Genomic DNA, 56,085 nt, shown 5'->3' with positions numbered 1-56,085 from the left:
CCCTCACCGCGCGGTTCGACCATGGCTGCCCCGAGTGGGTGCAGACCCCCGCCGCGCTCGATCGTGTCCGCGCATCCTGGCGCGCCGCCAGCCCGCTGGTCGAGTGGCTGACGCAGGTCGTGGGCTGAACCGTCAAACTCGGACGGACGTACGACTCTTGGCGGCACGCCCGGCCCATGTGACTTCGGCAACGCCGGGGCGGTCCCGGTGTCGACAGCGATGGAACCGTCACCTAATGTTGCCGCTCGTGACTCTCGCTCAGGATCTCCCCACGCACTGTTCCACCGCATCCGGCTCCTCAGCACTTTCCACCCCTGCGCGGCACTGGTCCCCCGGCCTGTGCGTGTGGTGCGGCGGTGAGGATTCCATCGAGGTCTACAAGAACGAACACCGTTGCGCCACTTGCCGTCAGCACGAGGACGTCGTCACAGAGGCGCGCGATTTCCTGGGCATGTACGGCCTGCGCCCACTGGGCGGATCCCTCGATTCCGAGGACGAGGAGGAGCGCGAGCACCGCGTCGCCGCGCGCGACGCCCGCGCCGCGCTCAACGCACGGCGCCTGGCCGAGCCGCCGAGTCGTGAGCAGATCCGCAAGGCCATGACGGGCACGCGCAGCAGCGCCGTCGAGCGCGTCGAGTCGATCGACGTCGACGCCGGGAGCACCACGGCGCAGCCGCAGGGCGCGCGGAAGCCGGCGCCGAGCCGCGCCCCGCGCAAGTCCGAGTCCGGAACCGGCGCGAGCCGCGTGCGGTCCACCCGCAAGGCGTCGTCGCCGGCGACGGACGTCGATCTGCAGACGCTCGAATCCCGTGTGACCACGCTGCTCGACAAGCTCGGCGCCATCGACGCGCAGATCACCGAGAAGTCCGCCTCGGGAGGCCTCGCCGCCCGCGCGCGGATCAAGGACCTCGAGCGCCAGCGCACCACCGTCCTGCACACCCTCGCCGCCCTGGAGAAGGCGCGCCGTCTGCAGACGGGATAGCAGCCCGCACGATCACGGGATCTGCACGATCCCGGCCCCGTTCCCGGCGAAGTCGTCTCGCCGCCCCGTCACCGCACTCGACGCGGTCCATCTGCCGGCGCGCCGCTCGACGGCGATGGGATAGCCGAAGGCCCCGGTGATCGTCGCCGAGGTCAGCACCTGTGCGGCCGGCCCGGAGGCGAGTACCCGGCCGTCGGCGATCACCAGCGCGTGCGTCGTGGACGCCGGAAGCTCCTCCAGATGGTGCGTGACCAGCAGCGACGACAATCGTGGATGCGCCTCGCGGAGCCCGGAGAGCACATCGAGGAGGATCTCCCGCGCAGCCAGGTCCAAGCCCGTCGTCGGCTCGTCGAGCAGGAGCAGCTGCGGCCGCGTCATCAGCGCCCGGGCGATGAGCACGCGGCCACGTTCCCCCTGGGAGAGCACCGACCAGCGCGTGTCCGTGCGGGCGGTGAGCCCGAGCGTCGCCGTCAGCTCGTCGGCCAGCGCAGTGTCCGCGGCGGCCGGCGCCCACCGCGCGGGCAGGTCCGAGGCCGCGACCAGACCGGTCAGCACCGCCTCCCGCACGGTGAGGTCCGCCTCGATGCGGGTGCGCGGGTCGATGTGCCCGATATGCGTGCGCAGCTCCCGCATGTCTACGCGGCCCAGCCGGTGCCCCAGCACATGCACCGTGCCGCTGGTCGGATGCAGCTTCGCCCCGCACAACGCGAGCAGCGTCGATTTTCCCGCGCCGTTCGGACCGATCACCGCCCAGTGTTCGCCGGCATGGACCTCGGCGGAAACCCCCTCGACCAGTGCCCTCCCCTGGCGCATGACCGTCACGCCGTCCACGCACAGCACGGCGCCGCTGTGCGCGGTGCCCACAACCGCCTCCGCAGCGCTCACGACCGCCTCCGCAGCGCGTCGGCCAGGCCCAGCAGATGCCCGCGGGTCAGTGCCTCCGCCCGGTCGGCACGGCGTGCGAAGATCGCCTCGACGATCGCGGTGTGCTCGTGCGCATCGTGTTCGGTGACATCCATGATCTCCAGCAAGCCCCCCATCGAAGCCACCAGCCGCGGCCGGAGGCTGTCGAACAGGGCCAGCAGCAGCTCGTTGCGGGCCGCGGCGACCACCGCGCGGTGGAAGGCGATGTCCGCCTGAGCGAGCTCCCCGGGAGCTGCCCGGGCTGCCATCGCGTTGCGTTCGGCGAGGGCACGCCGGATCGTCTCCGCGTCGGATCCGTCGTGCTCTGCTGCGGCCAGAGCGGCTGCGCGCGACTCGATGGCGATCCGCACCTGCACCACCTCGGCGATCGCCCCGAGCCGGGCGAGCCGGTCCCACCCGTCCGTCGGCGTGGCCGACGTGACGAACACGCCGATCCCCTGCCGGCTGGTCAGCACCCCCCGTGCAGCGAGCTGGCGGATGGCCTCGCGGATCGTCGAGCGGCTCACCTTGAGCTCACCCGCGAGTGCGAGCTCGCCCGGCAGCTGCTCTCCGACCTCCCAACGGCCACTGCCGATCGCGTCGAGCAACGCCTCTGCGGCCTGCTGCGACAGGGGGACACGCGTCAGTGAATCCATCATTCAGCCCTTAGTCATCCGGTTGTCTGACATAGTAACCTCCGGTTCCGCGGCGCCGGTTCCGCGTTCATCGCTGCCCTTCTGCGCGTCTGCGGTGTGACGCCGCCGGCCGCGCATCCGATACAGCTCGCGCATCGCGATCACCAGCGCGAAGACCGCGAAGACGACGCTGAGGACCTTCATGTCCATCGTCAGCGCCAGCAGCACGCCGATGACCGCCCCGGGAAGCGCCCCGACGTTCAGCACAGTGGCCAGCCGCGTGTCGGCGGTCCCCTGGCGCATATGGACGACCGTTCCGACGACCGCGTTGGGGAAGAACATCAGCAGGGACGTCCCCTCCGCGGTGACGAGATCCGCGCCGAACAGCATCATGAGCACCGGCACCGCCAGGAGTCCTCCACCGAGACCCATACCGGCCGACCACACACCGATGACGAGCCCCAGCGCGAGGGAGACGGGCACGGTGAACCACGGGTTGTCGATCAGGTGCTCCGGCACGATCGCCGATCCGCGCAACGGGTCGGCGCCTGCGACGTCGACGAAGAGCTTGAGGCACGTGGCCATCAGGATGATCACGAACAGCCACCGCAGAAGCCGGTGCGAGATGCGCAGGATGAGCCGCGCCCCGAAGAACACGCCGCTCCCGCCGCCGAGGAGCCCGCCGATGACGCCGCCGATACCGCCGACGGCGAGTGCGGTCGTCACCCCCGTCCCGGCTGTCCACGCAACCCGGGCTCCGCCCACGGCTACAACGCTTCCCGGCTTCTGCCCACTCGCCATAGCGATGGCCCCCTTCGTCCACATCGTCACGTCAGGTCGGAACACTAGCACTTGTCAGACAAGTGCGTGTCTGTGTGGTTTGTTCAGGGCAGTTCCGGGCCGTCGTGCAGACTGTGTCTGTGCACCACCACGACCCCGCCGCCACGCCCACCGCTCGGCCCCGCCGGATCCTCGACCTCACCCACACACTCGACGAGGACTTCCCACAGTGGCCCGGCGATCCGCTCTTCCGGATGCGCCGCGTCCCCGCATCGCCGGAGTTCCTCGTGCACGAGCTCTGCTTCGGCGAGCACACCGGCACCCACGTGGACGCGCCACTGCACTGTGCTCCAGGCGGGGCCGGCGTCGATCGGATCCGCGTCGACGACCTCGTCGCCCCGCTCGTGCTCATCGACATCGCCGGCCGTGCCACTTCCGAGCCAGATGCACTCGCCACGCCCGCGGACATAGCCGCCTGGGAATCGCGGCACGGCCCCGTCCCGGACGGCGCCCTCGTCGCGCTCATCACCAGACCCGCCCCCGGGATCGACCACGCCTCCGCGCCCGTACGCCCGAGCCCCTCCGCGGAGCCCGCACCGCACGCGGCCCCGGACCATAACGCGGAAGTGGGTGCGCTGGCACGGTCGTTGACACCCGACGCGGCCGGCGACGCACACTGGCCGGGGTTCTCGCGCGAGGCCGTCGAGTTACTGGTGCACGGACGGGCCGTCGTCGCCATCGGCACCGATGCGCCCAGCATCGACTGCGGATCGTCCACAGACTTCCCCGCCCATCACGCCATCCTCGGCGCCGGACGCTACGCCGTCGAGATGCTCGCCGCTCTCAGTACTCTGCCGCCCGCCGGAGCGGTGGTCGTAGTGGCGCCTCTCAAGCACCGCGGCGGCTCCGGCGGGCCCGCGCGGGTTCTCGCCGATGCTCGATTGACCGGCGGCACGCCGCGGATCGGAACGGAACCCGCGCGGATCGCCACCCGCGCGCGTATGCGGCGCCCTATACTTCACGGGCACGAATTCCGGTGTGCGACGCCGCACACGCAACGATCGAGGAGCGCCCATGACCGTCACACACAAGCTCATCGGCGGCTCCATGCAAATGGTGGCCTGCCAGCTCGCACAGGGCCAATCGGTGTTCTGTGAGCCGGGCAAGTTCCTGTGGAAGACCACCAACGTGGACGTCCGCACGACCCTCGGGGCGCCGTCCGGCAACCCCGGTGGCGGCCAGACCACCGCGTCATCGCTGCTGGGGCTCGCCAAGAACGTCGGCAAACGGATGATCGCCGGCGAGTCGCTCGCGGTGCAGGTGTACTCGGCGCAGCAGCAGCCCGGCCTCGTCGCGTTCGCCGGCGTTCTGCCCGGCCAGGTCCGTGCGCTCGAACTCGACGGTTCCACACAATGGCTGGCGCAGAAGGACGCCTTCGTCGCCGCCGAATCCACGATCGACTTCGACATCGCCTTCTCCGGCGGCAAGACCGGCCGGTGGGGAGGCGAGGGCTTCATCCTGGAGAAGCTCGGCGGCACCGGCACCGCGTTCATCGCCGGAGCCGGCGACTTCGTCGACCTCAACCCCGCCGACTACGGCGGCAAGATCCAGGTGGACACCGGGTGCATCGTCGCATTCGAGAGCTCCGTCAAATACGGGGTGGAGCGCGTAGGCGGCATGGATATGAAGGGCGTGATGAACATGGCACTCGGCGGCGAAGGCGTGCATCTGGCCACGCTGGAGGGCGACGGCCGGGTGATCATCCAATCGATGACGACGGCCGGCATCGCGCAGGCGCTGATGAAGAACGTGGGGCCGGACGAGGACCGCAAGGGATTCACCGGCGGGCTGTTCTCTGGAAGTATGGACTGATGGGGTTCATGGACAAAGCCAAAGAGGCGGCCGAGCGCGCGGCGGCCATGGCACAGCAGGGCCTGGACCAGGGCCAGCAGAAACTCGACGAGTACCAGCAGCAGCGCGAGGCCGGTGATATGTACCGCGCACTGGGCGAGGCTTTCTACGCCGAACAACGCTCCGATGGCCCGCGCCAGGATGTAGCGGACGCGCTCGCGCGGCTCGACCAGTGGCACGCGCAGACCGGCGCGGCCGGGACGACGCCCCCGGAGGCCGGAACAGCCGACGCGCCCCCGCCTCCTCCGCCGCAGCCTGGGCCCGGAGGCCCTCCCCCACCTCCGGCTCCCCCACCGCCGGCTCCTCCTGCCGCCGGTCCGGGGCCGCACCCACCGCGTCCCGGCCCGCCGGAGCCGCCGCCTCCTCCAGAACCCGGCGGCCGCGACAAGCCGCGACGTGAGCCGCCGGGCGGGTTCACGCTGGACGGGCTCTGACGTTCCCGATCGTCAGCCGCGGCGGCACGCCAGCACCAGGGCGAAGCGCGCCGCTTCGTCCGTCCAGGTATGCACCGGGTCGAGGCCCGCCGCAGCGAGCTCGTGGCCGACCGCGTCGAGAGTGAACTTGGCGGAAACCTCGGTGCGTAGCTCCTCCCCGGCGGCGAAGTCGACTTCGATCCCCACCGCGGGGATGCACACGCGCATCGCGCGCCGGGCCCGCAGCCGCATCTCGATCCAGCTGTTCCCCGCGTTCCACAGCGCGACATGGTCGAACATGTGCGGCACGAAATCGGCGCCCAGGCGCCGGTTGAGCACGTGCAGCACGTTGCGGTTGAACTCCGCCGTGACGCCCTCCGCGTCGTCGTATGCGGCGATCATCACCGCGGGGTCGGTGACGAGGCCTATTCCGACCAGCAGGCATTCCCCGGGTTCCATCGCCCCGGCGGCGCCGTGCAGAAAGGCGGCTCTGGGGCCAGGTTCCAGGTTTCCGATGGTGCCGCCGAGGAATGCGACCAGGCGACGCCCCACCCTCGGCAGCGATGCCGTCGTATCCGTGAAATCGCCGACCACCCCGCGCACCGGCAGGTCGGGGAACTCGATCGCCAGCGCGTCCGCGGCGAGACGGATGGACGGCTCCGAGACGTCCTGCGGCACATACATCTTCAGGCCCTCGTGCTCGGCGAACGCGGCCAGAAGCAGTCGCGTCTTCTCCGAGGACCCCGAGCCGAGCTCGACCAGGGTGGTGGCCCTGCTCGCGGCAGCGATCTCCGGCGCCGCCCGCATCAGCAGTGCGCGCTCGGTCCGCGTCGGATAGTACTCGGGAAGCCGCGTGATCGCCTCGAACAGCTCACCTCCCCGCTCATCGTAGAACCATTTGGGGGGCAGGTTCTTCGGGTTCGCAGACAGGCCTGACGCGACGTCGGCCCGCAGCTGCTCCTCCAAGTCCGCCTCGGTCAGGTGCACGTCCACCAGGGTCGTCGTCATCGGTTGCGGGCTCCCTTCACCGGCTGTTCGCTGCCATGGAAATCGGTTCCGACCGTAAGCGTCCGATCCGCGCATCGACGAGGGCTCCGTCGTCCACTTCCGACCACCCCACGTCGGTGGTCGGCTCCGAGGCGATCCACAGCTCGTCAGGCGCGTCGAGGACCCACAGGGAATGGCGCCAGGCGGTGGCGACGACGCGTTCGCCGTCGGTGGCGAGCAGGTTCAGCCGGGATCCGGGGGCGCGCTCTTCGACATCCTGTATCAGCGACGCCACCGCATCCGCAGCGTCCATGCCCGCCGTGATGCGCGCGCGGAACAGCTGCCAGAGGAACACCGAATCGGTGGCGGCCTCCGACCGCATCGCCTCGGCTGCCGGAATCTCGTCCGCCAGACCGGCCACGGAGCCGGGCCAGCCGCGGACGACCCCGTTGTGGCTGAACGCCCACCGGCCGTCGGTGAACGGCGCGCACGCCTGCGCCGACACCGCCATGCCCGGGGTCGCCGAGCGCACCGCCGCGAGGATCGCCGTCGTGCGGATCTGCTCGAGCGCCCCGCGCACCGCCGGCCCACCGTCGGCCCCCTGCCCGTCGTCAACCCCTTCCCCGCCGGCGGCCACCGTGCGGCCCAATGCCGGGTCGGACCAGACCGGCAGCGTGGTGCGATGCTGGCCCACTCCCTGCGGGCCGCCGGACGCCCACCAGCACGCGCCGAACCCGTCGGCGTTGATCGTGCCGCCGCCGCGCATCTGCTGCGGCGCCCACGCCTGCCGGGCCAGCGAATGCCTGCCGTGCGTCGCCACCCAGGCCACCGTGCGAGCGGGCCCCAGGAAGGCCAGATGACGGCACATCAGGCGCGCGCACCGTCGCGCTCGGAGGCAGCGGCGATGCCGACGCCATCATTTGCCGGATAGTCGCGTGCGAGCCGGATGCCCGCGAAGATCTGCCGCCGCACGGGGTGGTCCCAGTTGCGGAACGTGCCGCGGCAGGCGACCGCGTCCGTACCGAAAGAGCCGCCCCGCAGCACACGGTAGTCGCCCCCGAAGAACACCTCCGAGTACTCGCGGTACGGAAAAGCCCGAAAGCCCGGATACGCCTCGAAGCCGGATGAGGTCCATTCCCACACGTCCCCGATGAGCTGGTGGATGCCGGTCACGGTGGCCCCGGCCGGGTAAGCCCCCGCCCCGGCTGGAGACAGGTGCCGTTGCCCCAGGTTCGCGTGGTACTCGGTGGGTTCCGCGTCGCCCCATGGATAGGTGCGCGAGCGCCCGGCCGCCGCGTCGTGACGTGCGGCCTTCTCCCACTCGGCCTCGGTGGGCAGCCGCTTGTCCGCCCACGCGGCGAACGCCTCCGCCTCGAAATAGCTCACGTGCACCACCGGCTCGTCCGGCTCGAGCGCCACCGTCGCCCCGAACCGGCGGCGCTGCCAGCGGCCGTCGCCGTCGCGGCTCCAGAACTGCGGCGCCTCGAGCCCTTCCTCCACGCGGTGGCGCCATCCCCGCTCGGACCACAGCTCACGGCGCCGGTAGCCGCCGTCGGCGATGAAGTGCGCGTACCGGCGGTTGGTCACGGGCAGCGCCTCGATGGCGAACGCGGCGACTTCCACACGGTGCGCCGGGCGTTCGTTGTCCAGCGCCCACGATTCCGTCCCGGCCGTGCCGTCGGTGCCCATGGTGAACGCACCCCCGGGCACGACAATCTCGGGCACTGCGGACTCGGGCACTGCGGACTCGGGCACTGCGGACTCGGGCACTGCGGACTCGGGCACTGCGGACTCGGGAGCGGGGTCGGCGGAGACGGGGCCTGTGGCCCGGCGGGCGCGCGGGGCCGCCGGGGCGTGCAACAGGGCCGGCCCGGTGCGCAACTGGTGGGTGGCGAGCATGGTCTCGTCGTGCTGCTGCTCGTGCTGGGCGACCATGCCGAAGACGAAGCCGTCCGCGGTGAGCGCGTCGCCGTCGAACCCGCAGTGGTCGAGCACGTCGAATGCGCGCTCCCGGACGGACTCGGCATAGGCACGCGCTTCCGTCGGCCCCAGGATCGGAAGCGACGGACGCGTGCTGCGAGGGTGCTGGAGCGCGTCGTATAGGTCGTCCAGACCGGACACCGCGTCCAGACCGGACGGATCACCGAGGCCGGCGCGCGCCGGGGTAGCCGCACATCCGCCCGCTGCGCGCACCAGCCACCGGTCCTCCTGGTTGCCGATATGCGCCAGGTCCCATACCAGCGGTGACATCAGCGCGGAATGCTGCGCGGTCAGTTGATCATCGGGGATGTCCGTGAGGCCCCGCGTCCGGCGGCGGGCCCGTTCCAGCGCTCCGCGGCATGCCGCCCGCAATGCGTCACCGGGTTCCGCGGCCGGAGCATCTCCGGTGCGGGCGGGACGCCGATCCGGGCCGGCGATGCGCCGGCACACCGACTCGATGGCCTCCGCCGTCTCCGCCGCGCGGCCGCCGGATGCCGCCTCCGCCGCGAGTTCCAGCAACGCGCGCGCGGTCCCCCGCAGCTCTTCGTCGGCGAGGCCGTGGCGCGCGGCCCGACGCCACTCCCCGCGCGTCGGTTCCGCGATCGCGGCCGCCCGACGCGCGGCGTCCGGTGTACCGGCCAGCGCGGCGATCACGGCGATCGGCGCTCGCCAGGGCTCCCCACCCTGGCCGCCGCGGAATCCCGCTGGCTGTGCGTCGAGGTAGCGCACCTCAAGGTGCCCGCAGGGGCGCACAGGTGGAAACAGGGTGGTGAGATGGTAGTCGAGGTCGGCGATCGTGGGCGCCCGATCGGGCGCGCCGGCCCCGCCCGCGATCCATTGGGCGAAGGTCACGTCACCGGGAACGGACCAATCGCCGTTCCCGCGCCGGACACACAGCAGCGGCGCTCCCAGAGCCCACCGGGTGTAGGAGGCGACGGGGTCGGCGGACGCCCCGGGCGCCGCGGCGTCGAGCCCGGTACGGCCCGGGTCGAGGGTCAGCCAGGTGCGCATGCGTTCCGACGCCCACCGGCCGCGCCCCTCGCTTCCGTCGTTCGCGTCCATGCCCGTCGCGGCGGAGCCGGCGTCGGCGAAGGCCGCCACCAGCGCGGGTCCCACTGCATCGAGCATCCGCCACCGCAGGGCCAGATCGTCGAGGTCGGCCCCGCAATCGACGCTCACGTGGATGGCCGCGGTGTTGCACATCATCTGCACTCCGCGCGGGCCACTCCGATCGAAGCGATCCTGCATCGCCGCGTAGCGCGCCACAGTCAGGATGCGGGACGGTTCCCGGACTCGGTCGACGGCGCCCGGGAGCATCTCGATGCCCAGGGTGTCCAGCAGCGCGCGCAGCACCGCGGCATCCGCGGCCAGTGCGGCGCAGAGCCTGTCGACATCCGTGAGTGGAAGGCTGGAGATCTCCACCTGCCCACCCGGCTCGACCGTGACCGAACCCCCGGCCGGCAGCGGCGCGTGCGGAGACCCCGGGGCGATGCTGCGGGGCGCGTGCGCGCCCAGGGCCTCCGCAAGAAGCGCCGCGGTGGGCCTGCTCCCCGCCGTGGCCCTGGTGAACCACTCGAGCTCGGCGCCGACCAGGCGCGGCGGACGCAGTCCGAAGCACTGCTGGACGATACGAGCCTGGGCGGACTCCGCAGTGACAGGCACGCGCCCGTGGTCCGCCGTCGCCGGAGCGTCGCGGTGTCCCGCCCCGGCCGTCCGGACGGTTCCTGCCGTCCGGGGCGGCCCGGCCGATCCGGTGGGGTGCGTGGTTCCGGTGGAGTGGGACATCTCAGGTGGGCGCCTCGATTCACACGAACGCGGGTCCTCACCGACAGTAACCGTCCGCGGCACCGAACGGGGCGATCTGCGCATCATCGATCAGGCTTACCCCGGACGCACCCACGGCACTCGCCGACGCCCGCCCCATGTCCGATCCCAATGCACGGGAGACCCGCTCCGCACCCCGGCGGCGGCTCGGATATACCCGTTGCATGACTCACACCACACCGCGCCCCGGTGCGCCGTCCTCGCCCGACTCGGTCCGTCCTCTGCGCATCGACTCGCCCACAGGCGCCGGCGTCCCTGAGTGGGACGTCGAGGCCGACGTCGTGGTCGTGGGCTACGGCATCGCGGGCGCTTGCGCGGCGATCGAGGCGGCCAGGACGGGCGCCCAGGTCGTGATTCTCGAGCGCGCCGGCGGATGGGGCGGTGCCGCGGCCCTGGCCGGCGGGTTCATTTACATGGGCGGCGGCACGGCGCTGCAGCGCGCCCTGGGTTTCGACGACGACGTCGAGAACATGAAGGCGTTCCTGACGGCCGCGATGGGCCCCGGAGCCGACCGGGCGAAGCTCGACGCCTACTGCGAGGGCAGCGTCGCCCACTACGACTGGCTGGTGGACGCCGGGGTGCGTTTCAAGCCCTCGTTCTTCGGTGAGCCCGGCTGGGAGCCCCCGGCCGACGACGGCCTGATGTACACCGGCGGGGAGAACGCGGCGCCGTTCACTTCCGTCGCCGCTGCGGCCCCGCGCGGCCACGTGCCGCAGATGAGCGCGAAGAAGGCGGGCGAGCAAAGCGCGGGGCTGATGCTCATGACCCCGCTGTCGGAACGGATCGCCGAGCTGGGCGTGCGCAGCGAGTACGACGTGACGACCAGGCGCCTCGTGGTGTCCGCCGATGACGACGGCGACCGGGTCGTCGGCGTGATCGGCACTCGTTTCGGCAAGGAGCTGACGGTGCGGGCCCGCCGCGGCGTGGTGCTGGCCGCGGGCAGCTTCACCTACAACGACGCGATGATGCGCGCGCACGTGCCGCTGCTGGCCGGCAGACCCGGCTCGGCGGTGGAGCAGCACGACGGCCGCGCCATCCGGATGGGCCAGGCCGTCGGCGCCGACCTGATGCACATGGACGCCGCCGAGGTGGCGATCCACTGCGACCCGCAGATGATGGTGCGCGGCATCCTCGTCAACGGGCGCGGCCAGCGCTTCGTCACGGAGGACACCTACCCGGGGCGCATCGGCCAGGAGATGGCGTTGCACCAGGGCAACGAGGCCTACCTGGTCCTCGACGAGCGCGCCTACGAGGAGGCCGGCTCCACCGTCAGCGCCACCCCGTTCCTGCGGTTCCGGCCGAAGTGGGTGGGCGAGACGGTCGCCGAGGTCGAGTCGGAGGCGGGCCTGCCCGAAGGGTCATTGCAGGCGACGGTGGAGTTGTACAACCGGCACGCAGCGCGCGGCGAGGACCCGATGTTCGGTAAGAACGCGCAGTGGCTGCGCCCCCTCGAAGGCAACATCGCCGTCATCGACCTGCGTGGGCGCACCGGCGGCTTCGCCCTGGGCGGGCTGCGCACCGACCCCGACTCCCGGGTGCTGCACGTGGACGGCGACCCCGTGCCCGGGCTGTTCGCCGCGGGCCGGTGCACATCGGGCCTCGCCGCCTGGGGCTACGCGAGCGGCGCGTCGCTGGGCGACGGCAGCTTCTTCGGCCGTCGGGCGGGAATCAGCGCCGCCGCGGCCAGCTAGGGTTGTGCTGCCGGCATCTGCGGCGGCTCCGCACGCCCCACCCCCAGGAGACTCCATGTCCGACGAGAATTCCGCGACGATCTACCACAACCCGCGTTGCAGCACCTCCCGGAACGCCCTCCAGCTGCTGCGGGACAACGGCATCGAGCCCACGATCGTCAAGTACCTCGACACGCCTCCCACTCGCGGCGAGCTCGCCCGGCTCATCGAACAGGCGGGCCTGACCCCGCGTCAGGCGATCCGCACCAAGGAGTCCGTCTACAGAGAGCTCGGCCTGGCGGACGCCGGCGACGACGCTCTGCTCGACGCGATGGCCGCCCACCCGATCCTCATCGAACGTCCGCTCGTAGTGACGGACCTCGGGGTCCGGCTGGCGCGGCCGATCCAGAACGTCGAGGAGATTCTGCCCCGGTGAGAAGGGGTTCCGCACGGGGCCGGAAGCGCGGCGGGTGGTCCGCGTCCGACGTCCCGGTGCTGACGGGCAAGACGTTCGTCGTCACCGGCGCCACCAGCGGAATCGGCCTCGAAACAGCGGCAGCGCTGTACGCGGCCGGCGCGGACGTCACGCTGGCCGTGCGCAACGAGGTGAAGGGCCGTGCCGTCGCCGACGGACTCGCCGCCCGCCCGCCCGGTGCGTCCTGGCCGGCGCCGGGCTCGGTCTCGGTCCGGGCGCTGGACCTGGCGGATCTCGCGTCGGTGCGCAGGTTCGCACAGGATTGGGCCGGCCCGATCGACGTGCTCATCAACAACGCCGGCGTGATGACTCCGCGGTTGCAGCGCACTGCGGACGGGTTCGAGATGCAGATGGGGACCAACCACCTGGGCCACTTCGCCCTGACGAATCTGCTGTTACCACAGGTGCGCGACCGGGTGGTGACGGTGGCGTCGCTGGCGGAGCGGGCGGGCCGGATCGATCTGGACGACCTCAACTACGAGCGCCGCCCCCACTCCCGGGCACGGGCCTACGGTCAGGCGAAATTGGCGAACCTGCTGTGCGCGGCGCACCTGCAACGCCGACTCGCCGATTCGGGTTCCGCGGTGCGATCGGTGACGGCGCATCCCGGGGCCTCGTCGACCGGGCTCGGCGACCAGCTGTCCGTCCCCGGTGCGACGGCGCTGTTCCGGTTCGGCAGCAGGTTCGTCGGCCAGGACGCATGCGGCGGGGCTCTTCCGACCCTGTTCGCCGCCGTCGCGGACATCCCCGGCGACACGTACGTCGGCCCCCGCGGGCTGTTCCAGCTGCGCGGCGCGCCCACCGCCATCGGCCGCTCCGCGCGCGCGCTGGACGCCACCACCGCGGCGCGCCTGTGGACGCTGTCCGAGAAGCTGACGGGAACCGCGTTCCCGCTGTGACGTTGCGCGCTCGGGCCCACTCACTCACGGACCCGCGCCACCGGGTATTCTTTGCAACGTTGTCTCGGCGAGGGTGGCTCGCGGTCGATCACCGGCCCGGGCGGACCGTTATCGACGCGACCAGCGGTGTCACCGGCGCGGCCGGTGCACGGCGCGGCGCGCGATCGGCGCCCGCAGCCGGGCACCCCGCAACCGCACTTCTTCCAAGGAGACACCGATGGCCGACAAATTGCGCATCGCCGCCACCCCCCGCACCGAGTTCGGCAAGGGCCCTTCGCGCCGCGCCCGCCGCGAAGGCCTGGTCCCGGCCGTCCTCTACGGCCACGGGGCCGACCCGATCCACCTGAACCTCCCCTCGCTCGAGTTCGCCGCGGTCGTGCGCAACCACGGCACCAACGCCATCGTCACGCTGGACATCGACGGCAAGGAGCACATGGCCCTGACCAAGGAGGTCCGGATCCACCCCGTGCGCAACTACATCGAGCACGCCGACCTGCTCACCGTCAAGCGCGGCGAGAAGGTCGTCGTCGAGGTTCCGCTGGTCGTCACCGGTGAAGCCGCGCCCGGCACCATCGTCTTCCACGAGGTCACGACACTGCGCCTGCAGGCCGACGCGCTCTCCATCCCGGAGGAGATCGAGGTCTCGATCGAGGGTGCCGAGGTGGGCGCCCAGGTCCTCGCCGGGGATGTGCAGATTCCCGCAGGCACCGAGCTCGAAGACGACGCGGAGCTTCTGCTGGTGAACGTCGCCGAGCAGCGGTCCGCGCCCGACGAGGACGAGGCCGCCGCCGAGGGCGAGGCCGGCGAGGCCGCCGCAGAGTGACCCGGCCATCCGCCTGACATCCTTCAACGACGACGGCGCCCCGCCCCCCCGGGGACGGGGCGCCGTCGTCGCAGGGCATCGGGATGCGGCGACTGCAGGCCGGGATGCGATGATGCCCCCTGTGAATACGCCGGGACCCGCCCTCGCCGACCTCGACGGCTCCGACACCCGTCCCCTGGTCATCGCGGGGCTGGGCAATCCGGGCCCGGAGTACGAGCGCACCCGGCACAACATCGGCTTCCTGGTGGCCGACGTGCTCGCCGACCGCATGTCCGCCCGCTTCACGGTGCACAAGCGCAGCGGCGCGCAGATCGCGCAGGGCCGCCTGGCGGGGCGCCCCGTGACCGTGGTCAAGCCCCGTGCCTTCATGAACGTCTCCGGGCGGCAGGTGGCGTCCGCGGCGAAGTTCTTCTCCGTGCCCGCGGACAGGATCCTCGTCGTGCACGATGAGCTGGACCTGGACTTCGGGACGGTCCGGGTGAAGTCCGGTGGCGGCGAGGGCGGACACAACGGCCTGCGCTCGGTGACGTCGTCGCTGGGTACCCGCGACTATCTGCGTGTGCGTGCGGGCATCGGCCGCCCGCCCGGGCGGATGGATCCGGCCTCCTACGTCCTCAAGCCGTTCTCCGCGGCAGAGCGCAAAGAGCTCGGGGTGTTCTGTGAGGAGGCCGCCGATGCCGCGGAGCTCGTAGCCGAGCGGGGGCTCGGCTTCGCGCAGAACCGCCTGCATGGGGCATGATCGGCCACCTTTCTCGGCCGGGTAAACTCGATCGGCGGCAACGCGGCGGAACGCGGTTTCCCACAATGCCCCGCTTCGCGCCATCACCGCACCGGGCGTGACACACCATCCGTGCCGCACCGCCGGTGCCGCACCACCCGCAATCCCGGAAGGATCCCCGGTGACCACCGAGCACGCGTCGGCCCCCAACACCGATCCCGCGACAGCGGCGGGCGGGGCTCACTCCCCCGGCAATGACGCCGCGGGCGTGCAGGCGCGACGCCGACGCACGTTCGCAGTGATCTCGCACCCCGACGCCGGCAAGTCGACGCTCACCGAGGCACTGGCGCTGCACGCCCGGGTGATCTCCGAGGCCGGTGCGGTGCACGGCAAAGCGGGCCGCAAGTCCACGGTGTCGGACTGGATGGAGATGGAGAAGGCCCGCGGCATCTCGGTCAGCTCGACGGCCCTGCAGTTCACCTACGACGACCACGTGATCAACCTCGTCGACACCCCCGGCCACTCCGACTTCTCCGAGGACACCTACCGGGTGCTCACGGCCGTCGACGCCGCGGTGATGCTCATCGACGCGGGCAAGGGCCTCGAGCCGCAGACGCTCAAGTTGTTCCAGGTGTGCAAGCACCGCGGCATTCCGGTGGTCACCGTCATCAACAAGTGGGACCGGCCCGGCCGGTCGCCGCTGGAGCTGCTCGACGAGATTGAGGAGCGCATCGGTCTCATCCCGACCCCCCTGTATTGGCCGGTGGGCATCGCGGGCGACTTCCGTGGCCTGCTGCGCCGCAGCGACGAGGGCTTCATCCGCTTCACACGCACCTCCGGCGGCGCCACCGTCGCGCCCGAGGAGCACCTGGACGCCGAGGCCGCCGCGGCCCGCGAGGGCGACGCGTGGCAGTCGGCCGTCGAGGAGAGCGAGCTGCTCTCGGAGACCGGGGCCGACCACGACCAGGAGATGTACCTGGCCGGGCAGACGTCCCCGGTGATCTTCGCGTCGGCCATGCTGAATTTCGGCGTGCGGCAGATCCTCGACACGCTCGTCGCTTACGCCCCGCCACCGCGCGCGCGCGACGGCGTCGACGGGAAGTCACGCCAGGTGAGCGACCCGTTCAGCGCCGTCGTGTTCAAGGTGCAGGCGGGCATGGACACCGCACACCGCGACAGGCTCGCATTCATGCGGGTGGTCTCCGGGACATTCGAGCGGGGCATGGTGGTCACACACGCGCAGACCGGCCGCCCGTTCGCCACCAAGTACGCGCTCACCGTGTTCGGACGCGACCGCAACACCGTCGAAGACGCCTACCCGGGGGACATCGTCGGTCTCGTCAACGCCAACGCGCTCGCCCCCGGGCACACCCTCTACAGCGATCCGCGCATCGAGTTCGCGCCCATCCCGTCGTTCGCGCCCGAGCACTTCGCGATGATCAGCGCCCGTAGCGCGGGCAAGTACAAGCAGTTCCGCAAGGCCATCGACCAGCTCGACACCGAGGGCGTGGTGCAGGTGCTGCGCAACGACGCGCGCGGCGACGCCTCCCCGGTGATGGCCGCCGTCGGCCCGATGCAGTTCGAGGTGGTCACCGCGCGGATGCAGGCCGAGTTCGGCGTGGAGACCGTCGTGAACAACCTCGGCTACACCGTGGCGCGCGAGACCGACAAGGAATCCGCGCCCGGACTGAACCGCCAGCGCGGCGTCGAGGTGTTCACCCGCTCCGACGGCGTCATCCTGGCACTTTTCAGCGACAAGTGGCGGCTGCAGTACATCGAGAAGGAGAACCCGGAGCTCACGCTGCGGCCTCTCGTCGCGGCGAGCGACTGAAGTACAGCGGCGAGCGACTGAAGTACAGCGGCCGGCGACTGAGACACCGCGGCCAGCGACTGGCATACCGCGGCCGGCGACTAGGCTCCCGGCCGGGCACGCTCGCCGCCGGCGGTCGTCAGGTTTGCGGACACCGGTCCCGGTTACCCTCAGGCATGGTCACCGTAGGCGGCCGCAAGGTGGCGATCACCCACATCGACCGTGTGCTCTATCCAGCACAGGGACGGTCCGGCGCGGTGACGAAGTCGGACGTCATCGGCTACTACCGCGAGATCGCACCCCTGCTTCTGCCCCTCCTGCGTGAGCGGCCCGTCACCCGCAAGCGCTGGCCGCGCGGCGTAGCGGAGGAGTCGTTCTTCGAGAAGCAGCTGCCGTCCTCCGCGCCCGAGTGGATCGACCGCTGCACTCTGGCGCACCGCACGCACCGGACCACCTATCCGATCGCCGATTCCGAGGCGACCCTTGCGTGGTTCGGCCAGCAGGCGGCGCTGGAGCTGCACGTCCCGCAGTGGCGACACGACCGCCCCGACCCCGATTCGGACGCGCCGGACTCCCCCGGCGCGTTCCTCGCCGACCGTCTGGTGTTCGACCTCGATCCCGGGGAACAGACCGGACTCGCCGACTGTGCGCAGGTGGCGACGGCGATACGCGACCTGACCGAATCGAACGGACTCACCTGCCACCCGGTCACGTCCGGAAGCAAGGGCATTCACCTGTACGTGGCACTGGACCGCCCGGTGACGTCGGATGACGCGGTGGACGTGGCCCGCCGTGTCGCCGACGAGGTCGCCGCACGACATCCTCGCACCGTCACCACGACGATGCGGAAGGCGCAGCGCCGCGGAAAGGTGTTCATCGACTGGAGCCAGAACAACGGCGCCAAAACCACCATCGTACCGTACTCGCTGCGCGGACGCGATCGCCCGACCGTCGCCGCGCCACGCACGTGGGACGAGATCGAGGATCCGACACTGCGCCAGCTCACATTCGACGAGGTGCTGCGCCGCGTGGACGAGCACGGCCACCTGCTGACCGACCTGGTGAAGGGCTCTGACCGGGGCCGTAGCCGGGGCTCGAGCGGGCGCCGCGCGCGCGGAACCCGCGACGATACGGGCCGGTTGGGCGAATACCGCACGCGCCGGCAGTTCGGCCGTACCACCGAGCCGCTGCCGGAAGCGGACCCGCGCGGCGCGGACGGCGGAGCCGGATTCGTCATACAGGAGCACCACGCCGGCACCCTGCACTGGGACTTCCGGCTGGAGCGCGACGGCGTGCTCGTATCGTGGGCGGTCCCGAAGAATCTCCCCGCTAACACCGGCCAGGACCGCCTCGCGGTGCACACCGAGGACCATCCGCTCGAGTACGCGTCCTTCGAGGGCGAGATCCCCCGGGGCCAATACGGCGGCGGCCGGGTCGAGATCTGGGATAATGGCACGTACTCGGCGGTGAAGTGGCAGGACGACGAGGTGGTCGTGGACCTGCACGGCAAGCGCCTTCGCGGACGGTACGCCCTGATCCACACGCCCGGAGTCGGCCGCAGCGGCGGACGCGGGACGGAGTCCCGCGGTGACGGCGCGGAAGGCGGCCATACTTCCGGCGCCCATTGGCTGGTGCATCTGAAGAAGGACCAGCCGGAGTTCCGGCCGTCCGCCACGCACGACTCCGATGACGAGCCCTCCGGCGACGGGCCTTCCAGCGACGGCACCGGGCAGACCATCGCGGCCGGCCGGGGATCGCGGGCGCCGTTCCCGCGCGGACTCCGGCCCATGCTCGCGACGCCCGGCGACATCACTGGCCTCGATCCGGACGAGTGGGCGTTCGAGGGCAAGTGGGACGGGCACCGCGTGATCATCGAGGTCCACGACGCAGCGGTGCGATTGCACAGCCGCAACGGTCGCGATGTGACCGACGAGTTCGGCCGGTTCGCCGCCCTGGCCGAGGATCTTCGGGGCCACGACGCGGTACTCGACGCCGAACTGGTGGCGCCCGGTGCGCGCGGTGTCCCGGACTTCGCGCGCCTGCAGCGCCGCGCCGCGGCCACCGAGCTGCGGCTCTACGTGTTCGACGTCCTCTACCTCGATGGGCGACCGTTGTTGCGCGTCGCCTACCGCAATCGCCGCAAGGTTCTCGAGGCCCTCGCCCCGCGGCTGCACGCCGCCGAAGTGCCCGCGCCATATGACCTCGACCCTCGCAAGGCGTTGCGCCGCAGCAGCGACGATGGGCTGGAGGGCATCGTCGCGAAGCGGCTGGGTTCCCGGTATGCCGATGGCAAGCGCTCCGACGCGTGGATCAAGCACAAGCACTTCGCCAGTGATGAGCTCGTGATCGGCGGGTACACCCGCGGAAGCGGCTCGCGCGCGGAGACTTTCGGCGCCCTGCTGCTCGGCGAACCCGACGCCGACGGGCGACTGCGCTATGCCGGCAAAGTGGGCACCGGCTTCGACGAGCACGAGCTCGCGCGACTGACCGCCTCGATGCGCCGGATCCGCCGCAAGACCAGTCCCTTCAGTGACGCGGTGCCCCGCTCCGACGCCCCGGACCCCGTGTGGGTCACCCCGCGGCTCGTCGGCGAAATCCGACACTCCGGCCGTACCGAGGCGGGGCGCTTCCGGCACCCGTCGTGGCGCGGCCTGCGCAGCGACAAGTCGCCCGGCGATCTGTGATGGTCACGCGCATGCGCACCCGAGTAAGTACTTTCGGAGTCGATGCCCGGCGCCTCAGTGTGCGGCGTCGCGACGGGAGGTGGTTCCCATGAGGTCGATCTGGAACGGGCAGGTCGAATTCGGTCTGGTCAGCATCCCTGTCCGGCTGTATGCGGCCACGGAGAACAACAGCGTCAGATTCCGGCAGGTGCACGCACAGGACGGCGGGCAGATCCGGTATCAGCGCGTGTGCTCCGAGGACGGCGAGGAGGTTCCGTATTCGGAGATCGCCAAGGGGTATCAGACAGAGGGCGGCGAGCTCGTCGTGATCACACCCGACGAGCTCGCGGCGGCCGAACCGCAGTCCTCACGCTCGGCGCAAGTGGTCGAGTTCGTCCCGCTCGAGTCCATCGACCCCGTCTACTACGACAAGACCTACTATCTCGAGCCGCGGAAGTCCGCCGTCCGGCCCTACTTGCTGCTGCGCGACGTGCTCCACAAGTCCGACCGTGTCGCGATCGTGAGGATCACCCTGCGCAACCGTGAGGCGATGGCCGTGCTGCGGGCGGCGTCCGACGTGATCATGCTCAGCACGATGCACTGGGCGGACGAGGTCCGCACACCGGCCTTCCCCTTCCTTCAGGAAGAGCATCCGCAGGTACGCAGTGAGGAGATGTCGATGGCCATGACGCTGGTCGACCACATGGCCGACGATGTCTTCGATCCGACCGAGTATCACGACCGGTACCGCGACGCGGTCGCCGAACTCGTCGAGGGGAAACTGGTCGGCGGCCGGACACAAGCGTCCGGCGGCACCCGCCGCCGGAGCCGGTCCGGCAAGGGCAGCGGCGAGGACGAGGACGTGTCCGACCTGCTTCGCGCCCTCAGCGCCAGCGTGGACGACGACTCCGGATCGCGCTCGACGTCCGGCACGAAGAACACGAAAAACACGAAGAAGTCGGACACCCGCAAGAAGCCGCCCGCTGCGAAGAAGAGCGCCACCACCTCCAGCGGCCGCAAAGCAGCGGCGAAGAAGACCGCGAACAGCAAGCCGCGAACCAAGAAGGGAGCGTGATCGCATGGCCCGCGACGACGGGGCGGCGGTATCGACAATGTGCCCTCTGTGCGCCGCTGAACTGGATCATTGCCACGGCACGCTGATCGTGCACCATGACTTGGTCATGGAGTGCACCGATGCGGGCTGCACCGCACTCGATCGAGTGCGACACACGCTGGTCGTCGAATGCGGGGAGATCGCGCCCCCGTGCGGGTGCGGCGACGAGGCCGCCCCCTGCACGTGAGCCGGCACGATCGGCACGACCAGCCGGAGAGGAACCTGTCAGATCGGCGAGTCGAAGACCTCGTTGACCGCGTCCACCGACACCTCGGCGATCGCCGCCGGGGTCCAGGCCGGGTTCCGGTCCTTGTCCACCAGCACCGCGCGCACTCCCTCGGCGAAGTCCGGGCAGGCGGTCATCTTCACCGCGGCGCGCAGCTCACGGCCCAGGCACTCCTCCAGCGTCGCGGACTTGCCGCCGCGGCGCAGCAGCTCGGTGCTCACCGACATCGACCACGGTGACGCCGAAGCGAGCGCCTTGCGCGCCGCGACCCGCCACGGCTCATCGCCCTGGGCCACCCGCTGGGAAATGACGGCCAGGTCGTATCCGGCGAAGGCCTCGTCGATGGCCGGGCGTACCGCTGCGATGGCGGACTCCGGGGCCTGCGCGGCGTCGAGCGTCCCCAGCGCCGCCTCCAACCCGTCGGCGACGACGGACTTCGCGAAGGCGTCGAGCCCCGCGGAGGGCACGAAATGCGTCGCGAGGCCGAGCTCCAGGGCGTCTCCGGCGTTCAGGCGGGCGCCGGTCAGGCCCGCGTACAGTCCGGCGGCCCCGGGGATGCGGGGCAGGAACCAGCTGGCGCCCACGTCCGGGATGAACCCGATGGCGGTCTCCGGCATCGCGAACATCGCGCGCTCGGTGACCACCCGGACCGCTCCGTGCACGGAGATGCCGAGCCCGCCGCCCATGTTGACGCCGTCGATCAGCGACACATACGGCTTGGGGTAGTCGGCGATGAGCTGGTTGAGCCGGTACTCCTCCGAGAAGAATCCGTAGACCTCGCCGTTCTTATCGGCCAGAACGGACTCGCGCACCGAGCGGATGTCGCCGCCCGCACAGAACGCCTTGTCCGAGGCACTGCGCACGAGCACGGTCTGCACCGCGTCGTCGTCCTTCCACCCCACCAGCACCGCGTAAAGTTCGCGGATCATGGGGGTGTCCAGGGCGTTCAGGGCGGACGGCCGATTGAGGACGATCTGTCCGACCGTGCCGTCGATGGTGCTCTCCACATATGAACTCAACGCAGCTCCCCTCAGAAAGTCGTATCCCGCACCCTATGCCCGCGGGTTGTGAGCGGCGCACAAGGTACCGGCCTGAGTGATGCACGTCTCAGCCCCCCTCTGTGCTCGCCGGGCACGGCCGCTCACCCGATCTCGGCGGCGATCTCCATCCACCGCTCCTCCGCCGCATCCTTCTCCCCGACCGCCTGCGCCAGGTCCGCGTTGAGCGCGATGAGGCGGTCGGGGTCCGTGGCGGCCTCGGCCAGCTGTGCGTGCAGGCCGGCGATCCGTGTGTCCAGCTTGGCCACGGAGCGTTCGAGCCTGCCGAGCTCCTTGGTCATCGAGCGGTGCTCGGCCGCGGACGGTCCCGCGTCCGCGGTTCGGGCGCCCGCGCCGACGCCGCCCGCAGAGTTCTTCTGCGCCGCCCCGTCTAGCGCCGTACCCGCCTGTCCTGCCGTGGCCCCCGTCTGCGCGGCGAGCTCCTCGCGCCGCTCCAGGTACTGTGCGATGCCCCGCGGCAGGTGGGTGAGCCGGCCGTCGCCGAAAAGCGCCCAGACCGAATCGCAGATCCGCTCGATGAGGTAGCGGTCGTGACTGATCACGACCATCGTTCCGGCCCAACCGTCGAGCAGGTCCTCCAGCTGCTGCAGCGTGTCGATGTCGAGGTCGTTGGTCGGTTCGTCGAGCAGCAGCACGTTCGGCTCGCCCATGAGCACGCGGGTGAGCTGGAGTCGGCGCCGCTCGCCGCCGGACAGGTCGCCCACCGGAGTGCGCTGCCGTGCCGGGCTGAAGCCGAGCCGTTCGGCCAGTTGGGAGGCCGACATCTCTCGGTCGCCCAGCTGGACGACGCGTGCCACGTCCTCGACGGCCTCGAGCAGGCGCATGTCGGTGGGCAGGTCGTCGAGTTCCTGGCGCAGCCAGCCGATCCGCACCGTCTTGCCCTGGATCCTCGTGCCCGACGCCGGGGGCCATTCGCCGCCGAGGGTCCGCAGCAGCGTCGTCTTGCCAGACCCGTTGACCCCGACCAGGCCCACGCGCTCGCCGGGCGCCAGCCTCCAGGTGAGGTCCTGCGCCAGCACGCGGCCCTGCTCCCCCTCGCCCGCCGCCGGGGCGCGCAGCTCGACGTCCTCGAGCTCGATCACCACCTTGCCGAGGCGCCGACGCGCGAACGAGCTCAGCGCGATGGAGTCGCGCGGCGGCGGCACGTCGGCGATGAGCGCCTCGGCCGCCTCCACCCGGTAGCGCGGCTTCGACGTACGGGCCGGTGCGCCGCGGCGCAGCCAGGCGAGTTCCTTGCGTGCCAGGTTGCGCCGGCGCTCCTCGGACGCGTCGGCCTGCCGTGCCCGCTCAGCGCGCGCGAAGACCCAGTCGTTGTACCCGCCCTCGTAGCCCTCCACCTTTCCGCCGACAACCTCCCAGGTGCGCGTGGCGACGGTGTCGAGGAACCAACGGTCGTGGGTGACCACCACCAAGGCGCTCCGCCGCGACAGGAGGTGCCCGGCCAGCCAGCGCACGCCTTCCACGTCCAGGTGGTTGGTCGGCTCGTCGAGGACGAGCAGGTCGAGATCCTGGACCAGCGCCGCGGCCAGCGCCACCCGGCGCCGCTCGCCGCCGGAGAGTTCGTCGACCGGCGTGTGCAGGCGCCTGCCCTCCGGATCGGCACCGCTCGCGGTGGCGCCGCCCAGTTCCGCGCCGAATCCGATGCCGTGCAGGATCCCCCGGATGCGGCGGTCCGACGCCCACTCGTGTTCCGCCAAGCCCAGCGGGCCGAACACCACCTCGCCCACCGTCGCCCCGGGCGGAAGTTCGCCGCGCTGAGTCACCACCGCGAGGCGCAGGTCGCCCGCGGAGCTGACGCGGCCCGCGTCCGGCGGCTCCAGCCCGGTCAGCACCTCGAGCAGCGTCGTCTTGCCGCCTCCGTTGAGCCCGACGACGCCGATGCGGTCACCCTCGTGCACCCCGGCCGACACGTCGTCGAGCAGGGCCTTGATGCCGAAGCTTTTCGATACGGATTCGAGATTGACCAGGACTCGGTGGGCCATCAGGCAAGATCCTCGGGGTCGTCATAGTCGTTGTGGTCGTCGCTGAGCACGCGCGCGCCCGCCATCGGTCCGGATGCGACGCGCACCGTGCGGCACACGCCCTCGCCGGCGAGCTCCAGGCTCACCGCCAGGGCGGCGTCCTCGTCCGTGCACAGGAAAGCGCACGTGGGGCCCGAACCGGAGACGATGCCGCGCAGCGCCCCGGCCCGCTCCCCGGCCGCGAGCGTGCGCCGCAGGTCCGGCCGCAGCGACAGCGCCGCCGCCTGCAGATCGTTGCCCAGGACGGGGCCGAGCCTGTACACGTCCCCCGCGGCCAGAGCCTGCAGGAGGTCGTCGGCGGAGCCGAGCCGTCGCGGCCCGGGCCGACGCCCGCCGGATGCATCGTGCGCGGAACCGTCCGGAACGCCTTTGGCACGCAGACGGTCGAGCTCGGCGAAGACGTCGGGAGTGCGCAGCCCGCCCTTGGCGAAAGCCAGGACCCAGTGGCAGTCGTTGCGCGTGAGCACCGTCGTCAGGTCCTCCCCGCGACCTGTGCCGAGCGCCGTGCCGCCGAACAGGATGAAGGGGACGTCGCTGCCCAGCCCGGCCGCGATCCCGCGCAGCTCGTCGCGCGGCAGATCCAGCCCCCACATCGCGTCGAGCGCCACCAGCGTGCCCGCGGCGTCCGCGCTGCCGCCGGCCATCCCGCCTGCCACGGGGATCCCCTTGTCCACCGTGATCCGGGCCTTCGGCTCGCGGCCGGCGTGCGCTGCGATCGCCTCCGCGGCACGCCACACCAGGTTGCGGCGGTCGGTGGGGACGAACCGGGCACCCTCGCCCCGCACATGCACCTCGAGTCCGTGCGCCGGGACGACGCTGACGGTGTCATGCAGCGACAGCGCCTGGAAGACAGTGGTCAGCTCGTGATAGCCGTCGGGACGCAGGTCCCCCACTCCCAGATGCAGGTTGACCTTGGCCGGCACCTGCACCACCACGGGTTCGTGAACGACTCTCAGCACGGCCCACAGCCTAGTCGAGTGCCCCGCCGGGCTCCGGCGCGCGCAGCGCCCCGGCCGCGGCGAGGCGCACGAATCCGGCCGTGTCGATCCGCTCGCCCCGTGCGGACGGGTCGATCCCCGCCGTCCGCAGCCGCCGCTCGGCCTCGGCGGCACCGCCCGCCCAGCCGGCCAGCGCGGCGCGCAGGGTCTTGCGGCGCTGCGCGAACGCCGCGTCGACCACCTCGAAGACCGCGCGCCGGTGCGCCTCGTCGGCAGGCCACGGGGCGGCGGCGTACCGGTCGATGCGCACCAGACCGGACTCCACCTTGGGGACGGGCCAGAACACCGCCCGGCCCACCGACCCGGCACGCCGCACGGTCCCGAAGAACCCCGCCTTCACGCTGGGCACCCCGTACGTGCGACTGCCCGGCCCGGCGGCGAGCCGGTCGGCGACCTCCTCCTGCACCATCACGAGCGCACCGCGCAGCGAAGGGACCTCCGCGAGCAGATGCAGCAGCACCGGTACCGCGACGTTGTAGGGCAGGTTCGCGACGAGCACCGTCGGCGCGGCGGGCAGAGCGCCGCGGCGTACCCGCAGCGCGTCGGCCTCCACGACGGTGAGGCGGCCGGCCGCGTGCGGCGCCCTCTCGGCCGCAGTGGCCGGCAGCTGCCGCGCCAGCACCGGATCGATCTCGACGGCCACCACCGCCGCGGCCGCGTCGAGCAGCGCCAGCGTGAGCGACCCGAGCCCGGGCCCCACCTCGAGGACCGTGTCGTCCGCCCGCACGTCGGCCTTCTCGACGATCCGCCGCACGGTGTTGGCGTCGTGGACGAAGTTCTGGCCGAGCGTCTTCGTCGGCCGGACCCCCAGCCGCTCGGCGAGCGCACGGACCTCGGCGGGGCCGAGAAGGGCGGCGCGGCCGGTGGCCGCGCCGCCCTCGTCAGAAGTGTCGGGCATCCTCAGAATCTAGCGTGCACCGATCTTGCTGCTGCACAGTGGCCAGGCGCCCCACCCCTGCGCGGCCTGCACCTTCTGTGCGACGGCGATCTGCTGCTCGCGCGTCGCCAGGTCGGCCCGTGCGGCGTACTGCCCGCCACCGAAGGCCTGCCACGTCTGCTGGGTGAACTGCAGACCACCGTAGAAGCCGTTCCCGGAGTTGATCGACCAGTTGCCGGTGGCCTCGCACTGCGCCAGCGCATCCCACACGCCACCATGCGGCACCGACGGCGCCGACTTGGTACCGACGCGAACCTCGGCCGGTACGCCCGGATCGAGCACCCTCTCGTCCAGCTTGACGCGTTCGGTTTCCTTGCCGTCGACCGTCGTCACCTTGTAGGTGACCTCGCGGCTGCCGGGCGTGCCCGGGGAGGTCACCTCGGTCTTGCCCTTGGCGAGCGTGTCGTCGTCGGTACTCACCGCCGGCGGCTCGAAGGACTCGGTGACCGTCTCGGTCTCGGTGGCGATGCGCTTGACAGTCACCGTCATCCCCTCTTTCACGGGGGTCGACGCGGCCGGTTCCACGACGTCGTCGGCATCCAGCGGGGTACCCAGGGCAGTGAGCATGTCGCCCACGGTCGCGTCGGCGCTGTCCACCTCGATGGTCTGCCCGCCGTCGGCCAGCGTCACCGGCTTGGGCGTGGTGACCTCGAGCGCCATTCCATCCAACGGCAGCCGATGCGAACGCGACGCCGACACCTTGGCACCTGCTGTCGCGGCGTCGAACTGGGCCAGCGCCTCGGAGACCGTGCTGGCGGTGGTCCAGACGGTGCGCTGCTGACCGTCGACGGTGATCGTCAGCGGCTTGGCGTTGCGCAGCACGATCTTGTCGCCCGAGGAGACGTCCTCACCCGTCGCCGGGGCCACCACGTCGCGGTCCTCCACGGTGTACCCGGCGTCCTCGATGACTCCCTGCACCGACGAGGCCATGGTACGCACCTGGATCTGCTGGCCGTCGACGTCGAGCGTGACCGTCTTGAGCATCGCCGCCACCGCGGCGCCCCCGGCCACCAGGGTCAGCAGCAGCGCCGCCAATACAGCACGGAGAAGGAGTGACGGGGCGCGGTTGATCCGGGCGAAGGCTGACATCGGTTTCCTGTGGTGGCAGTTCCGGGCAGGGGGAAGGCACCACCGGATGTCCGCATCCCAGCGGACCGTCGGTCTTCGGCGTGCGGGCGCATGCCCCGCCGTGGCGCCCGGGACTTCCCCATCCCGGCTATCACGATCACAGGACGGTAACGAACAGGTATCGGTACTGCAATCCAGTACAGCCGCACGCCGAGGACGACTCCACACGACAGCGCCGTACGCAGGAAATACAGCGGAATTGTGAAGTGCCACACCGTTCCGCCGCGCGGGCGTGTCGACCTTCGGACCCGGAGTCCGAACCCTCGACCGGAACTACAGGTGCAGGTCGCGGCCGCGGCTGCCGTACACGCGCTCGGCGTTGGCCGTCGTGCACGCGGCGATCTCCTCCGCGCTCACCCCCCGCAGATGCGCCAGTGCACGGGCCGTGTACGGCAGGCAGTACGGCTCGTTGGGCGCCCCGCGGTACGGGTGTGGAGTGAGGAACGGTGCGTCGGTCTCGAGCAGGAATCCGTCGTCCGGCGGGATCGCCGCCGCCGCGTGCAACTCCTTGGCGTTGCGGAAACTCACCGTCCCCGAGAAGCTCAGCACGTAACCGGCGTCCACGCACCTGCGGGCCGTCTCCGGGCCGGAGGAGAAGCAGTGGAAGATCACCGTGTCCGGCGCTCCCTCGGATGCCAGCACGGCCAGCACCTCGTCGTCGGCCTCGCGGTTGTGGATCATCAGCGGCAGACCGGTGCGCTTGGCGAGGTCGATGTGCCAGGCGAAGGCCTCGAGCTGGTCGCCGCGCTCGGCGCAGCCGTCCATCTTCCCGGGCCAGTACCAGTCCAGCCCGGTCTCGCCGACGGCCACCACCCGGTCGTCCGCAGCCAACGCTTCCAGCTCCGCCCGCGCCGCGTCGTCCAGCGCGTTCGCCCGGGTGGGGTGCAGCGCCACCGCGGCGTGGACGCGCTCGTCCCAGTGCGCCGCCCGCACGGCGAAACGGGCCGCCTCAAGATCGTCGGCGATGGTCACGACACGCCCCACCCCGGCGCGCCCGGCGCGGTCGAGCACGGCGGCGAGCGAGGCGTCGTCGTGCACGCCGCACGCGTCCAGGTGCGTATGCGCGTCGATCAGGTCGCCCGCCGGCTCCGGAACCGGCGGCGCCGGGCGCTCGCGCTTCACTTGTCCACCGGGGCCCACTCCGGACCGGTCTCCCCCAGTTCCGGGGCCAGCTTGCGGAACAGCGGGGCGGGCTTGGACAACGGCGTACCCGGCTGCACCTCGGTACGCCGCCACGCCGCCTGCTCGGCGGCGTAATCGCCCATGAGCACGGGGTAGCTGCGCCCCTCTGCGGGCAGACCGGCGCCCACCGGCCCCTCCGGCAGCGACGGCGAGACCAGATCGTCGACCTCCCGGACCTCCGGCTGCGCCGCCCACACCCCGCTGCCGCCGAGCAGCTCGTGCACGGACTGCGCCGAGTGCGGCAGGAACGGCGTGAGCAGCGCGTTGGCGTCCGAGACAACCTGCAGCGAGGTGTGCAGCACGGTGGCGAGCCTGTCGGCCTGTGCCGGGTCCTTGGCCAACTTCCACGGCTCGGTGTCGGAGATGTACTTGTTGGCGGCCGACACCACGCGCATCGCCTCGGACGCCGCCGAGCGGAACCTGCTGCGCGCCAGGTCCGCGCCGACGGTGTCGAACGCCGCGTGCGCGGTCCGCAGCAGCTCCGCGTCGGCGTCGGTCACCGTGCCGGGACGCGGAATGGCGCCGAAGTTCTTGAACGCCATGGACACCGAGCGGTTGACCAGGTTGCCCCATTCGTTGGCCAATTCGAAGTTGGTCCGGCGGACGAACTCCTCCCAGGTGAAGTCCGTGTCCTGCGTCTCCGGGCCGGCCACGGAGATGAAGTAGCGCAACGCGTCGGGGCCGAACTCGCGCAAGAAGTCCCGCACGTAGATGACCGTGCCGCGAGAGGTCGAGAACTTCGATCCGCTCATCGTGAGGAACTCCGAGGACACCACCTCGGTGGGAAGGTTCAGCGCGCCGAGCGGTCCGGGCTCGCCGCCGTTCGCGCCCTCGCCCCGGTAGCCCAGCAGCTCCGACGGCCAGATCTGCGAGTGGAAGGTGATGTTGTCCTTGCCCATGAAGTAATTGCTGACGGCGTTCGGGTCCGTCCACCACTCGCGCCACGCCTCGGGATCCCCGGTGCGCGCAGCCCATTCCATCGACGCGGACAGGTATCCGATGACAGCGTCGAACCAGACGTAGAGCTTCTTGTCCCGCCGGTCCTGCCACCCCTCGAGCGGGATGGGGATGCCCCAGTCGATGTCGCGGCTCATCGCGCGCGGGCGCATGTCGTCGATGAGGTTGAGGCTGAAGCGCAGCACGTTCGGCCGCCATCCGGTGCGGCCCTTGAGCCAGTCGCCCAACGAGTCCGCCAGCGCGGGCAGATCGAGGAACCAGTGCTCCGACTCGACGAACTTCGGTGTCTCCCCGTTGATCTTGCTGCGCGGGTTGATCAGGTCTGCGGGGTCGAGCTGGTTTCCGCAGTTGTCGCACTGGTCGCCGCGGGCGCCGTCGTACCCGCAGATGGGGCACGTGCCCTCGACGAACCTGTCCGGAAGCGTGCGGCCGGTGGACGGGCTGATCGCGCCGGTGGTGGTCTTCGGCACCAGGTAGCCGTTCTTGTGCAGCGTGCGGAACAGCTCCTGCACCACCGCGTAGTGGTTGCGCGTCGTGGTGCGGGTGAACAGATCGTAGCTCAGGCCGAGGCCCTGCAGGTCGTCCACGATGACTCGGTTGTAGCGGTCCGCCAGGTCCATCGGCGCGATGCCCTCCGCGTCCGCCTGCACCAGGATCGGCGTGCCGTGCTCGTCCGTGCCCGAGACCATCAGAACGCGGCTTCCGATCATCCGCTGATAGCGCGAGAAGACGTCGGAGGGCACCCCGAAGCCGGACACGTGGCCGATGTGGCGCGGCCCGTTGGCGTATGGCCACGCGACGGCGGTGAGCACAGAGGAAGACATGCGCACAGCTTATTGCGTGCTGCGCGCAGAACTTGTCGGTGGGTTCATGCATGATTGCGAACGTGCGATCGATAGAACACATGTATGGATGACGGTTTCCGGTCACCCGTGTGGATCCCGGTACGGATCCGCACGGGTGACGGCAGTGGGAGACCGCCGTGGGGATCCGCCGCATCGGCCGCACACAGGCACGCGCACATCGAGCACGAGGGGGAGCACGATCATGTACCGAGCCGCTACCGGGACCGCTTCCAGCACGGCGCACCGCGATCGCGGCGGGCACCGCACGGGCCCGCACGAGGGGGGTTATCACGAGGGCTACTGCTGCGAGGGTCAGGGCTGCCCGGGGGTCTGCGGAGCCGACGGTTCCGCGCGGCACTCGGCCGCGCTCGTGCTGGGCGCCCTCACCGACGTCTACGAGCGCGGCTGGCAGCCGCAGGACGTCCTGCACGTCACCGGCCGGCACTTCTCCGACGTCAAGGCCGGGCTGATCACATCGTTGCTTCTCGCCCATGCCTACCGGGTCATCCCGCTGGCCGGGGCTCCCACGGAATGGTCAGACCAGATCCACGCGATGGCGCTCGCCGAGCCCGCCGCGGACAGCGCGGCACGCCGCTATGCGGGGGCGGCCACGGAGCACGGCCGGCCGGGGTGCCGCACCGGGGACCGGCCGGCCGGCGGCGCCGGCTCCGATTCTCCGGCCCTGCCCGGCGTCGGGTCCGCGGCGGACCGCTTCTCGGCCGGCGCGCTGGTACTCCTGTGGGAATCGCTGCCGGACTGGCCGCACCTGTGCCCGCCGCCGTCGCTGTGGGGTCCGCACTCCGCGTCGGCCGGCCCCGCAGGAGGCGCACCGGCCGCGGGCGCCGGCCCGCGCGCGGTCGACCCCAAGGTGCCCGCCCGCATCCGGGGCCTGCTCGCCAAAGCGGAATCCACCGACTTCCCGCACGAGGCCGAGGCACTGACGGCGAAGGCCCAGGAACTGATCACCCGGCACGCGGTGGACACGGCCCTGCTCCACCGCGCCACGGACGCGGACGGGTTCGCCGTCTCCGCACGGCGGATCCACCTGAACAATCCGTACCTGCGCGAAAAGGTGACGCTGCTCTCCATCATCGGCAGGGTGAACACGGTGCGGACCGTCTGGTCCAAACGGCTGGCCATCGCAACCGTGATCGGCCCCGAGGGCGCGCTGGAGCAGGTGGAACTGCTCTACACGTCGCTGCTGGTGCAGTGCACGCGTGCCATGCAGGCCCGGTCTCCGGGCACCGCCGCGCCGGGGCGCACCGCCGCATTCCGCCGGTCGTTCCTCGTCGGATTCGCCACCCGGATCGGGCAGCGGCTGGCGGAGTCGCACCGGCAGGCGACCCGGGACGCGGCCGCCGACGCAGGCGTGCGCGACGGCGTCCTCGTTCCCGTTCTGCGAGCCCAGGACGACGCGGTGCACAAGGCGGCCCAGCGCCTGTTCCCGCATTCGCGCCCCACGCACGCGGGAAAGATCGACCCCGTCGGCTGGTGCGCCGGCACGGACGCCGCGGAAACCGCGACCATCACCGCCGGCGGCCGGCGTCTCCCCGGCCGCCTCCCCCTACCCGGCGCATGAGCCCCGCGAGCGGACGCGTGACACCGGCAGACCGGGCGCGGCCCGTTCGCACCCGATCCACGGTCGTGACACCCTGATGCGATGTTGCAACAGTGCCTGGGCCCCGGAGCGTCCGTGTCCGCGGTGCTCCGGGGGCTCGGCGCACGGGCCGCGCGCCGCGCCGCGGCGGGGCCCGCCGCGCTGACCGGCCGGTGGTTCGGGGCCGCTGCTGTGATCGCGCCCGAGTGCCGGGCGCTCCCGGTGGACCCACGGCACGCATTCGGCGCAGACGCCCACCGGCCCACCACATCGACTGGGGATGCCCCCGCGCCGGGCCGCCCCGCGATCGGCGGCGGCTGGATCGGTTACTTGTCCTACCCCGACGGCGCTCGCGCGACCACCGGCCACGGCAGGCTACCCGCCGCCGCAGGAGCCTGGACGGACAGCGTCCTCGTGCTCGACACCGACGGGCGCTGGTGGTGGGAGTCGCTCACCGGGGTGCGCTGCCCGAGCGATATCGCCGCACTCACCGCGCGCACCGACGACGGCGCCCCGGGACCGGGCTGGTCCGTGGACTGGCGCCGCCCCGACGCGACGCAGCATCGCCGCAACATCGCAGCGTGCCTCGAGGCCATCGCGGCCGGGGAGATCTACCAGGCGTGCGTGTGCACCGCCTTCAGCGGGCGCTTCGCCGGGTCGCCGTTGGGATTCTTCGCCGACGCCACGGCCGCCACCACGCCACTGCGCGCCGCATACATCGACGGCCACGGCGGCGCGGTCGCCTCGCTGTCGCCCGAGACCTTCCTCAGCCGCAGCGGGAACCGGGTCGAGTCGAGCCCCATCAAGGGGACCGCCCCGCTGACCGCACCGCCGGGCCGGTTGCGCCGTTCCGTCAAGGACGTGGCCGAGAACATCATGATCGTCGACCTGGTGCGCAACGACCTCGGCCGCGTCGCAGCCGTCGGCTCGGTGCACGCCCGACGCCTGTTGGAGGTGCAGCGGGCGCCCGGCGTGTGGCATCTGGTCTCCACGGTGGCCGCCACCCTCCGGCCGGGGACGGCCGACACCGACCTGATCGACGCGACGTTCCCCCCGGCGTCGGTCACCGGAACGCCCAAAGCCCGGGCACGGGACCTCCTCGACGGGTGGGAAAACCGGCCCCGCGGCGTCTACTGCGGCACGGTCGGCATGTTCTCGCCGGCCGCGGGCCTCGAGCTCAACGTGGCCATCCGCACGGTCGAATTCCGCCCCGACGGCACGGCGGTACTGGGCGTCGGCGGCGGAATCACCGCGGACTCGGATCCCGAGTCGGAATGGCAGGAGTGCCTGGACAAGGCGGCCAGCATCGTCGGCCTGACCCCGTCATCTGCCGCCGACGACGGTCGTCGTCCCGTCATCCCCGCGCGGTGAGAACCGCCTGGTAGAGCTCCCTTTTCGACACCCCCTGCTCCTCGCCCACCTGTGCACAGGCGTCCTTGAGGCGGGCCCCGCCGTCCACGCGGCGTTCCACCTCCCCCACCAGATCCGCCGCCGACCGGCGGCGGGGCGCCGCGCCGGCGAGCACCACGGAAATCTCGCCGCGCACCCCCTCGGCGGCCCATGCGGCCAGTCCCCCGAGTGTGCCGCGGCGCACCTCCTCGTAGGTCTTCGTCATCTCGCGGCACACCGCGGCGCGCCGGTCGGGGCCGAGCACGGCGACCGCGTCATCGAGGCACGCGGCGAGCCGGTGCGGCGACTCGAAGAACACGCTCGCGCGCGGCTCGTCGCGCAGAGTCGCGAAGAACTCCCGGCGCTTCCCCGGCTTGCGCGGCGCGAACCCGTCGAAGCAGAACCGGTCCACGGGCAGCCCGGACAGGGCGAGCGCCGTCGTCACCGCGGACGGCCCAGGAAGGCAGGTCACCCGGTGGCCTGCGGTGATGGTCGCGTCGACGAGACTGTAGCCCGGATCGCTCACCGACGGCATTCCCGCGTCGGTCACCAACAGCACGGTCTCCCCGGAGGCGATCGACTCCACCAGCGCGGGGATCCGCGCCGACTCGACCTGGTCGTAGAAGCTGACGACGCGCCCGCCGATGGCCACCCCCAGCGCCGCGGCGAGCGCCCGCGTGCGCCTCGTGTCCTCGGCCGCCACCACGTCCGCCTCCGCGAGGGCCGCGCGCAGACGCGGTGAGGCGTCACCGGTCTCGCCCAGCGGCGTCGCCGCCAGGACCAGGCGCCCGCACTCCCCTCGTGGCCTGCCGCCGGTGGCCGCGTCGCGATCGGCGGAACCGCCGTGCGGAGCGCCGGAGCCATCGGCACCGACAGCGTCGCTTTCGTCCCTGCCGGCGTCCGTCCCGGTGTCGCTCTCGTCCATGCCAGCTGAGCCTACGGACATCCACCGCCCTCGATGCAACGCCTACCATCGTCGTGTGCCGCCGATGACCACCGCCCGCAGTGCCGACTCCTCGGTCGACGCGTCGGCGCCGGGCCGTCCTGCTTCGGCCCCGGAGCACGGCGCATTCGGCCGGCGCGCAAGGCCGCCGTCGCCGGGGACGGCGCCGGCCCGGCCCCGGCTTGCAGGCGTCCACGGGGACTGCGGCCCGCATCGTCCTTCGCCCCCGCCGGTGGCGTCGGCGCCCGCGGACAAGCTCCGCGGCTGGATCACCACGCTCGTCATCACGGCGATCGCGGGCGTCACCCGGTTCGTCACGCTGGGCAACCCGACGGACGCCGGCACGCCCGTGTTCGACGAGAAGCACTACGCGCCGCAAGCGTGGCAGATGATCGGCGGCGGGTGGATCGAAGACAACCCCGGCTACGAGCTGGTGGTGCATCCGCCACTCGCAAAGCAGCTGATGGCCCTGGGACAGTGGATGTTCGGCTACGACGGCTTCGGGTGGCGCTTCGCCTCCGCGGTGGCGGGAACAGTGCTGGTGCTGCTCATCATCCGGATCGCGCGGCGCATGACCGGGTCGACGATGCTCGGCGCCGTCGCGGGACTGCTGGCCACCGCCGACGGCGTGCTCACCGTGTCGTCGCGGACCGCGCTGCTCGACATCTTCCTCACCGTGTTCATGGTCGCCGCCTTCGCCTGCCTGCTGCGGGACCGCCAGCAGGTGCTCGACAGGATGTCGCTGGTCGCCGCCGAGGGACGGATCCACGACTCGGCATTCGGACCGCGGCTGGGCTTCCGGTGGTGGCGGTTCGGCGCCGGGGTCCTGTTGGGGCTCTCCTGCGCCGCGAAGTGGGGCGGCCTCTACTACGTGGCGTTCTTCGGATTGCTCTGCGTGATGTCCGACGTCGCGGCGCGCCGACGCTTCGGGGTGCGGCGTCCGTGGGCGGGCACCCTCGTGCGCGACACTCCGGCCGCACTCGCCAGCCTCGTGCTGGTGCCGCTGCTCACCTACCTGGGCTCCTGGTGGGCGTGGTTCGCCAGCGAGGTGGGCGTGGACCGGCACGCCGTGGGCTGGAAGATCGGGACCGGCGGCGACTTCTCCTTCGTGCCCGACGCGCTGCGCAGCCTCTGGTACTACAGTGCCCACGTCCTCGAGTTCCATGAACACCTCACCAACTCCGCCGGAAACCGGCACCCGTGGGAGTCCAAGCCGTGGACCTGGCCGATGAGCTTGCGGCCGCTGCTGTATTACTTCGCCGACGGCGACAAGGTGACCGGCTGCGGCTCGGACAAGTGCGTGAGCGCGATGATGATCGTCGGCACCCCGGCAATGTGGTGGTTGTCGCTGCCGGTGGCCGCCTGGGCGGTCTGGCGGATCGTCACGCGACGCGACTGGCGCTACACGTGGATCCTCGTCGGCTACGCGGCCGGCTACCTGCCGTGGTTCCTCAACCTCGACCGGCAGATGTACTTCTTCTACTCGGTGGGCCTGGCCCCGTTCCTCATCCTGGCAATCACTCTCGTCCTCGGCGAGATCCTCGGCGCGCGGAAACCACACCCCCCGCCGCACCCGGCCGGGCCCGCGCCCGCGGCGCCCACCCCGGATCCGCGGGCCTACCGTCCCGGTGAACGCCGGTGGCTCGGCCTCGCGATCGTCTGCGGCTACGTCGCCCTGGTCATCGCGAACTACGTGTGGCTGTGGCCGATCCTCACCGGCGGCACCATCTCAGAAGAACACTGGCAAATGGAACTGTGGCTGCCCAGTTGGCGCTGACCGGGAGGAGACCCCCATGACCGGCATCGGTTCGATCACCATCGACCATGACTCGCCGACCGCCCCGTTCGAGCAGGTGCGGCTGCAGATCATCGCCCTCGTGCGCGATGGCGGGCTCATCGCCGGGCAGAAGCTGCCGGCCGTCCGCGAGTTGGCGCACACCCTCGGCATCGCCGCGAACACCGCGGCACGCTCCTATCGCGAGCTCGAGGCCGCGGGGGTCGTCGAGACCCGCGGGCGCAAGGGCACCTTCGTCGTCGGCACCGGCGACGTCACGCGGCGCTCGGCGGAGCTGGCCGCCGTCGAGTTCGTCCGCACCGTCCGCGCATTGGGCTTCGACGACGCCGCGATCCGCGGGGTCTTCGAGTCCGCGCTGGGCTGACGACCGCCGGCAGCACCCCGTCCCCGAGCCACATGCACGGCGGCGGGTGGTGCGCGCCGCGCCGCCCCGGACGATGATGGTGGCATGCCGACCGTGCCCGATCCCCCTGTGCCTGATCCCCCTGTGCCCGATCCCCCTGTGCCCGATCCCGCCGAACCCGTCCCGCCGGAGACCCGCGACTGGACGACGATCACCCGCGAGCCATGCGCGGAATGCGGATTCGACCCGTCCACCGTCACCCCTGCGGCGGTGCCGGACCGCATCCGCGCCACGATCCCGCGGTGGGCGCGAGTGCCTGGGCGCGTGGGAAGCACCGTCCGGCCCGCCCCGGACGTGTGGTCGCCGCTGGAGTACGCGTGCCACGTGCGCGACGTCTGCCGCACGTTCGCGCAACGCCTGGATCTCATCGTCCGCACCCCGCCGGGGACTCCGCCCGCCCGTTTCCCGGACTGGGACCAGAATGCCGCGCAGGCGGACGGCCGCTACAACACGCAGGACCCCGACGCAGTCGTGGACGAATACGCTGCGGCCGCTTCGGCATTGGCGGACGGCTTCGCCGCGGTGCACGGCGACGCATGGCGGCGGGAGGGCGCCCGCGGCGACGGCGCGCGGTTCACCGCCCTCTCACTGGCGGCGTACCTAGTCCATGACCTCGAGCATCATCTGGTCGACGTAGACGGCTGAAACCCCGGTCGGTCCCGCGCCGCCGCGGTGCCGCGCCCGCACAGGGAGTTTCAGCGCGCCACGGCCACCAATGCGTCGGACAGCTGCCACAGCCGCACCGCGGTCTCCGAGTCACGCGCGGGCACGGCCGCCTGCCCGATCGCGCAGTCCGACAGGTATGCGCCGCCGTGCCGGTCGAGGCCGTCACCGAAACGCGCGTCGAGTTCCACGGCCATCAGGGCGTTCGCCGACTTCGATTGCCCGTAGGCGGCGAACTTGTAGTACTCGCGCGTATGGAGGTTCGGGTCATCGAGGTCCACCGGATAGCTGCGGTGCCCGTCCGACGAGACGGCGACGATGCGCGACGGTCTCCCGCTGCGCAACGCACCCGCGCGTAGCGCGGGCGGCAGCATCATCGTAAGAAGGAAATGCCCGGGGTGGTTCGTGCCGGACTGCGACTCGAAACCGTCCGCCGTGCACGACAGCGGCGTGTACATCACCCCCGCGTTTTTGACCAGCACATTCATCCCTCCGGTCCGCGCGGACACAGTCCTCGCCGCCGCGGCGGTGCCCGCACTGCGCCGGGCGGCGAGGATCACCCCGGCCCCGGCCAGCGCGAAGGCCCGCGCGGTCTCCTCTCCCCCGGCCCGCCGCCCGTGCCGGGCACGGACCGGTTCTCACGCATCGGGAGTGCCGCGGGGCACACGGAGTGCACAAGGCTCCCCGTGGTCCGCTTCCCCGGTACTGCCTAGAATCCCAGCGTCACGCCGCCGCCGGCGCCGCCGAAGAAGCCTCCGACGTCGGATATGCCCTGTTGGGTGACGCTGCCGACCGTGACTCGGATCGGCGCGGGCGTGTCCTCGAGACGATCCGGGGCAATGTTCGTCCACACTGTGGCGTCACCGCGGCTGGCCCGCAGGTGGTAGTAGACGTCGTAGTCGTCGGCCGCGACGCCGTCGAAGCTATGGGAGGCGGACGGCTGCGCGCTCGTCAACACCACCGCTGACTCGTCGATGGGTGCGGGACGCACGAAGGCCTGCAACGGGGCCTCCGCCCCACGCGGATAGAACGCGATGCGGCACTCGTCCCCGTCCGCCGCGTGCGGGTAGGACACCGTCACGCTGATCGACGCCGCGCCGCCCACCGCCGACACGTCGGGCGCGCTGCGTGCGCCGTCGGAGCGCACCTGGTCCAACCCCGTCTTCTGGTTCTTCATGACAAAGCCCATCGGTCCCCTTCCTCGACGCGGACAGGCGTGCCGCAGCCGGACGCCAGAGCCCCACACGGGGCCCGGGGCCCGCACCGGGAGATCCGGGCGGCGCGCCACCTTGCACGGTACCTGCGCACGGCCGCCCGCCCGGCGCGTCAACGCCCGAGGGGCCGCTGCTCACCCTGCTCCCTGATCCCCCTGCGCGGGCCTGTACTCGTGGGCACCCTTGCGCTCCGGCCCCGTTTCCGGCCCCGTTTCCGAGCCCGTTTCCGGCACCGGCCCGGCGCCGGCCGCCGACGCGCGCGGGTCCCTCTCTGCGGCGGGTGCCGGCTTGCCGGCCGCGCGGCGGCCGCGCACGGACACACGGCCCTGCGCGGCCGCGGCGAGGAAGACGATCACCACCCCCAGCAGGCTGAAGAACGCCAGCTCCTCGAGGGCCCGCATCCCGCTGCTCGTCCCCGTCGGCACACCCACGTCGCCGATTCCCCAGGGGCCGGCGAGCGTCCGTCCGATGACGAACCAGGCTCCTGCCGCCGCGGCCAGCCAGGCGCCCAGTGACGCGGACGCCCGGCTGCCGCTGCCGATCAGGATCAGGCCGCCGAGGATCGCGGCGGCGCCCGGCAACACCTCGAGCCATCCGCGTGCCGCCGTCCACTGCCACGCGGTGTCCGGTGTGAAAGCGAAGCCGAACAGGGGCCCGACGAAGGGGATGATCGCGCCCCACGCGCCCAGAAGTATCAGCAGTACGCCGCTCATCGCGCCGCGGCTGCGCGGCATGGTCAGCAGGCCTTCGCGGTCCGCCGCGGAATCCCGGGTCCGCATGTCGACCTCCCTCAATCGGAAGAACCGTCACTGACGGCTACCCACCACCGCACCCCGGCAAACACCCCGCACCCGGCGGGCGCGGGCTACGCGAAGGGATCCGTCCCGTGCAGTTCCGCCGTCACCGCCGCCGCGGTGGCGCACAGCGCCGCGGCCCTGCGCTCGATCTCACTGCGCGCGATCTCGGCGCCGACGTGCAAGGTCACCACCATCGCCTGGCGTCCGGACGCGCTGAACACCGGCGCCGCGATGACGTTGACGCGGTGCGGCCCGTCCGCTCCGCCGTCCGCGTCGGGGAGGTACACGCGCTCGCCCAGGCTCGTGACCATCTCGCCCACCAGCCCGCGCACTTCCTCCGGCAGCTCGGTGGTGTCGAATCCGGCCATCAGCCGGTACAGCCGCTGGCCCGCCGGGGTGAGCCTGTCCACCAGGTACCCGCGTGCACGGCACTGCGCCACCACGCTGCGAAGCCGATCGCGGTCGAGGCGGACGGGCGCCGTCGGCGCGCGCGACAGCCACTGCTCGAACACCGCGTCCGGTTCCCACAGCGCGTACATCAGGCCCACCGGCGGCGCGAACGGGTAGGTCTTGCCGGTGGCCGACCGTCCACCCTCCGGCAGGGGTCCGACGGATTCGAGGACGACGATCCGGCCGCCGGCCACCGCCGACGCGGTGCACGCGGAGTGGTGGTCGGCGGCCAGGCGTTCCAGGTGCCGGCGTGCCACCACCCCCATGGGCAGCCCGTCGCCGGCCGCGCGGCCCGCGGCGATGAGCGACGGCCCCGGCCCGTACGTGGTGTGCGCGTCGTCGCGCACCAGGTACCCGGCCGCGCAGAGTTCCGTGAGGATCCCGAGGCATGTGGGCTTGCTGATCTCCAGGCGGCGGGCCAGTTCGGACAGGCCGTAGCGCCGATCCGGGTGCTGCACGAAGTGGTCGAGGACACGGATCACGCGGCGGGCCGGCGGCGAACGCCGTCCGCCACGACCGCCGCGGGCCTCCTCGTCAGCCTGCGCGTCCGACATCGGCACCACCCATTGACCTTCCCCGCATCCCGGTGACAGGATCACATTGCAGAAGCTACCGGACCGGTACATATTTGTACCATCATCGCGACCTCCGCGCGAGGCGCAGCCGCACCACTGTTGCGGCCGCGCGGCCCCGGACCTTCCCCGACCCGACGAGGAGACGATGTGCCAGCCACCGAGCAACGCGGCAACGGCCCGACCGCGAACGCCGCCCCGGACGCCGGACGGTTCACGCGATCGTTCACCGATGCCGTCGCCGAGGCGGAGCGTCTTGTCATTGGCGCTCCGCACGTGCGGACCGACCAGGACCTGGTGGAGGGCATGCAATACCTCGCCGGGTGCATCGCGTCCACGCTCCACGGCGCGTGGGCGCCGGTGCGCACGCATCCCGTCCTGATGCAGGGCACCGGCCCCTACACCAAGATGGGACTGGACAACCCCGACACGCTCTACTACGGGTGCGCTGTCGAGGCCGGATGCGAGTACATCGTGACCGGCCGCCGCGGCAACGCCGCCGACATCAGCTTCCAGGTCATCGGGGGTTCCTACACCGACTCCGAGGTGCCGCCCAGCTCCCTCGCCTTCGACGACAGGGAACTCGACATCGACTCCGACGGCGCCTTCGAGGTGCACTTCGGGCCCGATGAGGGCCGCGCCGCGGCGGAGCGCAACTACTTCGCCCTGCCGGAGGGGTCCCGCCAGCTGGTGATCCGTGAGGTCTACAGCGACTGGGACCAGGCGCGCTCGCCGTTGTCGGCACAAGTGCGCAGGAAGGACACCGCGGGCACCGCGCCTGCACCGTTCACCGTCGCGGACGCGCACAAGCGCTTCGCGCGCGCCGGACGCGCGCTGGTGCAGCGCGTACGCACGTGGCTGCAGTTTCCCGAGTGGTTCTACCTCAACCTGCCGGTGAACACGATGTCCGCACCACGGCTGACCCCAGGCGGCCTGGCCACCCAGTACTCGTCGGTGGGGCACTACGAGCTGGCCGGCGACCAGGCGATGATCATCACCGTGCCCCGCTCGGACGCGCCCTACCAGGGGTTCCAGCTGGGCAGCATGTGGTACATCTCGCTCGACTACGTGCACCACCAGACCTCGCTGAACAACGCACAGGCGCAGGTGGATCCGGACGGGAAGATCCGGATCGTGGTCTCCGAACGCGACCCGGGCATCGTCAACCACGTGGAGACCCTCGGTCACGAGCGCGGATACCTGCAATTCCGCTGGCAACGCACCTCCCGTGAATACACGCCCGAGGACGGACCGACGGTGCAAGTGGTGCCGTTCGACGACGTCGCCGCGCACCTGCCGTACTACTCGCAGAACACCATCACCGCCGACGAGTACGCCGCGCGGATCGCCCTGCGCCAGGCGCAGTTCGCCGAAAGGATGCTGGGATGAGCGCACAGCCGAACGCGGGCGCGGGCCTCCTTGACGGGACGGTCGTCGTCGTGTCCGGCGTCGGCCCCGGGCTCGGTCAGGCCATCGCCCTGCGCTGCGCCGGCCAGGGGGCCGACGTCGTACTCGCCGCCCGCACCAAGGACCGCCTCGACGAGGTCGCCGGGCGGGTGCGTGCGCTCGGCCGGCGCGCGCTCGTCGTGCCGACGGACATCACCGACGCCGATTCCGCCGCGGCCCTCCGCGACGCCGCGACGGCCGAGTTCGGTCGCGTCGACACTCTGATCAACAACGCCTTCACGATCCCGTCACGCAAACCCTTCGCGCAAACCGACTTCGCGCACATCCGTGGGGCGATCGAGCTCACGGTGTTCGGCGCGCTGCTGCTCACGCAGCTTTTCACGGACGCGCTGGCGGACACGGTCGGCTCCGTGGTGAACATCAACTCGATGGTGCTGCGCCACTCCCAGGAGCGCTACGGCAGTTACAAGCTCGCCAAGTCCGCGCTGCTGTCGATGTCGCAGTCCCTCGCGACCGAGCTGGGTCCGCAGGGCATCCGCGTGAACTCCGTCGCCCCCGGCTTCATCTGGGGACCCACGCTCCAGGGGTACTTCGCGCACCAGGCGGAGAAATACGGCACCACCGTCGATGAGATCTACGCGCACACCGCCGCGGGCTCCGACCTGCGCCGGCTGCCCGAGCCGGACCAGATCGCCGATGCCGTCGTCTTCCTCGCCTCGCCGATGGCGGCCGCCATCACCGGCCAATGCCTCGACGTCAACTGCGGCGAATACCACCACTGACGGCCCTCGGCCCACGACCTCACGGAAGGCGCACGATGACCTCCACCGACCGCACCACCGTCGGGACGATCGACGACCTCCACGCATCCGCGACCGCCAAGACCGGCCTGGACGACTTCGGCGCGGACGACTATCACGAGGCGCTCGGGGTGCTGTTGGACTCCTACGCCCGCGACGAGGCGCTCACCCCGCTCGGCAGCAAGATGTCGCGGGTGTTCCTCCGCGGCGCCCTCATCGCGCGACTGCTGTCCGAGGCGGCGTGGGAGCAGCATCCCGAACACGCCGACGTCGCGATCGAGCGCCCGATTTTCGTCACCGGCCTGCCGCGCACCGGCACCACCGCGCTGCACCGGCTCCTCAACGCCGACCCCGGCCACCAGGGACTCGAGATGTGGCTGGCCGAGATGCCCCAGCCGCGGCCGCCGCGCGACACCTGGGAGTCCGACCCGGTGTTCAGCGCCATCGAGGAGGGCTTCCGCAAGCATCACGTGGAGAACCCCGAGTTCATGGGCGTGCACTACATGTCAGCCGCCGAGGTGGAGGAATGCTGGCAGCTGCTGCGCCAGACGTTCCTGTCCGTCTCCTACGAATGCCTGGGCCACCTGCCCTCCTACTCGTCGTGGCTGGCCCGGCAGGACTGGACCGGCGCCTACTCCCGACACAAGCGCAACCTGCAGCTGATCGGTCTGAACGACCCGGACAAGCGATGGGTGCTCAAAAATCCCAGCCACCTGTTCGCGCTCGACGAGATCATGGCGGTGTATCCGGATGCGCTCATCATCCAGACGCACCGCGACCCGGTGACCGCGATGGCCTCGGCGTGCAGCCTCGCCTCGCACGCCACCGACGGATGGTCGAAGGTGTTCCGCGGCGCGAACATCGGCCCCGGCCAGCTGGAGCTGTGGGCGCGGGGGCTCGACACGTTCAACACCGCGCGCGCCCGGTACGACCCTGCACAGTTCGTGGACGTCGACTACTCCGACTTCGTCGCCGACCCGCTCGGCACCGTCGGAGCGGTGTACGACAGGTTCGGGATCACGCTGGGCGCCAGGGCTCAGCGCGCGATGGAGGCCATGCACGCCGAGAGCCGTTCCGGCGCCCGCAAACCCGCGCACCGGTACACGCTCGAGGACTTCGGGCTGACGCGCGAGCAGGTGGCGGAGCGCTTCGCGCTGTGAAGCGCGAGGCCGTCCCCGAACAGTCAGTGCCCGCGCGCGTCCGGCGGTATGCCGATGTCTTCCGCCCACACCCGCGGATACTCGCGTTCGAACCTCTCCATGAGCTCCACGCAGCGTGGGTCGTCGAGCAGCTCCACCCGGACGCCTCGCTCGCGGAGAAGATCCAACTCGCCCGGGAAGGTGCGCCCCTGGCCGACCACCACCAGCGGGATCCCGAATTGCACGATCGCCCCTGCACACATCGCGCAGGGCGCCAGCGTCGTGTAGAGCACGGCGTCCCGGTATGAGCCGCGTCGACCGGCCGCGCGGAGACACGAGATCTCGCCGTGCGCAGTGGGGTCGCCATCCTGCACGCGCCGATTGCGCCCGGACGCGACCAGGCGACCCCCGATATCGAGCGACGCCCCCACCGGTACTCCCCCGGCCGCCAGCCCGTCGGCGCCCTCTTGCACGGCCCGATCGAAACTGGCCCGGCGCCAGCCGCTTCCGCTCATGAGGCGAGCATAGGTCCCGTGCCCGCCAGCCGTGCGCACTCCGCGACACCCGCATCCGCATTCGGCCAGTCGATCAGATATTTGGCGTAGCCTGCGAGGTTGCGGTGCCCGCGCCGCGCCCGGACCACCTCGACGAGAGCGAGCCACGATGACCGCGCAACCGGACACTCCCGCCGATCGCAGCCCCGCCGCAGGCGACCCGCACCCGTACAGCCCCGCATACGCGGCTGGAGGATTCGCCTTCGTCTCCGGCGCGCTGTCCGTCGATGCCGCCGGAAACGCGGTGCCGGGCCGCACCGAGGCCCTCGACGCCGCGGTCGAGCGCATGACCGAACGCCTCGCCACCGTCGGCGGGCGGCGCGACCAGGTGGTGAAGCTGACCTACTTCGTCACCGACCTGTCGCTGCGCGAGGAGGCGAACCGGCAGTTCGAGCGACTCTTCACCGCACCTCGCCCCGCACGCACCTTCCTGGAGGTCAGTGCGCTGCCCTACGGGGCCACCGTGGAGATCGACTGCATCGCCCACCTGGACGGCTGACCCCCGGCCCCGGGCGCGCCGCCGACCCCCGACACGTCAGCCGTTCCGGCGGTGCACTGTGCTGACACGACCGCGTCGCACCGATTGCTTCAGTGCTGAACGTCTCCGGAAGGAGCCCATGCGCAACGGCATGTCGCTGGATCCGGATCCGGTCGGCCACATCGTCGTCCAGTGGGCGGTGCAGTGGCCGGACCTGGACGTGTCCGCCCTCGAGGTGTTCGGTCGCCTGCACCGGACGTACCTGCGCTACCACGCGGAGCTCATGTGCATGTTCGTCGATCTCGACATCGACATGGCGGTTTGCGAGGTGCTCGCCGCGCTGCGCCGGAATGGCCCGCCGTTCCGCATGACCACCAGGCAACTGGCCGATTCGTCGCTGGTGACCAGACCGGCGCATCGTCCACACCCGGCTCACCGACGAGGGATTGGCATTGGTCGACAGCGTCGCCGTCGACCACTTCGCCAAGGAGACCCGGATGCTCGGCCACTCCGGCCGGGAACAATGCCGCCTGGCACGCCTGCTGTCGAAGCCGGAGACGTCTACCGATACCCACGGAGAACTCGCCGACGGCTGAGCGACGCTGGCGAGCCCCCCGGGGGGCCGCGATCAGCCGATCGGACGACCGGTCGGCACTGTGACGTAACTCGGGGAGGCGGGGTCGAGCACGAGGTGCTGCGGCTTGAGCCCGCTCGCATTGAGCAGCGGCCGCGGCGGCAGCCCCTTCGGGAAGTTCGACGCGAACACGTCCACCCGCAGGCGGTGGCCGGGCTGCAGCACCGCATCGGTGGCGACGAGCCCCACGTCGAGCTGCGTCGGCTGTCCCGGCGTCACCGGCTCGAGCGCGTCGAGCGAGAGGACGTGATGCGGGTCGACGATGTCGCCGGACGGTGAATACCCGCTCTTCTCCTCGTCGATCGCGCGCAGCGACGCCACGAGCTGGCCGCTGGTGAGCACGGTGGACTTCCCATCGGGCGCGACGTCGTTGAGGGTGGCGGTCCAATACCCGTCGGTGGCGTCCATGACGGTGTTCAGGTGCACGTTCACCGGCCCAGAGATGACCGTCGACTCCGCCACAGGGGCGCTGGTGAACGACAGGGCGGCCTTCTCGGCGATGCGCGAGTCGCGCCCGCACGCTTCCACGGCCGCCACGATCCCCATCGTCTGCTCGGCGGCATCGCGCGAGCACAGCGTGTTCAGCGACGGCGCCGCCGTCAGCGTGGCCGGCGCGCCGGGCCCGTCGGGGGTGAGCGTGCCGTCGTGCACCGACCCCGGTGCGGTCCCGCTGGGCGCCGCGTCCAGGTAGATACGCCGGTACTCCATCCCCGGCTGCGGGAACCCCCGGGCGCTGATCCACTCGCCGCCCTGCTGGAGCATCGTCACCGGCCCGTAGGTCTCGATCCCGTTGTCGATCCCCTTGAGCCAGTGGTCGAACCAGGCCCGCTGCAGCACGTCCAGGCGCGGCGGGGCGCCGGGCTCGCCGAATCCGCTGCCGAAGGTCATGTGGTATCCGTCGCCCATGATCAGCTGCTTCGTCCCGGGCTCCAACGGGATCGCGTTATAGATGCGCGGCTCGCTGTTGGCGAACAGGTCGTGCCACCCGCCGTAGACCATCGTCGGCACGGTGATGCGCTCCGGGTGCGATTGCAGGTCGCGGCGCAGCGTGCTGTCCTTGTCCAGCAGTCGACGCAGGTCGCCCTGCACAGCGTCGACGGTGGGCGCCGTGACGGCGTCCGCGAACACGTCCAGGAACGTGGCCGGGTCCGCCATCCGGTCGCGCAACCACTGCTCGTCGAACTCACCGCGCAGCATCGAGCGGACGTCCGGGACCCACTTGAGCCCGTCGATCGCCGCAAGCCAGAACGGCAGGAACCCCACGCCGACGCCGCCGCCGGGAGCCACCACGTCCCGCAGAAGGTCCGCGCCCGGCTCCACCGGGAAGATCGCCCCGAGCGCGGACGGGTTCTTCGCGGCGGCCTGCACCTGATTGATCGCCGAATAGGACACGCCGTTCATGCCCACCGAACCGGCGGAGAACGGCTGCGCGGCGGCCCAATCGATGACCTCGAGCGTGTCCTGCTGCTCCCGCTCCCGGAAAACCTGCCATATCCCCTGCGAGAACCCGGTGCCCCGCACGTCCACCACCACCTGGGTGTAGCCGGAGCGCACAAGTTGCGGGTCCACGGCGAACGTGCGGATTCCGCCGCCGGAGAGAGTCTTGACCAGGTCCGCGACACCCTGGAACGGTGTTCCGGTCTCATTGATCGAGCGGGCGAAGTCCATCACCGGCTCCTCGATCCCCGGGACCGACAGCGCCAGGTTCGCCAGTCGCGACAGGAGCTTGGTGTAGGGGGTCATGTTGACGATCACGGGCGTCTTCGCATCGACGGGCGCGCCCGCGGCATCGGCCGGCCGGTAGACGTCGGCCTTGAGCACCACCCCGTCGCTCATCGTGATCGGCACGTCCGGCTGCACGTGGATGCCGGGGTAGCGCTGCGGGCCGTCGTGCGTGGCCGTCCACTGCTCCCCCAGCGTGCCCGCCGTGGGGCCGGACGCGACTCCGGGCGCCGGCTGCGCCACGGCGGGCACCGCTGCCGTGACCACCCCCAGCGTGAGCAGAACCGACCCCGCCGCCGTCAGCAGTTTCCGTGCCGTCCCCATTCTCGCCTCTCCCCTCGGCCTGCACTCACGACCTGCGCCCCTGCGCAGCGGTGCGGCGCGCCCTCTGGCGCGAACACTGTTAGACGCAAGAACAATAGCGCGCAGCCGCCAGGCCGACAATGCCGCGCAGTGACGCGCCCGGCTACGCCGACTTGTCCCCGGCCTGCTGCTCGGAGTGCGGGTCGTACATCCCCGGCACACCGAGCGCGGCGCCGATCGCTGCGATCGCATCGACCACAGTGCGGCCGCCCAGTTGCGGCCACCCCGTGTATTCGCCCTTGTCGCGCGCCCCCTCACCGCACAGCTGCTCGCGGACGTCCTTGACGTCGCTGCCTATCGCCCCGTCGAATGCGGCCGTGAACTCGTTGACCCGGTCGACCTGACTGGCCATCCTGCCCGCCTCCTCTTCTTCTGCACGGAATCATCTGCACGGAACCGACTTCTGCCGGCCCGTCCATATCCGCTCTCCCTCGGCCGTACATGCGATGTCGCTACGCGGCAGGGCCAACTCGCACAGGGAGCAGCGGCCCCCCACCACAGCAATGTCAGCCGTTGCGCAACACTTTGAGCACTGCCGCGATTCCGTCCGTCACGGTACGTCCGCCCAATTGCGGCCACCCCGTGTACTCGCCCGTGTCGCGCGCCCCCTCACCGCACAGCTGCTCGCGGACATCCCTGACGTCGGAACCCACAGCACCCATGAACGCCGCCTTGTACTGTTCGGCGGCACGCACGTCGAGGTCGCCGCCGATACCGCACTCTGCGGCCAGGTCCACGGCGCTCGTGCCGGCTGCCAGGTTCATGTCGCACGGCCCGAACGGCGGGGCGCCCATCGGAAACCCCGGGAGGCCGCCGAGCGTGCCATCGGTGTACTGATGGGCGATCTCCCCGGGGAGACGGGGATCCACCGGGTAGCCGGCGCCGATCACCCGGAGTCCGTCGGGACGGTCCGGCCACATCGAGTGGAAGTCGCCCGCATTGGCGTAGCCGATCACGCGGCGGGCATCGCCCAGCCACCGCGCCAGCAAGTCGAACGCGCCGTTGATCCCTGCCGAATGGTCTCCGTGCTGGGACCGGTCCGATTCGACGTCGATCATGCAGGCGATCCGCGGATGCGGCCCGCCGGCGGCCTTGATCATCGACTGCTGCACCTGCACGCACGTCCGCCAGTTGGGCCGCCAGAAGAAGTACACGATGCCGAACTCCAGGCGGCCCGAGTCGAGGGCGCGGCTCATCCAGCGGTAGTTCTCCGGAAAGTTCGGGTCCCGAATGGTGCCGTCGTTGGACCTGATCGACAGCACGCGATGCGGATAGCTGTCGTCGACGGGGCGCTGGTAGGCCGAGACGTCCGCAAAAACGGTGTCGACCGTGCGCGCCGTCATGTCGCACCCCCTTTTCCTCTGCCCCCGCGTGACCGCCCCGGCCGTGGCTTCAATCCGATTCTACCGCCGAGGAACACGCCTCCCCGGCGTCGCGCTGCGCGGAGACCCCGATGCGCATCCCGTCACCGTCATTGTTTGATATGAGTACAATAACGTGTCGGGTGCCGGGTGCCACTCCGCACTCCGGGGCCGCACGAGCAACCGAGGAGCAGCCGCATGAACACCGACGCATCGGTATCCGGGCGCCACAGCCCGGACAGTTCGTCCCCCCGCCGCCGGACCGTCACCCGCGGCGACACCAACCTGGCCGTGTTCGAGCAGGGCGACCCCGACGGGCCCACGGTGCTGCTCGTGCACGGCTGGCCGGACACCCACCGTCTGTGGGACGGCGTGGTGCCCGCGCTGGCCAAGCGCCACCGCGTCGTCACCTACGACACCCGCGGCCACGGCGAATCCACCGTCCCCGGAACGGTGTCGGAGTTCGGCCTGGACGAGTTGGCCGACGACCTCTACGCCGTCATCGACGCAGTGAGCCCGGACCGCAAGGTGCACCTCGTCGGACACGACTGGGGCTCGGTGCAGGGGTGGGAGGCCGTGTGCCGCACGGACGCCGACGAGCGGATCGCCACATTCACGTCGATCTCCGGCCCCAGCCTGGACCACCTGGCCGTGTGGGTGCGCGAGCGTCTGAGCCGCCCCACCGCACGCGGCATCGGCCAGGCGCTCAGCCAACTGGCATCGTCCGCGTACACGGGGTTCTTCATGACGCCGGTGGTGCCGCGGTTGTTCTTCCGGACCGTCGGACGACCCTCGCTCTGGCGCAGGTTCCTACGCGTCATCGACGGGACGCCGCCCGAGCGGATCCACCTGGCCCCGTCGCTCCAGCGCGACATGATCAGCGGACTACGCATCTACTCCGCCAACATCCTCCCGCGGCTGCGCCATCCCGACCCGCGCCAGACGACGGTGCCGGTGCGGCTTTTGGTCAACCGGCGCGACATCGCCCTGCGGCCGGCGATCTACTCCGACGTCGAAACGTGGGTGACAGAACTTTCGCGCACCGACCTGGCCACCGGCCACTGGCTGCCTTTCCACTCGCCCGACGTGATCGGGCAGGCCGTCTCCGAATTCATCGCCCGATCCGGCGACGGCGACTGAGTCTGCTGCGTCAGCCGCGCGATGGTCAGGCAGGTCGGACCGTCGCCGCTTGTCGCAACCGGGACCGTGGCCGTGCGCCTGTCCTGCACGATGGTGACGGCGCCGTCGAATCCGCGCGGCAACCACAAGCCCATGACGCCGTTGTCGACGGTGCGCAGGTCCTCGGCGGAGAGCACCTGCGTCCCGTCGGCAGCTGTGGCCGTCACGCGCACGTCGGCGTTGCGCAGCTCGCCCAGGCAGGTGGTGAGACCGTGGTAGAAGCACTGGTGCGTCGTGTCCGTGTATGAGGCGACGGACACGTAGAACTCGTCGCCCGGCAGCGGCACCGCGACCTCGCCGCCGTCCTCGTGTGGGAACACGAGCCGGTCCGCCCGCACCGATGCGACCAGGCCGTCCGGGCGCGCGGCGACCGGCATCCGGTCCAGGGTGTCGATGATCTCCCCGCCGCCCATCCCGTCGGGTCCGTCAGCGGCCAACCATACGGCCGGATCGCTTGCGGCACCGCATCCCCCGTCGAACTCCGCGGTCTCGGCGGACGCGCAGCCGGAGAGGAGCACCGACGCGGCAATCATGACGAGGAGGGCTCGGAAAGTCCCCTTCTGTGAACTCATGCCGCCAAAGTAGCCAGCGGGTTCACCGAACTCCCGGGCCGGTCGCGCGCAAGCCGAGTCACCTGCACGCGCGTCGGTTCGAGCGCCCGTTCCGCACCACCACCGACGAAAACGCGCTCGGCCCGCACAACGTATGCGCGGATCGAAGGCGCGCCCCCGAATGCGCCGCAAGTTCGGGGAGCGAAACAAAAAATGCCGGAGCACCTAGTCGGATGCCCCGGCATATCACGGGTGGAGCTGAGGGGAATCGAACCCCTGACCTACTCGTTGCGAACGAGTCGCGCTACCAACTGCGCCACAGCCCCGAAGCGGTCTTGTGGACCGCTGAGAAAGACAATAGCAGGTTCGGACTTGAGCACGAAATCGAACCCTGACCAGCAGATTTCATTGCCCCGACGCGTGCCGCAGGTTCTCGTGCACGGCAGGCTCGTACGGCGGCAGGTGTTCGAAGTCCGGGTCGCCATCGTCCGATTCGAGCACCACCACGCCGCGGTGCTGCGGCGGCCCGGGCACCGTGGCCTGTGCGCGACGGTCCACCTGCTCGTGCTTGCGCGCCTTCTTCAGCCGAGCCATGCGCCGGCGCCGGATCTGCTCCTCCAGCCGCACCTGCCGGCGCAGATACCCCAGGTACACCATCACCGCGCCTGCGAAGGCCGCGGTGCCCCACCAGAACAACGGAAGGAACGCCAGCGCGAAGACCGCGGTGACGACGATGCCGCCGGCCATCGACAGGACCACCCGCTGGCGGGTCCGGTACCGCTCGGCGCTGGCGATCGCGTCCGCCTGGGGATCGAAGCCTCCGCGGCCGGTGCGGCGGGGCGCCGCACCGGAGTCGACCGTGTCCAGCTCCTTCGACACCGCAGGTTCAGTGTCGGCAGGTTCAGAGTCGGCAGGGTCAGAGTCGGGATCCTCGTCGCCCGCGGCTCCGTGCGCTGTACCGCCCGCCGCGCCCGGGCCGTGCGCCGTGCGCGCACGCGCGCCGGCCTCGTCCTCCACCACCTCTGCGTCGAGGATCTCGTCGTCCACGTCCGACCCGCTGGAGCGGGTTGTGCCACTGTCCATCTGAGCCTCCGCTCGCGTGGTGTCCGGGTCTTCGAACTGCCGGTGACGCGCCCGCTCCTGCTCCTCCGTGGGGACCCAATCGGGGTCTCCGGCGTGACCGGCCGCGGGCCCGCGGCGCACCGGCCGTGCCATTCCGCCCCGGTGCAGTACGCGCGTGGCGAGGGTCGCCTCCCCCGTGCGCCGCACCGGCCTCCGACGGCCGGTGACCATCGGGAACAGCACGAAAATCCACACGACGACCAACCCGATCCATACAAGCGAGTTCGGCACGCGGCGACCCCCTCCACTGTTCCTCCGACGACACCCGGACGGGTAGCCGTGCATATCAGGCTAGAGGCAGCCCGGGCTCATCGGAACGTGCCACGCCGTGGGCGCACCGGATCACACGGTGCCGGAGGCATGCAGTGCGGGTCCCGGCGGCATGCAGTGCGGTTCAATGCCATCGGGCGCGACCCGCGCGCACCATCCGCGCCGCGGCGGTGTCCCCGAAGTCCTCCTTGGTCATCCCGACGAGGATGTGATCACGCCACGCGCCGTCGACGTCCATGTAGTTGCGCAGCAGCCCCTCCTCCCGAAACCCCGACCGGCGCAGCACCGACCGGCTCGCCAGATTCTCCGGGCGCACCGTGGCCTCGAGCCGGTGCAGTCCCACCCGGGAAAGGCAGTGGTCCACGGCGAGCGCCACCGCGGCCGACGCCACCCTCTTGCCGCTGTATTCGGTGGACACCCAGTACCCGATCCACGCCGACCGCAGCGGGCCGCGCACGATGTTGCCGACCGTCAGCTGGCCCGTATACCTGCCGTCGACCTCGATGACCATCGGGATGATCGCTCCGTGGCGTGCCGCCAGTCGCAGCCGCATGCAGATCGCCGGCCACGCCGCCGACCGGTGGCGGAGGACCCACGGCTCCGACCCCGTCGGCTCCCACGGCCGCAGGTAGTCCTCGTCCCGGATGCGTGCCCGGCTCCACTGCTTGGCGTCGCGCATCCGCACCGGCCGCAACGTCACCACACCCGCCGGCACCTCCAACGCGCCGATGTGTGCGGGCCAGCCCGGATGCTCCGAGCGTTCACCGGCGCCCGGTCGACGCCCCGTCGCCGACACTGTGCGCCCTAGCCCTGTTGCGCCAGGAAGACGACCTCGACCTCGTCGCCGGTATCCACCCAGCTGACCTCCGGCGGGATCGTGACGAAGCAGTTCGCCTCCGCGAGCGTCGCGAGCAGATGGGACGACGCCCCCGCGGCCCCGCCGAGCGCCTGCACCAGGTACTCGTTCGTGGTCTCGTCGCGCATCAGCTGGCCGCGCAGGTAGGCCGTGCGCCCCTCGATGGAGCTGATCGGCGCCACCGTGCGTGCCCGCACCTTGCGGCGCATGGGCCGGCGCCGTCCCAGCGCGATCCGGATGAGTGGACGCACCATCACCTCGAACACGACGAGCGCGCTCACCGGGTTGGCCGGCAGCAGGAACGTGGGCACGCTCTCCGCCCCCAGCAACCCGTACCCCTGCACCGACCCCGGGTGCATCGCCACTCGCGCGACCTCGAGAGAACCGAGCTCGGCGAGCACGTCGTGGTACCGCTCGGAGGCCATGCCGCCGGCGGCGCCGGCGATGACGATGATCTCCGATCGCAGCAGGTAGCTCTCCACCGCGTCGCGGAACTCGGCGGGTTCGGATCCGGCGATGCCGACGCGCGACACCTCCGCTCCGGCGTCGCGCGCAGCCGCGGCCAGCGCGTACGAGTTGACGTCGAAGACCTGGCCCGTGCCTGGGGTGCGGTCGATGTCCACGAGCTCGCCGCCCACGGAGATCACGGCGACGCGCGGCCGCGGATGCACGAGCACCTTGTCGCGGCCGACGGCGGCGAGCAGCCCCACCTGAGCCGGGCCGATGATCGTGCCGGCCTTCACCGCGACGTCGCCCGGCTGGACGTCGTCGCCGGTCCGCCGCACGTAGGCCCCGGAAAGCACCGGCTGGTAGACGGCGACGCGCGCGTGGCCGCCGTTGGTCCAACCGGTGGGGAGCACCGCGTCCGCCAGCGTCGGCAACGGCGCACCGGTGCGCACCCGCACCACCTGGCCCGGCTGCAGACGCGTGGGCCGGCGCGACCCGGCCGAGACCTCGCCGACGACCGGCAGGGTGATTTCGGAGGGTTCGCCCTCCGGCCCCGTGACGGCCGAACCCGCGTCCCGCACGTCCACGCTGCGCACCGCGTAGCCGTCGATGGCCGCCTGGTCGAACCCGGGCAGCGGACGCGTGGCCACGACCTCCTCCGCGCACAGCAGCCCCTGCGCCTCGGAGATCGCGACGCGGACCGGCCGCGGCGCCACGGCCGACGCCGTCACACGACTGAGCTGTTCTTCCACCGAACGCAAGCGGCTGTCCCCTTCCTTGCCTGCCGACCCGAGGGTCATGGTCGCACGCGCCGTCGGCATCGACGGCCGATCCGGATGCGCCGGGCGTTCACGCGCGCGCGGCCCCCTGCGGCACGCCGAGGTATTCCAGCAGCCAGGTCCGCAGCTCCGCCCCGTATTCGTCGGACTGCAGCGCGAAATCGACGGCCGCGCGCACATACCCGCCGGGGTTGCCCAGGTCGTGGCGGCGGCCGCGGTGCACCACCACGTGCACCGGGTGCCCCTCGTCGATGAGCAACGCGATGGCGTCGGTGATCTGGAGTTCCCCGCCGGCCCCCGGCTCGATCCTCCGCAGGGCGTCGAACACGGCGCGGTCGAGGATGTACCGGCCGGCGGCGGCCAGCGACGACGGTGCGTCCTGCGGCGCCGGCTTCTCCACCATCCCCGTCACCCGCTGAACGTCTCCGTCAGCACTGCCGGCGGGTTCGACGGCGAAGACGCCGTAGGCGCTGACCTGGTCCTCCGGCACCTCGAAGGCGCACAGCACCGAGCCGCCGTGCTCGCGGCGCACCGCCGCCATCTGCTCGAGGACGCCGGTGGGCAGGACGAGGTCGTCCGGCAGCAGGACGGCGACAGCGTCCTCGTCGGCGGCGAGCGCGGGCTCAGCGCACCCGATTGCGTGACCGAGCCCGTGGGGCGACGGCTGCACCACCGCCTCGACGTCGATGAGTTCCGGGGCACGCCGCACCTTGGCCAGCAGATCCGTCTTGCCCCGCTCGGCCAGCGTGGCTTCGAGCTCCGGGTCCGAACGGAAGTGCGCGACCACCCCGTCCTTGCCTTCGTTCGTGATGATGATCAGGCGACGGGCGCCGGCCTCGGCGGCCTCGCCTGCGACGAGCTCGATGCCCGGCGTGTCCACGACGGGCAGCAGCTCCTTCGGCACCGTCTTGGTGGCGGGCAGGAACCGCGTCCCCAGCCCCGCCGCCGGAACGATCGCCGTGCGGAACGGCCCCGCTCCCCACTGCGGCGATGCCGCCGGCTCGTCCGCCGCACTCCGAGATGTCATAGCCCTACCCTAACTATTGATCGGCGCGTCACCGCGATCGAGCGGCGCGACGCCGAGTTCAGTTCGCGCGAATACCGGCGCTTTCCCCGGGGCCCGGCCCCCGCAGCAGCAGCGCGCGATGCGCACGGCGAAAGAGGTGCAGCACGGATGTCCAGCAACGACCCGCACGGTGGGCCTTCTTCCGCCGCGGCGGCCCGGCAGGCGGGCCGCAAGCATGCCGATGGCGCCCGGCCGGCCGCCGTCGACAAACACGAATGGCGCAGGCGCTTCCGCGCGCTGCGGGCCGCAGCGACCCACGACGCACTCCGCGCCGAGGCGGACGCCCTCGCTGCGGCGTGGCGCACCGAGATCCTCACCACCCTGCCCTGGGGTGCGACGATCTGCGCATACGTGCCTACCGACGCGGAGCCGGGCGACATGCGGATGCTCGAAGACGCTCTGGCCTCCGGCCTGCGCGTGCTCGTCCCGGTCACCGGCGCGCCGGGGCCGCTGTCCTGGGCGCGGTATACGGGACGCGGGGCCCTGCGCCCCGCCCGTTACGGGCTGCTCGAGCCGCCGGGGCCGGTACTCGCCCCGTCCGCGATCGCCGAGGCCTCGCTGATTCTGGTGCCCGCGGTGGCGGTGGACCTGCATGGGGTGCGGCTCGGCCGCGGCGGCGGCTACTACGACCGGACGCTCCCCGCGGCCGCGCCGGGAGCGTCGATGGTCTGCGTCGTCGGCGACGGCGAACTGGTCGAGGAGCTCCCCGAGGACCCGCACGACGTGCGGATCGGCATGGTGCTCACTCCGGGCGAGGGGGCGTTCCGCATAGCCCGAGAGTAGACCGGCACTGACGGCCAGGGGAACAACCTCTACCATGGAAGCGTTAGCACTCATGTAGTCGGAGTGCTCAAAAGTCCGGAACTGCGGTGCAACGGGGCGGCAGTCCCGCTCGACGTGGTGCACCGGCCCGGCCCGAGCCGCCCGCGCTCCGCCGCGAAACCAACCCGCCGCGTCCTGCGCGGCCCACCCCGGGAGGTCCGCCCGTGCCCACCTATTCGTACGCCTGCACCGAGTGCGGCAACAGCTTCGACATCGTCCAGAAGTTCAGCGACGATGCGCTCACGGTGTGCTCGGACTGCGGCGGAAGGCTGCGCAAGCTGTTCAACTCGGTAGGCATCGTGTTCAAGGGCAGCGGGTTCTACCGCACCGACAGCCGGTCGGGCACCGTGCCTGCCGGGGCGTCCTCCGAGTCGTCATCCTCCGAGTCGTCGTCCTCTGATTCGTCGGCCGCGGGAGCGTCGTCCGGCACCTCCTCGTCGGGCTCGGCCGCCGCCGGCAGCAAGTCCGGCTCGGACGCCAAGTCCAGCCCCGCGCCCGCAGCCTCCGGATCCGCCGCGGGCTGAGGTAGTACCGCCCCCTCCCCTGTGCGCGGCCTGCGCGGTTATCCACAACCGCGCCGGTTTTCGTTCGTACTACCGCCGCCGGCCCCGTAACGTGGTCCCGGCCGGGCACCGGGGACCCGGCGCAGGGGGAACACGACGGGGGTTGTAGATGGCGGGGGGATTCGGCCGCGGATCATCGGACGCTGCGCATCGGACGCGGGACCTGCGCGCCGGGCCGTTCCAGCGGGCGCGCGCGGCGTGGGCGCCCGG

Annotated in this window: 53 protein-coding genes, 1 tRNA gene and 1 pseudogene (1 of these 55 only partly in view); 27 read left to right on the top strand and 28 right to left on the bottom strand. The window is 71.4% G+C overall.

The genetic code is table 11. From position 1 onward, the window contains the following. Both JJ683_RS07535 and JJ683_RS07530 read left to right on the top strand, forming a co-directional pair. Positions 1 to 128 carry the end of a DUF2461 domain-containing protein gene (locus JJ683_RS07535; protein ID WP_200172703.1) on the top strand. 547 nt of this gene lie to the left of the window's left edge, so the window shows 128 of its 675 coding nt (coding positions 548-675); the start codon falls outside the window, past its left edge; its stop codon occupies positions 126 to 128. A 119-nt stretch (positions 129 to 247) separates the two neighbouring features. After that, the gene (locus JJ683_RS07530; RefSeq protein ID WP_307810751.1) at positions 248 to 982 is read left to right on the top strand and encodes a hypothetical protein; all 735 of its coding nucleotides are present in this window, start codon (positions 248 to 250) and stop codon (positions 980 to 982) included. A gap of 12 nt (positions 983 to 994) precedes the next feature. Here the strand turns inward: JJ683_RS07530 and JJ683_RS07525 are convergent, their stop codons facing one another. The 3 genes from JJ683_RS07525 to JJ683_RS19010 form a co-directional block, all read right to left on the bottom strand. Further along, positions 995 to 1,795 (bottom strand): ABC transporter ATP-binding protein, encoded by an 801-nt coding sequence (locus JJ683_RS07525; protein WP_200172731.1) that lies wholly within the window; start codon positions 1,793 to 1,795, stop codon positions 995 to 997. 68 nt (positions 1,796 to 1,863) lie between these two features. Then, positions 1,864 to 2,541: a FadR/GntR family transcriptional regulator gene (locus JJ683_RS07520; RefSeq protein WP_200172729.1), complete on the bottom strand. Its 678-nt coding sequence runs from the start codon at positions 2,539 to 2,541 to the stop codon at positions 1,864 to 1,866. A gap of 3 nt (positions 2,542 to 2,544) precedes the next feature. After that, entirely contained in the window at positions 2,545 to 3,246 is a 702-nt protein-coding gene (locus tag JJ683_RS19010) for a sulfite exporter TauE/SafE family protein (RefSeq protein WP_307810750.1), read from the bottom strand. Positions 3,247 to 3,554: 308 nt separating this feature from the next. Between JJ683_RS19010 and JJ683_RS19725 the strand changes: the two genes are divergently transcribed. From JJ683_RS19725 to JJ683_RS07500, 3 genes are read left to right on the top strand one after another with little or no spacing between them, the layout of a single operon-like run. Further along, positions 3,555 to 4,457 (top strand): cyclase family protein, encoded by a 903-nt coding sequence (locus JJ683_RS19725; RefSeq protein WP_372435260.1) that lies wholly within the window; start codon positions 3,555 to 3,557, stop codon positions 4,455 to 4,457. Then, the gene (locus tag JJ683_RS07505) at positions 4,375 to 5,172 is read left to right on the top strand and encodes an AIM24 family protein (RefSeq protein ID WP_200172697.1); all 798 of its coding nucleotides are present in this window, start codon (positions 4,375 to 4,377) and stop codon (positions 5,170 to 5,172) included. Before JJ683_RS19725 ends, JJ683_RS07505 begins: the two co-directional genes overlap by 83 nt. Beyond that, the gene (locus tag JJ683_RS07500; RefSeq protein ID WP_200172696.1) at positions 5,172 to 5,645 is read left to right on the top strand and encodes a hypothetical protein; all 474 of its coding nucleotides are present in this window, start codon (positions 5,172 to 5,174) and stop codon (positions 5,643 to 5,645) included. The genes JJ683_RS07505 and JJ683_RS07500 overlap by 1 nt, the downstream gene beginning before the upstream one ends. Before the next feature lie 12 nt (positions 5,646 to 5,657). On the opposite strand, the gene egtD is transcribed toward JJ683_RS07500, so the two are convergent. Genes egtD through egtB form a run of 3 tightly spaced genes read right to left on the bottom strand, consistent with a single transcriptional unit; the run spans position 5,658 to position 10,376 of the window. Then, a complete protein-coding gene (gene egtD / locus JJ683_RS07495) occupies positions 5,658 to 6,632 on the bottom strand; it encodes an L-histidine N(alpha)-methyltransferase (protein WP_200172695.1) in 975 nt (324 codons plus the stop codon). Positions 6,633 to 6,648: 16 nt separating this feature from the next. Beyond that, entirely contained in the window at positions 6,649 to 7,479 is an 831-nt protein-coding gene (locus JJ683_RS07490; RefSeq protein ID WP_200172694.1) for a class II glutamine amidotransferase domain-containing protein, read from the bottom strand. Continuing rightward, positions 7,479 to 10,376 (bottom strand): ergothioneine biosynthesis protein EgtB, encoded by a 2,898-nt coding sequence (gene egtB / locus JJ683_RS19850; RefSeq protein WP_504739231.1) that lies wholly within the window; start codon positions 10,374 to 10,376, stop codon positions 7,479 to 7,481. The genes JJ683_RS07490 and egtB overlap by 1 nt, the downstream gene beginning before the upstream one ends. Before the next feature lie 203 nt (positions 10,377 to 10,579). Here egtB and JJ683_RS07480 point away from each other — a divergent pair, with 203 nt between their 5' ends. From JJ683_RS07480 to JJ683_RS07440, 9 genes are all read left to right on the top strand, one after another. Next, positions 10,580 to 12,106, top strand: coding sequence for an FAD-dependent oxidoreductase (locus JJ683_RS07480; RefSeq protein WP_200172691.1), 1,527 nt, complete (start codon positions 10,580 to 10,582; stop codon positions 12,104 to 12,106). 55 nt (positions 12,107 to 12,161) lie between these two features. Further along, positions 12,162 to 12,521 carry an arsenate reductase (glutaredoxin) gene (gene arsC, locus JJ683_RS07475; protein WP_200172689.1) on the top strand — a complete coding sequence of 120 codons (360 nt, stop codon included), beginning with the start codon at positions 12,162 to 12,164 and terminating at the stop codon, positions 12,519 to 12,521. Continuing rightward, entirely contained in the window at positions 12,518 to 13,459 is a 942-nt protein-coding gene (locus JJ683_RS07470) for an oxidoreductase (protein WP_200172687.1), read from the top strand. Before arsC ends, JJ683_RS07470 begins: the two co-directional genes overlap by 4 nt. A gap of 217 nt (positions 13,460 to 13,676) precedes the next feature. Beyond that, complete coding sequence (locus JJ683_RS07465) at positions 13,677 to 14,282, top strand: 50S ribosomal protein L25/general stress protein Ctc (protein ID WP_200172685.1); 606 nt, start codon at positions 13,677 to 13,679, stop codon at positions 14,280 to 14,282. A gap of 175 nt (positions 14,283 to 14,457) precedes the next feature. Next, complete coding sequence (pth, locus tag JJ683_RS07460; RefSeq protein WP_242474492.1) at positions 14,458 to 15,021, top strand: aminoacyl-tRNA hydrolase; 564 nt, start codon at positions 14,458 to 14,460, stop codon at positions 15,019 to 15,021. Between the two features lie 247 nt (positions 15,022 to 15,268). After that, the gene (locus JJ683_RS07455) at positions 15,269 to 16,831 is read left to right on the top strand and encodes a peptide chain release factor 3 (RefSeq protein ID WP_372435259.1); all 1,563 of its coding nucleotides are present in this window, start codon (positions 15,269 to 15,271) and stop codon (positions 16,829 to 16,831) included. Positions 16,832 to 16,986: 155 nt separating this feature from the next. Beyond that, on the top strand, positions 16,987 to 19,494 hold the full coding sequence (locus JJ683_RS07450; RefSeq protein ID WP_200172679.1) for an ATP-dependent DNA ligase: 2,508 nt from the start codon (positions 16,987 to 16,989) through the stop codon (positions 19,492 to 19,494). An 88-nt stretch (positions 19,495 to 19,582) separates the two neighbouring features. Beyond that, positions 19,583 to 20,548, top strand: coding sequence for a non-homologous end joining protein Ku (gene ku / locus JJ683_RS07445; RefSeq protein ID WP_200172677.1), 966 nt, complete (start codon positions 19,583 to 19,585; stop codon positions 20,546 to 20,548). A 4-nt stretch (positions 20,549 to 20,552) separates the two neighbouring features. Further along, a complete protein-coding gene (locus JJ683_RS07440; protein WP_242474487.1) occupies positions 20,553 to 20,774 on the top strand; it encodes a hypothetical protein in 222 nt (73 codons plus the stop codon). A gap of 38 nt (positions 20,775 to 20,812) precedes the next feature. Here the strand turns inward: JJ683_RS07440 and JJ683_RS07435 are convergent, their stop codons facing one another. The 7 genes from JJ683_RS07435 to metG form a co-directional block, all read right to left on the bottom strand. After that, complete coding sequence (locus JJ683_RS07435; RefSeq protein WP_200172675.1) at positions 20,813 to 21,832, bottom strand: enoyl-CoA hydratase/isomerase family protein; 1,020 nt, start codon at positions 21,830 to 21,832, stop codon at positions 20,813 to 20,815. Positions 21,833 to 21,954: 122 nt separating this feature from the next. Then, the gene (locus JJ683_RS07430; protein WP_200172673.1) at positions 21,955 to 23,853 is read right to left on the bottom strand and encodes an ABC-F family ATP-binding cassette domain-containing protein; all 1,899 of its coding nucleotides are present in this window, start codon (positions 23,851 to 23,853) and stop codon (positions 21,955 to 21,957) included. Then, positions 23,853 to 24,851, bottom strand: coding sequence for a 4-(cytidine 5'-diphospho)-2-C-methyl-D-erythritol kinase (locus JJ683_RS07425; protein WP_200172671.1), 999 nt, complete (start codon positions 24,849 to 24,851; stop codon positions 23,853 to 23,855). The genes JJ683_RS07430 and JJ683_RS07425 overlap by 1 nt, the downstream gene beginning before the upstream one ends. A 10-nt stretch (positions 24,852 to 24,861) precedes the next feature. Then, entirely contained in the window at positions 24,862 to 25,788 is a 927-nt protein-coding gene (gene rsmA, locus JJ683_RS07420) for a 16S rRNA (adenine(1518)-N(6)/adenine(1519)-N(6))-dimethyltransferase RsmA (RefSeq protein ID WP_200172669.1), read from the bottom strand. 9 nt (positions 25,789 to 25,797) lie between these two features. Continuing rightward, positions 25,798 to 26,916, bottom strand: a complete 1,119-nt coding sequence (locus JJ683_RS07415; protein ID WP_200172667.1) for a resuscitation-promoting factor — start codon at positions 26,914 to 26,916, stop codon at positions 25,798 to 25,800. A gap of 312 nt (positions 26,917 to 27,228) precedes the next feature. Then, positions 27,229 to 28,077: a TatD family hydrolase gene (locus tag JJ683_RS07410; RefSeq protein WP_200172665.1), complete on the bottom strand. Its 849-nt coding sequence runs from the start codon at positions 28,075 to 28,077 to the stop codon at positions 27,229 to 27,231. After that, positions 28,074 to 29,918 carry a methionine--tRNA ligase gene (metG, locus tag JJ683_RS07405; protein ID WP_200172664.1) on the bottom strand — a complete coding sequence of 615 codons (1,845 nt, stop codon included), beginning with the start codon at positions 29,916 to 29,918 and terminating at the stop codon, positions 28,074 to 28,076. The genes JJ683_RS07410 and metG overlap by 4 nt, the downstream gene beginning before the upstream one ends. Before the next feature lie 223 nt (positions 29,919 to 30,141). On the opposite strand from metG, the gene JJ683_RS07400 reads away from it, so the two are divergent. Further along, positions 30,142 to 31,518 carry a DUF2786 domain-containing protein gene (locus JJ683_RS07400; RefSeq protein WP_200172662.1) on the top strand — a complete coding sequence of 459 codons (1,377 nt, stop codon included), beginning with the start codon at positions 30,142 to 30,144 and terminating at the stop codon, positions 31,516 to 31,518. Between the two features lie 81 nt (positions 31,519 to 31,599). Then, positions 31,600 to 32,907, top strand: a complete 1,308-nt coding sequence (locus tag JJ683_RS07395; RefSeq protein WP_200172660.1) for an aminodeoxychorismate synthase component I — start codon at positions 31,600 to 31,602, stop codon at positions 32,905 to 32,907. Here the strand turns inward: JJ683_RS07395 and rsmI are convergent. Further along, positions 32,891 to 33,850 (bottom strand): 16S rRNA (cytidine(1402)-2'-O)-methyltransferase, encoded by a 960-nt coding sequence (gene rsmI, locus JJ683_RS07390; RefSeq protein ID WP_200172658.1) that lies wholly within the window; start codon positions 33,848 to 33,850, stop codon positions 32,891 to 32,893. The two genes, JJ683_RS07395 and rsmI, sit on opposite strands and share 17 nt — an antisense overlap. A 250-nt stretch (positions 33,851 to 34,100) precedes the next feature. Between rsmI and JJ683_RS07385 the strand changes: the two genes are divergently transcribed. The 3 genes from JJ683_RS07385 to JJ683_RS07375 all read left to right on the top strand — a co-directional run bounded on the left by JJ683_RS07385 (position 34,101) and on the right by JJ683_RS07375 (position 36,711). Next, complete coding sequence (locus JJ683_RS07385) at positions 34,101 to 35,645, top strand: dolichyl-phosphate-mannose--protein mannosyltransferase (protein WP_307810748.1); 1,545 nt, start codon at positions 34,101 to 34,103, stop codon at positions 35,643 to 35,645. Positions 35,646 to 35,661: 16 nt separating this feature from the next. Beyond that, positions 35,662 to 36,027: a GntR family transcriptional regulator gene (locus JJ683_RS07380; protein ID WP_207280034.1), complete on the top strand. Its 366-nt coding sequence runs from the start codon at positions 35,662 to 35,664 to the stop codon at positions 36,025 to 36,027. A 123-nt stretch (positions 36,028 to 36,150) separates the two neighbouring features. Continuing rightward, on the top strand, positions 36,151 to 36,711 hold the full coding sequence (locus tag JJ683_RS07375) for a DinB family protein (RefSeq protein ID WP_200172656.1): 561 nt from the start codon (positions 36,151 to 36,153) through the stop codon (positions 36,709 to 36,711). A 50-nt stretch (positions 36,712 to 36,761) separates the two neighbouring features. Here the strand turns inward: JJ683_RS07375 and JJ683_RS07370 are convergent, their stop codons facing one another. From JJ683_RS07370 to JJ683_RS07355, 4 genes are all read right to left on the bottom strand, one after another. Next, positions 36,762 to 37,211, bottom strand: a complete 450-nt coding sequence (locus JJ683_RS07370) for an SDR family NAD(P)-dependent oxidoreductase (RefSeq protein WP_200172654.1) — start codon at positions 37,209 to 37,211, stop codon at positions 36,762 to 36,764. A 227-nt stretch (positions 37,212 to 37,438) separates the two neighbouring features. After that, a complete protein-coding gene (locus tag JJ683_RS07365; protein WP_200172652.1) occupies positions 37,439 to 37,918 on the bottom strand; it encodes a hypothetical protein in 480 nt (159 codons plus the stop codon). A gap of 159 nt (positions 37,919 to 38,077) precedes the next feature. Beyond that, positions 38,078 to 38,722 (bottom strand): hypothetical protein, encoded by a 645-nt coding sequence (locus JJ683_RS07360; RefSeq protein WP_200172650.1) that lies wholly within the window; start codon positions 38,720 to 38,722, stop codon positions 38,078 to 38,080. A gap of 86 nt (positions 38,723 to 38,808) precedes the next feature. Next, entirely contained in the window at positions 38,809 to 39,744 is a 936-nt protein-coding gene (locus JJ683_RS07355; protein ID WP_200172648.1) for an IclR family transcriptional regulator, read from the bottom strand. A 279-nt stretch (positions 39,745 to 40,023) separates the two neighbouring features. On the opposite strand from JJ683_RS07355, the gene JJ683_RS07350 reads away from it, so the two are divergent. From JJ683_RS07350 to JJ683_RS07340, 3 genes are read left to right on the top strand one after another with little or no spacing between them, the layout of a single operon-like run. Next, entirely contained in the window at positions 40,024 to 41,151 is a 1,128-nt protein-coding gene (locus JJ683_RS07350; protein ID WP_200172722.1) for a DUF1214 domain-containing protein, read from the top strand. Next, positions 41,148 to 41,951: an SDR family oxidoreductase gene (locus tag JJ683_RS07345; protein WP_200172647.1), complete on the top strand. Its 804-nt coding sequence runs from the start codon at positions 41,148 to 41,150 to the stop codon at positions 41,949 to 41,951. Before JJ683_RS07350 ends, JJ683_RS07345 begins: the two co-directional genes overlap by 4 nt. A 35-nt stretch (positions 41,952 to 41,986) precedes the next feature. After that, the gene (locus tag JJ683_RS07340) at positions 41,987 to 43,129 is read left to right on the top strand and encodes a sulfotransferase family protein (protein ID WP_200172646.1); all 1,143 of its coding nucleotides are present in this window, start codon (positions 41,987 to 41,989) and stop codon (positions 43,127 to 43,129) included. Between the two features lie 23 nt (positions 43,130 to 43,152). On the opposite strand, the gene JJ683_RS07335 is transcribed toward JJ683_RS07340, so the two are convergent. Continuing rightward, positions 43,153 to 43,623 (bottom strand): nucleoside deaminase, encoded by a 471-nt coding sequence (locus JJ683_RS07335; protein ID WP_200172645.1) that lies wholly within the window; start codon positions 43,621 to 43,623, stop codon positions 43,153 to 43,155. A 148-nt stretch (positions 43,624 to 43,771) separates the two neighbouring features. Here JJ683_RS07335 and JJ683_RS07330 point away from each other — a divergent pair, with 148 nt between their 5' ends. Next, the gene (locus JJ683_RS07330; protein WP_200172644.1) at positions 43,772 to 44,161 is read left to right on the top strand and encodes a RidA family protein; all 390 of its coding nucleotides are present in this window, start codon (positions 43,772 to 43,774) and stop codon (positions 44,159 to 44,161) included. A gap of 425 nt (positions 44,162 to 44,586) precedes the next feature. Continuing rightward, the gene (locus JJ683_RS18990; protein ID WP_242474486.1) at positions 44,587 to 44,736 is read left to right on the top strand and encodes a hypothetical protein; all 150 of its coding nucleotides are present in this window, start codon (positions 44,587 to 44,589) and stop codon (positions 44,734 to 44,736) included. A gap of 32 nt (positions 44,737 to 44,768) precedes the next feature. Here JJ683_RS18990 and JJ683_RS07320 read toward each other — a convergent pair whose 3' ends face one another. The 3 genes from JJ683_RS07320 to JJ683_RS07310 form a co-directional block, all read right to left on the bottom strand. Further along, complete coding sequence (locus tag JJ683_RS07320; RefSeq protein ID WP_200172643.1) at positions 44,769 to 46,820, bottom strand: CocE/NonD family hydrolase; 2,052 nt, start codon at positions 46,818 to 46,820, stop codon at positions 44,769 to 44,771. A gap of 142 nt (positions 46,821 to 46,962) precedes the next feature. After that, positions 46,963 to 47,211 (bottom strand): hypothetical protein, encoded by a 249-nt coding sequence (locus JJ683_RS07315; protein ID WP_242474485.1) that lies wholly within the window; start codon positions 47,209 to 47,211, stop codon positions 46,963 to 46,965. A 154-nt stretch (positions 47,212 to 47,365) separates the two neighbouring features. Further along, positions 47,366 to 48,202: a hypothetical protein gene (locus JJ683_RS07310; protein ID WP_200172642.1), complete on the bottom strand. Its 837-nt coding sequence runs from the start codon at positions 48,200 to 48,202 to the stop codon at positions 47,366 to 47,368. A 216-nt stretch (positions 48,203 to 48,418) separates the two neighbouring features. Here JJ683_RS07310 and JJ683_RS07305 point away from each other — a divergent pair, with 216 nt between their 5' ends. Continuing rightward, the gene (locus JJ683_RS07305) at positions 48,419 to 49,360 is read left to right on the top strand and encodes an alpha/beta fold hydrolase (protein ID WP_200172640.1); all 942 of its coding nucleotides are present in this window, start codon (positions 48,419 to 48,421) and stop codon (positions 49,358 to 49,360) included. A 26-nt stretch (positions 49,361 to 49,386) separates the two neighbouring features. Here JJ683_RS07305 and JJ683_RS18985 read toward each other — a convergent pair. The 6 genes and pseudogenes from JJ683_RS18985 to JJ683_RS07280 all read right to left on the bottom strand — a co-directional run. Further along, a pseudogene (locus tag JJ683_RS18985) lies at positions 49,387 to 49,812 on the bottom strand (CueP family metal-binding protein); the annotation flags it as partial. A 391-nt stretch (positions 49,813 to 50,203) separates the two neighbouring features. Next, positions 50,204 to 50,276 (bottom strand) — tRNA-Ala (locus JJ683_RS07300). A gap of 79 nt (positions 50,277 to 50,355) precedes the next feature. Then, positions 50,356 to 51,303 carry a divisome protein SepX/GlpR gene (gene sepX / locus JJ683_RS07295; protein ID WP_200172638.1) on the bottom strand — a complete coding sequence of 316 codons (948 nt, stop codon included), beginning with the start codon at positions 51,301 to 51,303 and terminating at the stop codon, positions 50,356 to 50,358. A 163-nt stretch (positions 51,304 to 51,466) separates the two neighbouring features. Beyond that, positions 51,467 to 52,042, bottom strand: a complete 576-nt coding sequence (locus JJ683_RS07290; RefSeq protein ID WP_307810747.1) for a GNAT family N-acetyltransferase — start codon at positions 52,040 to 52,042, stop codon at positions 51,467 to 51,469. Positions 52,043 to 52,146: 104 nt separating this feature from the next. Beyond that, positions 52,147 to 53,406, bottom strand: a complete 1,260-nt coding sequence (glp, locus tag JJ683_RS07285; RefSeq protein WP_200172718.1) for a molybdotransferase-like divisome protein Glp — start codon at positions 53,404 to 53,406, stop codon at positions 52,147 to 52,149. 88 nt (positions 53,407 to 53,494) lie between these two features. After that, positions 53,495 to 54,451, bottom strand: a complete 957-nt coding sequence (locus JJ683_RS07280; RefSeq protein WP_200172636.1) for a UTP--glucose-1-phosphate uridylyltransferase — start codon at positions 54,449 to 54,451, stop codon at positions 53,495 to 53,497. 147 nt (positions 54,452 to 54,598) lie between these two features. On the opposite strand from JJ683_RS07280, the gene JJ683_RS07275 reads away from it, so the two are divergent. Both JJ683_RS07275 and JJ683_RS07270 read left to right on the top strand, forming a co-directional pair. Next, positions 54,599 to 55,273: a 5-formyltetrahydrofolate cyclo-ligase gene (locus JJ683_RS07275; RefSeq protein WP_200172634.1), complete on the top strand. Its 675-nt coding sequence runs from the start codon at positions 54,599 to 54,601 to the stop codon at positions 55,271 to 55,273. Between the two features lie 203 nt (positions 55,274 to 55,476). Beyond that, the gene (locus JJ683_RS07270; protein WP_200172631.1) at positions 55,477 to 55,836 is read left to right on the top strand and encodes an FmdB family zinc ribbon protein; all 360 of its coding nucleotides are present in this window, start codon (positions 55,477 to 55,479) and stop codon (positions 55,834 to 55,836) included. The last annotated feature ends 249 nt before the right edge of the window (positions 55,837 to 56,085 follow it).

The sequence above is a fragment of the Tomitella cavernea genome (genome assembly GCF_016599145.1).
GTDB lineage: Bacteria > Actinomycetota > Actinomycetes > Mycobacteriales > Mycobacteriaceae > Tomitella > Tomitella cavernae.
Note: the sequence above shows the minus strand (reverse complement) of the source record. Positions and strands in the feature narration are given on the sequence as shown.

What these genes read in the sequence shown, in the direction of transcription:
- JJ683_RS07525 (WP_200172731.1), bottom strand. Translation starts at nt 1,795, where the DNA reads ATGCGCCAGGGGAGGGCACTGGTCGAGGGGGTTTCCGCCGAGGTCCAT.
- JJ683_RS07520 (WP_200172729.1), bottom strand. Translation starts at nt 2,541, where the DNA reads ATGGATTCACTGACGCGTGTCCCCCTGTCGCAGCAGGCCGCAGAGGCG.
- JJ683_RS19725 (WP_372435260.1), top strand. Translation starts at nt 3,555, where the DNA reads ATGCGCCGCGTCCCCGCATCGCCGGAGTTCCTCGTGCACGAGCTCTGC.
- JJ683_RS07505 (WP_200172697.1), top strand. Translation starts at nt 4,375, where the DNA reads ATGACCGTCACACACAAGCTCATCGGCGGCTCCATGCAAATGGTGGCC.
- JJ683_RS07500 (WP_200172696.1), top strand. Translation starts at nt 5,172, where the DNA reads ATGGGGTTCATGGACAAAGCCAAAGAGGCGGCCGAGCGCGCGGCGGCC.
- egtD (WP_200172695.1), bottom strand. Translation starts at nt 6,632, where the DNA reads ATGACGACGACCCTGGTGGACGTGCACCTGACCGAGGCGGACTTGGAG.
- JJ683_RS07490 (WP_200172694.1), bottom strand. Translation starts at nt 7,479, where the DNA reads ATGTGCCGTCATCTGGCCTTCCTGGGGCCCGCTCGCACGGTGGCCTGG.
- egtB (WP_504739231.1), bottom strand. Translation starts at nt 10,376, where the DNA reads ATGTCCCACTCCACCGGAACCACGCACCCCACCGGATCGGCCGGGCCG.
- JJ683_RS07480 (WP_200172691.1), top strand. Translation starts at nt 10,580, where the DNA reads ATGACTCACACCACACCGCGCCCCGGTGCGCCGTCCTCGCCCGACTCG.
- arsC (WP_200172689.1), top strand. Translation starts at nt 12,162, where the DNA reads ATGTCCGACGAGAATTCCGCGACGATCTACCACAACCCGCGTTGCAGC.
- JJ683_RS07465 (WP_200172685.1), top strand. Translation starts at nt 13,677, where the DNA reads ATGGCCGACAAATTGCGCATCGCCGCCACCCCCCGCACCGAGTTCGGC.
- JJ683_RS07450 (WP_200172679.1), top strand. Translation starts at nt 16,987, where the DNA reads ATGGTCACCGTAGGCGGCCGCAAGGTGGCGATCACCCACATCGACCGT.
- ku (WP_200172677.1), top strand. Translation starts at nt 19,583, where the DNA reads ATGAGGTCGATCTGGAACGGGCAGGTCGAATTCGGTCTGGTCAGCATC.
- JJ683_RS07440 (WP_242474487.1), top strand. Translation starts at nt 20,553, where the DNA reads ATGGCCCGCGACGACGGGGCGGCGGTATCGACAATGTGCCCTCTGTGC.
- JJ683_RS07430 (WP_200172673.1), bottom strand. Translation starts at nt 23,853, where the DNA reads ATGGCCCACCGAGTCCTGGTCAATCTCGAATCCGTATCGAAAAGCTTC.
- rsmA (WP_200172669.1), bottom strand. Translation starts at nt 25,788, where the DNA reads ATGCCCGACACTTCTGACGAGGGCGGCGCGGCCACCGGCCGCGCCGCC.
- JJ683_RS07415 (WP_200172667.1), bottom strand. Translation starts at nt 26,916, where the DNA reads ATGTCAGCCTTCGCCCGGATCAACCGCGCCCCGTCACTCCTTCTCCGT.
- metG (WP_200172664.1), bottom strand. Translation starts at nt 29,918, where the DNA reads ATGTCTTCCTCTGTGCTCACCGCCGTCGCGTGGCCATACGCCAACGGG.
- JJ683_RS07400 (WP_200172662.1), top strand. Translation starts at nt 30,142, where the DNA reads ATGTACCGAGCCGCTACCGGGACCGCTTCCAGCACGGCGCACCGCGAT.
- JJ683_RS07395 (WP_200172660.1), top strand. Translation starts at nt 31,600, where the DNA reads ATGTTGCAACAGTGCCTGGGCCCCGGAGCGTCCGTGTCCGCGGTGCTC.
- rsmI (WP_200172658.1), bottom strand. Translation starts at nt 33,850, where the DNA reads ATGGACGAGAGCGACACCGGGACGGACGCCGGCAGGGACGAAAGCGAC.
- JJ683_RS07380 (WP_207280034.1), top strand. Translation starts at nt 35,662, where the DNA reads ATGACCGGCATCGGTTCGATCACCATCGACCATGACTCGCCGACCGCC.
- JJ683_RS07365 (WP_200172652.1), bottom strand. Translation starts at nt 37,918, where the DNA reads ATGGGCTTTGTCATGAAGAACCAGAAGACGGGGTTGGACCAGGTGCGC.
- JJ683_RS07360 (WP_200172650.1), bottom strand. Translation starts at nt 38,722, where the DNA reads ATGCGGACCCGGGATTCCGCGGCGGACCGCGAAGGCCTGCTGACCATG.
- JJ683_RS07355 (WP_200172648.1), bottom strand. Translation starts at nt 39,744, where the DNA reads ATGTCGGACGCGCAGGCTGACGAGGAGGCCCGCGGCGGTCGTGGCGGA.
- JJ683_RS07345 (WP_200172647.1), top strand. Translation starts at nt 41,148, where the DNA reads ATGAGCGCACAGCCGAACGCGGGCGCGGGCCTCCTTGACGGGACGGTC.
- JJ683_RS07340 (WP_200172646.1), top strand. Translation starts at nt 41,987, where the DNA reads ATGACCTCCACCGACCGCACCACCGTCGGGACGATCGACGACCTCCAC.
- JJ683_RS07335 (WP_200172645.1), bottom strand. Translation starts at nt 43,623, where the DNA reads ATGAGCGGAAGCGGCTGGCGCCGGGCCAGTTTCGATCGGGCCGTGCAA.
- JJ683_RS07330 (WP_200172644.1), top strand. Translation starts at nt 43,772, where the DNA reads ATGACCGCGCAACCGGACACTCCCGCCGATCGCAGCCCCGCCGCAGGC.
- JJ683_RS07320 (WP_200172643.1), bottom strand. Translation starts at nt 46,820, where the DNA reads ATGGGGACGGCACGGAAACTGCTGACGGCGGCGGGGTCGGTTCTGCTC.
- JJ683_RS07315 (WP_242474485.1), bottom strand. Translation starts at nt 47,211, where the DNA reads ATGGCCAGTCAGGTCGACCGGGTCAACGAGTTCACGGCCGCATTCGAC.
- JJ683_RS07310 (WP_200172642.1), bottom strand. Translation starts at nt 48,202, where the DNA reads ATGACGGCGCGCACGGTCGACACCGTTTTTGCGGACGTCTCGGCCTAC.
- JJ683_RS07305 (WP_200172640.1), top strand. Translation starts at nt 48,419, where the DNA reads ATGAACACCGACGCATCGGTATCCGGGCGCCACAGCCCGGACAGTTCG.
- JJ683_RS07280 (WP_200172636.1), bottom strand. Translation starts at nt 54,451, where the DNA reads ATGACATCTCGGAGTGCGGCGGACGAGCCGGCGGCATCGCCGCAGTGG.
- JJ683_RS07275 (WP_200172634.1), top strand. Translation starts at nt 54,599, where the DNA reads ATGTCCAGCAACGACCCGCACGGTGGGCCTTCTTCCGCCGCGGCGGCC.